At 65.7% G+C, this 55754-nt stretch carries 59 protein-coding genes and 3 tRNA genes; 42 read left to right on the forward strand and 20 right to left on the reverse strand.

Annotated features, from left to right (window positions below):
* The 7 genes from dps to Q0082_RS12720 form a co-directional block, all read left to right on the forward strand.
* Positions 1-414: DNA starvation/stationary phase protection protein Dps (dps, locus tag Q0082_RS12690; RefSeq protein ID WP_298193181.1), on the forward strand; the 414-nt coding region annotated here is incomplete at its 5' end.
* A 34-nt stretch (positions 415-448) separates the two neighbouring features.
* The gene (locus Q0082_RS12695) at positions 449-1126 is read left to right on the forward strand and encodes a hydrolase (RefSeq protein WP_298193184.1); all 678 of its coding nucleotides are present in this window, start codon (positions 449-451) and stop codon (positions 1124-1126) included.
* 40 nt (positions 1127-1166) lie between these two features.
* Positions 1167-1433 (forward strand): DUF1427 family protein, encoded by a 267-nt coding sequence (locus Q0082_RS12700; protein ID WP_298193187.1) that lies wholly within the window; start codon positions 1167-1169, stop codon positions 1431-1433.
* Between the two features lie 98 nt (positions 1434-1531).
* On the forward strand, positions 1532-3379 hold the full coding sequence (locus tag Q0082_RS12705; protein WP_298193449.1) for an amidohydrolase: 1848 nt from the start codon (positions 1532-1534) through the stop codon (positions 3377-3379).
* Between the two features lie 4 nt (positions 3380-3383).
* Positions 3384-3809, forward strand: a complete 426-nt coding sequence (locus Q0082_RS12710) for a DoxX family protein (RefSeq protein WP_298193450.1) — start codon at positions 3384-3386, stop codon at positions 3807-3809.
* Positions 3809-4507, forward strand: coding sequence for a YoaK family protein (locus Q0082_RS12715; protein ID WP_298193190.1), 699 nt, complete (start codon positions 3809-3811; stop codon positions 4505-4507). The genes Q0082_RS12710 and Q0082_RS12715 overlap by 1 nt, the downstream gene beginning before the upstream one ends.
* Positions 4504-5871 carry an alginate export family protein gene (locus Q0082_RS12720; protein ID WP_298193192.1) on the forward strand — a complete coding sequence of 456 codons (1368 nt, stop codon included), beginning with the start codon at positions 4504-4506 and terminating at the stop codon, positions 5869-5871. The genes Q0082_RS12715 and Q0082_RS12720 overlap by 4 nt, the downstream gene beginning before the upstream one ends.
* A gap of 72 nt (positions 5872-5943) precedes the next feature.
* Here the strand turns inward: Q0082_RS12720 and Q0082_RS12725 are convergent.
* Positions 5944-6017, reverse strand: a tRNA-Gly gene (locus Q0082_RS12725).
* Positions 6018-6155: 138 nt separating this feature from the next.
* On the opposite strand from Q0082_RS12725, the gene Q0082_RS12730 reads away from it, so the two are divergent.
* Positions 6156-8285, forward strand: a complete 2130-nt coding sequence (locus tag Q0082_RS12730) for an acetate--CoA ligase family protein (RefSeq protein WP_298193195.1) — start codon at positions 6156-6158, stop codon at positions 8283-8285.
* 4 nt (positions 8286-8289) lie between these two features.
* Here Q0082_RS12730 and Q0082_RS12735 read toward each other — a convergent pair whose 3' ends face one another.
* Genes Q0082_RS12735 through Q0082_RS12755 form a run of 5 tightly spaced genes read right to left on the reverse strand, consistent with a single transcriptional unit; the run spans position 8290 to position 12335 of the window.
* Positions 8290-8553: a hypothetical protein gene (locus tag Q0082_RS12735; protein ID WP_298193197.1), complete on the reverse strand. Its 264-nt coding sequence runs from the start codon at positions 8551-8553 to the stop codon at positions 8290-8292.
* Entirely contained in the window at positions 8523-10043 is a 1521-nt protein-coding gene (locus tag Q0082_RS12740) for a hypothetical protein (protein ID WP_298193200.1), read from the reverse strand. The genes Q0082_RS12735 and Q0082_RS12740 overlap by 31 nt, the downstream gene beginning before the upstream one ends.
* 12 nt (positions 10044-10055) lie before the next feature.
* The gene (locus Q0082_RS12745; RefSeq protein ID WP_298193202.1) at positions 10056-10862 is read right to left on the reverse strand and encodes a GDSL-type esterase/lipase family protein; all 807 of its coding nucleotides are present in this window, start codon (positions 10860-10862) and stop codon (positions 10056-10058) included.
* Positions 10862-12091, reverse strand: a complete 1230-nt coding sequence (locus tag Q0082_RS12750; protein WP_298193204.1) for an aminotransferase class I/II-fold pyridoxal phosphate-dependent enzyme — start codon at positions 12089-12091, stop codon at positions 10862-10864. The genes Q0082_RS12745 and Q0082_RS12750 overlap by 1 nt, the downstream gene beginning before the upstream one ends.
* A gap of 4 nt (positions 12092-12095) precedes the next feature.
* Positions 12096-12335: an acyl carrier protein gene (locus tag Q0082_RS12755; protein WP_298193207.1), complete on the reverse strand. Its 240-nt coding sequence runs from the start codon at positions 12333-12335 to the stop codon at positions 12096-12098.
* 145 nt (positions 12336-12480) lie between these two features.
* Between Q0082_RS12755 and Q0082_RS12760 the strand changes: the two genes are divergently transcribed.
* Both Q0082_RS12760 and Q0082_RS12765 read left to right on the forward strand, forming a co-directional pair.
* Positions 12481-13053 carry a Pycsar system effector family protein gene (locus tag Q0082_RS12760; RefSeq protein WP_298193209.1) on the forward strand — a complete coding sequence of 191 codons (573 nt, stop codon included), beginning with the start codon at positions 12481-12483 and terminating at the stop codon, positions 13051-13053.
* 96 nt (positions 13054-13149) lie between these two features.
* The gene (locus Q0082_RS12765) at positions 13150-13680 is read left to right on the forward strand and encodes a hemerythrin domain-containing protein (RefSeq protein ID WP_298193211.1); all 531 of its coding nucleotides are present in this window, start codon (positions 13150-13152) and stop codon (positions 13678-13680) included.
* Between the two features lie 51 nt (positions 13681-13731).
* On the opposite strand, the gene Q0082_RS12770 is transcribed toward Q0082_RS12765, so the two are convergent.
* Positions 13732-14094 carry a response regulator gene (locus Q0082_RS12770; RefSeq protein WP_298193213.1) on the reverse strand — a complete coding sequence of 121 codons (363 nt, stop codon included), beginning with the start codon at positions 14092-14094 and terminating at the stop codon, positions 13732-13734.
* A 31-nt stretch (positions 14095-14125) separates the two neighbouring features.
* On the opposite strand from Q0082_RS12770, the gene Q0082_RS12775 reads away from it, so the two are divergent.
* Genes Q0082_RS12775 through Q0082_RS12795 form a run of 5 tightly spaced genes read left to right on the forward strand, consistent with a single transcriptional unit; the run spans position 14126 to position 17437 of the window.
* On the forward strand, positions 14126-14428 hold the full coding sequence (locus Q0082_RS12775) for a DUF3572 domain-containing protein (RefSeq protein WP_298193215.1): 303 nt from the start codon (positions 14126-14128) through the stop codon (positions 14426-14428).
* Positions 14425-15045, forward strand: a complete 621-nt coding sequence (locus Q0082_RS12780) for an HAD family hydrolase (RefSeq protein WP_298193217.1) — start codon at positions 14425-14427, stop codon at positions 15043-15045. Before Q0082_RS12775 ends, Q0082_RS12780 begins: the two co-directional genes overlap by 4 nt.
* A 19-nt stretch (positions 15046-15064) precedes the next feature.
* Positions 15065-15532, forward strand: a complete 468-nt coding sequence (locus Q0082_RS12785) for a RidA family protein (protein WP_298193218.1) — start codon at positions 15065-15067, stop codon at positions 15530-15532.
* On the forward strand, positions 15504-16310 hold the full coding sequence (locus tag Q0082_RS12790; RefSeq protein ID WP_298193219.1) for a glycerophosphodiester phosphodiesterase family protein: 807 nt from the start codon (positions 15504-15506) through the stop codon (positions 16308-16310). Before Q0082_RS12785 ends, Q0082_RS12790 begins: the two co-directional genes overlap by 29 nt.
* Positions 16307-17437 carry a GNAT family N-acetyltransferase gene (locus tag Q0082_RS12795; protein WP_298193220.1) on the forward strand — a complete coding sequence of 377 codons (1131 nt, stop codon included), beginning with the start codon at positions 16307-16309 and terminating at the stop codon, positions 17435-17437. Before Q0082_RS12790 ends, Q0082_RS12795 begins: the two co-directional genes overlap by 4 nt.
* A gap of 62 nt (positions 17438-17499) precedes the next feature.
* On the opposite strand, the gene Q0082_RS12800 is transcribed toward Q0082_RS12795, so the two are convergent.
* Positions 17500-17850 carry a hypothetical protein gene (locus Q0082_RS12800; protein ID WP_298193221.1) on the reverse strand — a complete coding sequence of 117 codons (351 nt, stop codon included), beginning with the start codon at positions 17848-17850 and terminating at the stop codon, positions 17500-17502.
* A gap of 261 nt (positions 17851-18111) precedes the next feature.
* Between Q0082_RS12800 and dksA the strand changes: the two genes are divergently transcribed.
* From dksA to Q0082_RS12815, 3 genes are all read left to right on the forward strand, one after another.
* Positions 18112-18570 carry an RNA polymerase-binding protein DksA gene (gene dksA / locus Q0082_RS12805; protein WP_298193222.1) on the forward strand — a complete coding sequence of 153 codons (459 nt, stop codon included), beginning with the start codon at positions 18112-18114 and terminating at the stop codon, positions 18568-18570.
* 212 nt (positions 18571-18782) lie between these two features.
* Complete coding sequence (locus Q0082_RS12810) at positions 18783-19145, forward strand: PilZ domain-containing protein (protein WP_298193223.1); 363 nt, start codon at positions 18783-18785, stop codon at positions 19143-19145.
* 129 nt (positions 19146-19274) lie between these two features.
* Complete coding sequence (locus tag Q0082_RS12815) at positions 19275-20738, forward strand: ABC transporter substrate-binding protein (RefSeq protein WP_298193224.1); 1464 nt, start codon at positions 19275-19277, stop codon at positions 20736-20738.
* Positions 20739-20747: 9 nt separating this feature from the next.
* Here Q0082_RS12815 and Q0082_RS12820 read toward each other — a convergent pair whose 3' ends face one another.
* Positions 20748-20924 (reverse strand): DUF1674 domain-containing protein, encoded by a 177-nt coding sequence (locus Q0082_RS12820; RefSeq protein WP_298193225.1) that lies wholly within the window; start codon positions 20922-20924, stop codon positions 20748-20750.
* Between the two features lie 71 nt (positions 20925-20995).
* On the opposite strand from Q0082_RS12820, the gene Q0082_RS12825 reads away from it, so the two are divergent.
* A complete protein-coding gene (locus Q0082_RS12825; protein WP_298193227.1) occupies positions 20996-22255 on the forward strand; it encodes a methyltransferase domain-containing protein in 1260 nt (419 codons plus the stop codon).
* Positions 22256-22324: 69 nt separating this feature from the next.
* Here the strand turns inward: Q0082_RS12825 and msrA are convergent, their stop codons facing one another.
* Positions 22325-22852 carry a peptide-methionine (S)-S-oxide reductase MsrA gene (msrA, locus tag Q0082_RS12830; protein WP_298193229.1) on the reverse strand — a complete coding sequence of 176 codons (528 nt, stop codon included), beginning with the start codon at positions 22850-22852 and terminating at the stop codon, positions 22325-22327.
* Between the two features lie 133 nt (positions 22853-22985).
* Between msrA and Q0082_RS12835 the strand changes: the two genes are divergently transcribed.
* The 4 genes from Q0082_RS12835 to Q0082_RS12850 all read left to right on the forward strand — a co-directional run bounded on the left by Q0082_RS12835 (position 22986) and on the right by Q0082_RS12850 (position 25405).
* Complete coding sequence (locus Q0082_RS12835) at positions 22986-23834, forward strand: methyltransferase (RefSeq protein ID WP_298193231.1); 849 nt, start codon at positions 22986-22988, stop codon at positions 23832-23834.
* Positions 23835-23949: 115 nt separating this feature from the next.
* Positions 23950-24816, forward strand: a complete 867-nt coding sequence (gene aguB / locus Q0082_RS12840) for an N-carbamoylputrescine amidase (RefSeq protein WP_298193233.1) — start codon at positions 23950-23952, stop codon at positions 24814-24816.
* Positions 24800-25339, forward strand: a complete 540-nt coding sequence (folK, locus tag Q0082_RS12845; RefSeq protein WP_298193234.1) for a 2-amino-4-hydroxy-6-hydroxymethyldihydropteridine diphosphokinase — start codon at positions 24800-24802, stop codon at positions 25337-25339. Before aguB ends, folK begins: the two co-directional genes overlap by 17 nt.
* Positions 25330-25405: transfer RNA gene (locus Q0082_RS12850), tRNA-Lys, on the forward strand. Before folK ends, Q0082_RS12850 begins: the two co-directional genes overlap by 10 nt.
* A gap of 224 nt (positions 25406-25629) precedes the next feature.
* Here the strand turns inward: Q0082_RS12850 and Q0082_RS12855 are convergent.
* The 4 genes from Q0082_RS12855 to Q0082_RS12870 form a co-directional block, all read right to left on the reverse strand.
* Entirely contained in the window at positions 25630-26814 is a 1185-nt protein-coding gene (locus Q0082_RS12855; protein ID WP_298193236.1) for an acyltransferase, read from the reverse strand.
* A 257-nt stretch (positions 26815-27071) separates the two neighbouring features.
* Complete coding sequence (locus Q0082_RS12860; protein WP_298193238.1) at positions 27072-28382, reverse strand: acetyl-CoA hydrolase/transferase C-terminal domain-containing protein; 1311 nt, start codon at positions 28380-28382, stop codon at positions 27072-27074.
* A 1-nt stretch (position 28383) separates the two neighbouring features.
* On the reverse strand, positions 28384-29760 hold the full coding sequence (locus tag Q0082_RS12865) for an amino acid permease (RefSeq protein WP_298193240.1): 1377 nt from the start codon (positions 29758-29760) through the stop codon (positions 28384-28386).
* A 184-nt stretch (positions 29761-29944) separates the two neighbouring features.
* Positions 29945-30418 (reverse strand): Lrp/AsnC family transcriptional regulator, encoded by a 474-nt coding sequence (locus tag Q0082_RS12870; protein ID WP_072384225.1) that lies wholly within the window; start codon positions 30416-30418, stop codon positions 29945-29947.
* A gap of 142 nt (positions 30419-30560) precedes the next feature.
* Between Q0082_RS12870 and Q0082_RS12875 the strand changes: the two genes are divergently transcribed.
* Together Q0082_RS12875 and Q0082_RS12880 are read left to right on the forward strand one after the other, a co-directional pair.
* Positions 30561-31580 carry a 1-aminocyclopropane-1-carboxylate deaminase gene (locus tag Q0082_RS12875; RefSeq protein WP_298193242.1) on the forward strand — a complete coding sequence of 340 codons (1020 nt, stop codon included), beginning with the start codon at positions 30561-30563 and terminating at the stop codon, positions 31578-31580.
* A 53-nt stretch (positions 31581-31633) separates the two neighbouring features.
* Positions 31634-32374, forward strand: a complete 741-nt coding sequence (locus Q0082_RS12880) for a GGDEF domain-containing protein (RefSeq protein WP_298193243.1) — start codon at positions 31634-31636, stop codon at positions 32372-32374.
* Here the strand turns inward: Q0082_RS12880 and Q0082_RS12885 are convergent.
* Both Q0082_RS12885 and Q0082_RS12890 read right to left on the reverse strand, forming a co-directional pair.
* Positions 32371-34161: a hypothetical protein gene (locus Q0082_RS12885; RefSeq protein WP_298193244.1), complete on the reverse strand. Its 1791-nt coding sequence runs from the start codon at positions 34159-34161 to the stop codon at positions 32371-32373. The two genes, Q0082_RS12880 and Q0082_RS12885, sit on opposite strands and share 4 nt — an antisense overlap.
* Positions 34162-34273: 112 nt before the next feature.
* Entirely contained in the window at positions 34274-34774 is a 501-nt protein-coding gene (locus Q0082_RS12890; RefSeq protein WP_298193245.1) for a MarR family transcriptional regulator, read from the reverse strand.
* 56 nt (positions 34775-34830) lie between these two features.
* Between Q0082_RS12890 and Q0082_RS12895 the strand changes: the two genes are divergently transcribed.
* Both Q0082_RS12895 and Q0082_RS12900 read left to right on the forward strand, forming a co-directional pair.
* A complete protein-coding gene (locus Q0082_RS12895) occupies positions 34831-35235 on the forward strand; it encodes an ester cyclase (protein WP_298193246.1) in 405 nt (134 codons plus the stop codon).
* A 308-nt stretch (positions 35236-35543) separates the two neighbouring features.
* On the forward strand, positions 35544-36323 hold the full coding sequence (locus Q0082_RS12900) for a hypothetical protein (protein ID WP_298193248.1): 780 nt from the start codon (positions 35544-35546) through the stop codon (positions 36321-36323).
* A gap of 15 nt (positions 36324-36338) precedes the next feature.
* On the opposite strand, the gene Q0082_RS12905 is transcribed toward Q0082_RS12900, so the two are convergent.
* Entirely contained in the window at positions 36339-37571 is a 1233-nt protein-coding gene (locus Q0082_RS12905; protein WP_298193250.1) for an aromatic ring-hydroxylating dioxygenase subunit alpha, read from the reverse strand.
* Between the two features lie 92 nt (positions 37572-37663).
* The gene (locus Q0082_RS12910) at positions 37664-39202 is read right to left on the reverse strand and encodes an aromatic ring-hydroxylating dioxygenase subunit alpha (RefSeq protein ID WP_298193251.1); all 1539 of its coding nucleotides are present in this window, start codon (positions 39200-39202) and stop codon (positions 37664-37666) included.
* Between the two features lie 166 nt (positions 39203-39368).
* On the opposite strand from Q0082_RS12910, the gene Q0082_RS12915 reads away from it, so the two are divergent.
* Positions 39369-40982 carry a carboxylesterase family protein gene (locus Q0082_RS12915; RefSeq protein ID WP_298193254.1) on the forward strand — a complete coding sequence of 538 codons (1614 nt, stop codon included), beginning with the start codon at positions 39369-39371 and terminating at the stop codon, positions 40980-40982.
* 14 nt (positions 40983-40996) lie between these two features.
* Entirely contained in the window at positions 40997-41758 is a 762-nt protein-coding gene (locus tag Q0082_RS12920) for an SDR family oxidoreductase (protein WP_298193256.1), read from the forward strand.
* Positions 41759-42045: 287 nt separating this feature from the next.
* On the opposite strand, the gene Q0082_RS12925 is transcribed toward Q0082_RS12920, so the two are convergent.
* A complete protein-coding gene (locus Q0082_RS12925; protein ID WP_298193257.1) occupies positions 42046-42753 on the reverse strand; it encodes an HNH endonuclease in 708 nt (235 codons plus the stop codon).
* 664 nt (positions 42754-43417) lie between these two features.
* Between Q0082_RS12925 and Q0082_RS12930 the strand changes: the two genes are divergently transcribed.
* The 13 genes from Q0082_RS12930 to speD all read left to right on the forward strand — a co-directional run bounded on the left by Q0082_RS12930 (position 43418) and on the right by speD (position 55501).
* A complete protein-coding gene (locus Q0082_RS12930; protein WP_298193259.1) occupies positions 43418-43945 on the forward strand; it encodes a carboxymuconolactone decarboxylase family protein in 528 nt (175 codons plus the stop codon).
* A 56-nt stretch (positions 43946-44001) separates the two neighbouring features.
* Positions 44002-44544 (forward strand): DUF3237 family protein, encoded by a 543-nt coding sequence (locus Q0082_RS12935; RefSeq protein WP_298193262.1) that lies wholly within the window; start codon positions 44002-44004, stop codon positions 44542-44544.
* 8 nt (positions 44545-44552) lie between these two features.
* Positions 44553-45797: a M20 family metallo-hydrolase gene (locus tag Q0082_RS12940; RefSeq protein ID WP_298193263.1), complete on the forward strand. Its 1245-nt coding sequence runs from the start codon at positions 44553-44555 to the stop codon at positions 45795-45797.
* A 37-nt stretch (positions 45798-45834) separates the two neighbouring features.
* A complete protein-coding gene (locus Q0082_RS12945) occupies positions 45835-47142 on the forward strand; it encodes an aspartate aminotransferase family protein (protein ID WP_298193265.1) in 1308 nt (435 codons plus the stop codon).
* Positions 47139-48491, forward strand: coding sequence for a M24 family metallopeptidase (locus Q0082_RS12950; RefSeq protein WP_298193268.1), 1353 nt, complete (start codon positions 47139-47141; stop codon positions 48489-48491). The genes Q0082_RS12945 and Q0082_RS12950 overlap by 4 nt, the downstream gene beginning before the upstream one ends.
* A gap of 85 nt (positions 48492-48576) precedes the next feature.
* On the forward strand, positions 48577-49629 hold the full coding sequence (locus Q0082_RS12955; RefSeq protein ID WP_298193270.1) for an SPFH domain-containing protein: 1053 nt from the start codon (positions 48577-48579) through the stop codon (positions 49627-49629).
* Positions 49630-49648: 19 nt separating this feature from the next.
* Complete coding sequence (locus Q0082_RS12960) at positions 49649-50317, forward strand: DUF4178 domain-containing protein (protein WP_298193272.1); 669 nt, start codon at positions 49649-49651, stop codon at positions 50315-50317.
* The gene (locus Q0082_RS12965; RefSeq protein ID WP_298193273.1) at positions 50314-51573 is read left to right on the forward strand and encodes a DUF4178 domain-containing protein; all 1260 of its coding nucleotides are present in this window, start codon (positions 50314-50316) and stop codon (positions 51571-51573) included. Before Q0082_RS12960 ends, Q0082_RS12965 begins: the two co-directional genes overlap by 4 nt.
* Before the next feature lies 1 nt (position 51574).
* A complete protein-coding gene (locus Q0082_RS12970) occupies positions 51575-51724 on the forward strand; it encodes a hypothetical protein (RefSeq protein WP_298193276.1) in 150 nt (49 codons plus the stop codon).
* A gap of 49 nt (positions 51725-51773) precedes the next feature.
* Positions 51774-51983, forward strand: a complete 210-nt coding sequence (locus Q0082_RS12975) for a DUF350 domain-containing protein (protein WP_298193280.1) — start codon at positions 51774-51776, stop codon at positions 51981-51983.
* Entirely contained in the window at positions 51976-53535 is a 1560-nt protein-coding gene (locus Q0082_RS12980; RefSeq protein WP_298193283.1) for a polyamine aminopropyltransferase, read from the forward strand. Before Q0082_RS12975 ends, Q0082_RS12980 begins: the two co-directional genes overlap by 8 nt.
* Positions 53525-55144 (forward strand): NAD(P)-binding protein, encoded by a 1620-nt coding sequence (locus tag Q0082_RS12985; protein ID WP_298193284.1) that lies wholly within the window; start codon positions 53525-53527, stop codon positions 55142-55144. The genes Q0082_RS12980 and Q0082_RS12985 overlap by 11 nt, the downstream gene beginning before the upstream one ends.
* Complete coding sequence (gene speD / locus Q0082_RS12990) at positions 55145-55501, forward strand: adenosylmethionine decarboxylase (RefSeq protein WP_298193287.1); 357 nt, start codon at positions 55145-55147, stop codon at positions 55499-55501. It begins immediately after the preceding gene.
* 30 nt (positions 55502-55531) lie between these two features.
* On the opposite strand, the gene Q0082_RS12995 is transcribed toward speD, so the two are convergent.
* A tRNA-Leu gene (locus Q0082_RS12995) sits at positions 55532-55618 on the reverse strand.
* Positions 55619-55754: the final 136 nt, after the last annotated feature.

Consider the following 55754-nt stretch of genomic DNA (forward strand, 5'->3'; position numbering starts at 1 on the left):
CGCCTGTCCGATGCGCTCGATCTCGAAGCGCAGGCCAAGCAGGCGCACTGGAACGTGAAGGGCCCGCACTTCCTCCAGCTCCACGAACTGTTCGACCGCCTGCACGGCGAGATCGAGGATTTCGTGGACCTGCTGGCGGAGCGGATCACCACGCTCGGCCATGTCGCTGACGGCCGCATCGCGACGACCGCCGCCAACTCCACGCTCTACGGCTACCCGATCGAGGCGAGCGGCGGCGAGGCGCATCTCAAGGCGCTTTCCGCCAGCCTCGGCGCTTTCGGCAAGGCCGCGCGCGATGCGATCGATCAGGCCACGCTCGCGGGCGATGCCGATACCGCAGACCTGTTCACCCAGATCTCGCGCGAAACCGACAAGCAGCTCTGGTTCCTCGAAGCGCATCTCCAGGCGCACTGAACCGGGCCACCCCCTTTTCCGACAGGAGCATCCCATGTCCTTCCGATCCCAGAAACTGATCAATGCCGACGACACGCTGTTCATCTTCATCGATCACCAGCCGCAGATGGCCTTTGGTGTCACCAGCATCGACCGGCAGCTGCTCAAGAACAACACCGTCGCCCTCGCCAAGGCGGCCAAGCTGTTCGGCGTGCCGACCATCATTACGGCGGTCGAGACCGAGTCCTTCTCGGGCTACATCTGGCCCGAACTCATGGACGTGGTGCAGCAGAAGCCGATCGAGCGGACCTCGATGAACTCGTGGGATTCGGACGAGCTGGTCGCCCAGGTGAAAGCGAGCGGGCGCAAGAAGCTGGTGATCGCAGCGCTCTGGACCGAGGCCTGCCTGCTCTTCCCCACGCTCTGCGCGATCGAGGAAGGCTTCGAGATCTACTTCGTTACCGATGCCTCGGGTGGCACGTCGCCCGAAGCGCATGAGGCCGCGATCCGCCGCATGGAGCAGGCCGGTGCCCACCCGCTCACCACGATCAACGCGCTGCTCGAACTGCAGCGCGACTGGGCGCACCGCGATACCTACAACGGTGTGATGGACATCGTGCGCGAGCACTTCGGCGCCTACGGCATGGGTGTCGATTACGCCTATACCATGGTCCACAAGGCCCCCCAGCGCGGTGCTTTTGCGCATGAGGCACCGCACCCGGCAGGCCACTGACCCCTCCCACCCGTCGGCCTGCCCGGGAGACCTCCTGCCCATGAAACCCTATCTTGTCGCACTTGGCATCGGGCTGCTTGTCGGCGCGATCTACAGCCTGCTCGGTACGCGATCGCCCGCCCCTCCCGCGATCGCGCTGATCGGATTGCTCGGCATGTTGCTGGGCGAACAGGCTGTGCCCCTGGCGATACGGATCTGGCATGGGCAGGAGGTCGCTTCATTCTGGAGGACCAACTGCGCCGCGCGGGTGACGGGACTGCCACCCGCCGCAGCGCCTTCGTCCTCCGCCCAGCCGCACCAGTCATGAGCGCGACCCGGCGCGGCACGCTCTCCGGGCTCGCCGGGGCCGCCGCGCTCTCGCTCCTGCCCGCGCGTCTGCGCGCCGCGTCCCCAAGGACCGCACCGATGACCGACGATCTCATCATTCACAACGCGCTTGTCACCACGCTCGACTGCGCCAATCCGCGTGCCGAGGCCGTGGCGATCCGCGAGGGCCGTATCCTCGCCGTCGGCAGCGAAGCCGATGTGCGCGCTGCGGCGCCCGACGCCGCGCTGATCGACGCAGGCGGGCGGCGGTTGATCCCCGGCCTCATCGATAGCCACATGCACATCATCAGGGGCGGGCTGAACTTCAACATGGAGCTGCGCTGGGACGGCGTGCCGACACTGGCGGACGCCATGGCCATGCTGAAAGCCCAGGTCGATCGCACCCCCGCGCCGCAATGGGTGCGCGTCGTCGGCGGCTTCACCGAGCACCAGTTTGCCGAAAAGCGCCTGCCCACGCTCGCCGAACTCAACGCGGTCGCGCCCGATACGCCGGTGTTCATCCTCCACCTCTACGACCGCGCGCTGCTCAATGCGGCGGCGCTGCGCGTGGTGGGCTATGGCAAGGATAGGCCGAACCCGCCCGGCGGCGAAATCGTACGCGACAGTGCAGGCAATCCCACCGGGCTCCTGCTTGCCCAGCCCAACGCGACGATCCTCTATTCGACCCTCGCCAAGGGGCCCAAGCTGCCCGAGGACTACCAGATCAATTCGACCCGCCACTTCATGCGCGAGGTCAATTCGCTGGGCGTCACCAGCGTGATCGATGCGGGCGGCGGCTTCCAGAACTACCCCGATGACTATCGCGTGATCGAGAAGCTGCATGCCGACGGGCAGATGACCGTGCGGATCAGCTACAATCTCTTCACGCAGAAGCCGAAGGAAGAACTCGCGGACTTTGCCGGCTGGGTGAAGCAGGTCAGCCCGGGGCAGGGCGACGATACCTATCGGCACAACGGCGCGGGCGAGATGCTGGTCTACTCCGCCGCCGATTTCGAGGACTTCCGCGTCGCGCGGCCCGATATGCCGCCCAATATGGAGGGCGATCTCGAGCCCGTCATCCGCCTCCTCGCCGAACATCGCTGGCCCTGGCGGCTCCATGCCACCTACGATGAGACCATCGGCCGCGCGCTCGATGTCTACGAGAAGGTCAACCGCGACATTCCGCTGAGCGGCATCAACTGGTTCTTCGACCATGCCGAGACAATCAGCGACCGAAATATCGACCGCATCGCGGCGCTCGGCGGCGGCATCGCGGTGCAGCACCGCATGGCCTACCAGGGCGAATACTTCGTCGAGCGCTATGGCCGCCGCGCCGCCGAACGCACGCCGCCGATCGCAAGGATGCTCGCGGCTGGCATTCCCGTCGGTGCGGGCACCGACGCGACGCGGGTGGCGAGCTACAATCCATGGGTCTCGCTCTCCTGGCTGGTCACCGGTCGGACCGTGGGCGGCTTGTCGCTCTATCCCGGCGCCAACCGGGTGAGCCGCGAAAAGGCGCTGGCGATGTGGACGCACGAGAACACCTGGTTCTCCAGCGAAGTGGGCAAGAAGGGGCAGATCAAGGCTGGGCAGCTTGCCGATCTCGTTCTGCTCTCGGCCGATTACTTCGCGGTGCCCGAGCACGAGATTGCTCATATCCGTTCTGTGCTCACCCTGCTGGGTGGCCGCGTTGTCCACGGCGAAGGGACCTTTACCGGGCTCGCTCCCGCGCTCCCTCCGCCTATGCCGGACTGGTCGCCAGTGCGGACCGTCGGCGGCTATCACCGCGAGCCGGAGACGGCGGCCAAGCTGGCGGCGGCCTGCGGCTGCGCTTCGGCCTGCCAGGTCCACGGGCATGACCATGCCCGCGCATTGGGCACGGCGGCTCCAGCGGCCGATGTGCAGGGCTTCTGGGGTGCACTCGGCTGCGGGTGCTGGGCGGTCTGACATGATGGACCCCGAACCGCGCATGGTCCACTGGCTGCTCGATTGGCCGCCGGTGTGGTTTGTCGCCCGGCTCCTGCTCGTCGGCGCCTATCTGATCGGCGCCTTCGCCAAGCTGACCGACTGGCCCGGCGCCGTGGCCGAACAGGCGCACTTCGGGATGAGCCCGCCTGCACTGTGGGCCGGGCTGACCATCACGGTTGAGATCGCGGGGCCGCTGCTGATCCTCACTGGACGGCTGGTCTGGCTCGGGGCAGGGATGCTCGGCGTGTTCACGCTGCTTGCCGCGTTCAAGGCCAATGCCTTCTGGGTGATGGCCGGGCCAGAGCGGTTTGCCGCTACCAACGCCTTCTTCGAGCATCTCGGGCTGATCGGCGGCTTCGTGCTGGCGGCGCTCGTCGCCGAACATGCCCGGCGCGAGGGGCGCCTCTAGTGGCCAGCCAGCCGAAGACGCCGGTGCCGCTTTTGCGGCTGCTGCTGCTGCTCTCGGGCACGACTGGCATGCTCGATGCCGCGAGCATCCTTTGCCTCGGCAAGGTGTTCACCGCGAACATGACCGGCAACGTGGTGTTTCTCGCCTTTGCTGTCGCCGGTGCGCCGGGCTTCTCGCCGCTGCCGTTTATCGTGGCGCTGGCGGCTTTCATGATCGGCGCAGCGGTGGCCGGGCGGATCTGGCGCACCCGCGGCTCGCACGTGCTGCGCGATTGGCTGTTGGTCGCTGCCGGCATCGAAACCGTGCTGCTTCTGCTCGCATCGCTGGCCGCGACCGGCTTCGACGTGGCCCGCGGCGAGCCGCTCTGGAAGCTGGTGACGATCCTCGCGCTTGTCTCTGCCGCGATGGGCTTTCGCAACGCCGTCGTGCGCCAGCTCAAGGTGCCCGATCTCACGACCACGGTGCTCACGCTGACCATCACCGGCATTGCCTCGGACTCCCGGTTCGCGGCAGGGGATGCGCCGAACCTGCCTGTGCGCCTTGGCGCCGTCGCTTCGATCTTTGCCGGAGCTCTCGTGGGTGCCCTGCTGGTGTTGCATGCGGGCCTGACGGCGACACTGGCGCTGACGGGCGGACTGGTGCTCCTCGGTACGCTCATCTTCGCCCGTCACCCGCTGATGGCGGACCTTGAGCGGTGAGCCTGCTCGGGGTCCTGCGCGCAGCGGCGGGATCGGTGGCATTGCTGGCAGGCACGGCTGCCTTGGCGGAGCCGCCCCGCATGACCAATCTGCGTTATGACGAAGACTGGTCCGCCAATGCCGGCAAGCCCGGGATCGAGGGCCTCAAGTTCCTGAAGCTTGATGGAGACAGTGCGGCGCATGCCACTTTCGGGCTGGAACTGCGCGCGCGCTACGAGGGATTCGACAACCCGCTCTGGGGGGACGAGCCCGACACGACCTACCTCTGGCTGCGCGCGATGCCCTATGTCGATGTTCAGGCCGGGCCGGTGCGGGGCTTTGTCCAGCCGATTGCCGGCTATGTCCGGGGTCTCTCCGGGCGCAAGGGGCCTGCCGACGAGACGGGCGTGGATCTGCTGCAAGGCTTTGCCGATCTGCGGCTTGCGCTGCCGGGATCGGGTTCGATCACGCTGCGCGCAGGGCGCGAACTGATCGGGCTTGGCTCCGAGCGGCTCGTCGGGCTGCGCTATGGGCCTAACATCCCGCAGGCCTTCGACGGGGCGCGCATCATGCTCAGCCGTGGGCGGTTCCGGCTCGATGCCTTCCACGTACGCCCGGTGCAGGTGGGGCTAGGCGATTTCGATGACCGCACGTCCGACACGCGCCGGCTGGACGGTGCCTATGCCACCTGGACTGCAGCCCCCGGCATAGGCTTCGACGTCTATCTGCTCGGCTACCGCAACAGCGTGGCGCGGTTCGGTGGGCGGACCGGTGTGGAAAACCGCAAGACCTTCGGCATTCGCGCGTTCGGCAATCGCGGCAGGCTCGCGTGGAACTGCGAGATCATGGTCCAACGCGGACGGTTCGCCGGCCAGCGCATCAGGGCATGGTCTCTCGCGACTGAGACGGCGCTTTCCTTCCCTGCGGCGCGCTTCAAGCCGCGTGTGCGGCTACGTGCGAACCTTGCCAGCGGTGACCGCAAACCCGGAGATGGCCAGCTCGAAACATTCAACGCCATGTTTCCGAAAGGAAAATACTTCGGTGAGCTGTCCCCGATCGGTCCGCGCAACATTCTGAACCTGCACCCGGGGATCGATCTGGCGCTCGCCAAGAGCGTCACCCTCGAACTGACCGAAATTTCCTATTGGCGGGCCGCCTTGGCCGATGGCGTCTACGACATCCCCGGTCAGGAGATCCGCGCTGCCGGGGGCAGCAAGGCGCGCCACATCGGCGACCAGCTCGAATTGAGCGCCAGCTGGAAGGCAAGCGCGACGATCTCCTTCGCCGCGTCGCTGTCCCTTTTTCGGGCAGGCGCCTTCCTCAGGGAAACCGGCCTTGCCCGCGCCATCCACATGGGTGGGCTCGAAGCGATGCTGAAGTTTTAGTGCTGCCCCTCCCGCGTGTGGGCGCGTCCATCGTACCGCTCAGACGGATGCGAACATTTGCGAACTGGGGGATGGAGCGGGTAGCGGGAATCGAACCCGCATAGCCAGCTTGGAAGGCTGGTGCTTTACCACTAAGCTATACCCGCAGCGCTTTGGCCTCTGCCATGCTGCGCGCCCCTCCGTCAACCGTTCGCCTGCTGCCCTTGCCGGCAGGTGTCGTGCGCCTTGCCCTGCTTCGCTGCAGCCGCTATTGTTATAAGATATAACCTAACCCGGAGAGCAAAGTGCCCGACAATTCCGCGTCCGTCCCAGTCGTTCCGGCGCTAGAGCGGCTTTTGCGGCCGCGCTCGGTCGCGGTGGTTGGCGCATCGGACAAGCCGGGCGCGCTCGGCACCACGCTCCTGTCCAATCTCGATGCGAACGGTTTCTCCGGCACGATCTATCCGATCAATCCCAAGCGCGAGACGCTGGGTGGCCGCACCTGCCTGCCGGGGATCGAGGCGCTGCCCGAGGGCGTCGATGCGGCTGTCCTAGCCATCCCGCGCGCCGGCGTGCTCGATGCGGTGCGGGCGCTTGCCGCGCGCAAAGTCGGCGGGGTGGTGATTTTCGCTGCCGGTTTCGCCGAAGGCGGCGCCGAAGGCCTTGCCGAACAGCGCGAGATCGCGCGCATCGCAGCCGAAGCCGGCATGGTCGTCGAAGGCCCCAACTGCCTCGGCCTCGTCAACTACGTAGACCGCATTCCGCTCACCTTTGTCGAGACTGATGCGCGTCCCCCGGCGGGCAAGCGCGCTATCGGCATCGTTTCGCAATCGGGCGCAATGGCCGCCGTGCTCGGCACCGTGCTCCTCGCCCGCGATTGCGGCGTGTCGTACTCGGTCTCGACCGGCAACGAGGCAGCGAGCGGCGTCGAGGACTATGTCGACTGGCTGATCGATCAGCCCGACACCCATGTCATCGCCATGATCGTCGAGCAGTTCAGGAAGCCCGAGCGTTTCCTTGCCGCCGCCACACGCGCGGCGGCGGCGGGCAAGCCGATCGTCCTCCTCCACCCCGGCACCTCCAGCGCCGCGCGCGAATCCGCCGCGACCCACACCGGTGCCATGGCGGGCGACTATGCCCTGATGCGCGCCAAGGTCACCCGCGCCGGGGTCATCATGGCCGAAACGCTCGAAGAACTGGGCGATATTGCCGAAATTGCGCTGCGCTGCCCCGCGCTGCCTGCGGGCGAGACGGCGGTGCTCGGCGAGTCCGGCGCGTTCAAGGCGCTCACGCTCGATCTGGCCGAGGCGCTCGGCCTGCCGCTCGCCCCGCTGCATGACGCGGATTCGCCTGCCTTGCGCGCCGCGCTGCCGCCGTTCGTGCCGGTCAGCAATCCGCTCGATATCACCGCGCAGGGCCTCTCCGAACCGGCGATCTACACCCGCTGCCTCGAAGCGCTGCTCGATGATCCGCGCGTCGGCACGGTCCTCGCGGGCATCATCCAGGCTGAGGCGGTGACCTGCGCGATCAAGTTCCCGCCGATCCTTGCCGCGGCCACCGCAAAGCCGCTGACCAAGCCGCTGATCTTCGCAGGGCTCGATGAAGGCGCTGCCGTTCCGCCGGAACGCATCGCGTCATTGCGCGCGGCGGGCATTCCCTGGTTCCCCACCACCGAGCGCGCGCTCCGCGCGATCACCCGCCTCACGCAGTTCTCGGCGCGGGATGTGACGGCGGGCACCGAAGCGCCGCTGCCCGTGCCCGGTCTTGCCGATCACGCCGGCGTGATCCCCGAATATCAGGCCAAGGCGCTGCTCGGCCCGCTCGGCATTCCCTTCCCTGCAGGCACGTTTGCCGCGAGCGCCGACGCCGCCGTCGCTGCTGCCGAAGCGCTTGGCTATCCCGTCGCAATGAAGGCGCAGGCTGCCGCGCTCAGCCACAAGAGCGATGCCGGCGGCGTGATCCTGAACCTTGCCGATGCCGCCGCCGTGCGCGCCGCGTGGGACAGGATGCACGCCAGCGTCGCCGCCTATTCCGCAGCGATCCAGCTCGACGGCGTGCTGATCGAGGGCATGGGCGCGCGCGGGGTGGAAATGATCGTCGGGGCGAAGAACGATCCCGAATGGGGCCCGGTCCTGCTTGCCGGCTTCGGCGGCGTCACTGCCGAGATCCTCGGCGATGTGCGCCTCCTCGCTGCCGACATGACGGCCGAAGCGGTTGAGTCTGAACTGATGAAGCTCAAGAGCGCGGCGATCCTTGCAGGCTACCGCGGCGCGCCCGCGCTCGATGTCCCCGCGCTCGCGCAGCTCATTGTCACGCTCGGCCGCGTGCTGCGCGCTGAACCGCGCATCCGGGAAGTCGATCTCAACCCGGTGATCCTGCACCCCAAGGGGCAGGGCGTCGTTGCGCTCGATGCACTGATGCTGGTCGAAGGTTGAGGGTTCAGTGCGCTGAGGGGACCATCCCCTCCGCGCGCCGCAGCAAGTCTTCCGCCACCGCATCCCTCGGCCGGAGCCGCAGCGATTGCTCTGCTGCTGTCCGCGCGCCTGCCGCATCACCCGATGCCAGCAGCGCCGCCGCGACATCGCGCCGCACCGGATACCAGAACGCCGGCGGGTCGGAAAACTGCATGAAATCCTTGGTTTCCTCGATATCCGCCGCCGCCGTGAAGGCCTTCACCGCGTCCTTGGTGCGCCCTTCCGCCATGGCGATGCGGGTTCGAGCACCCCGCGCGTGATGCCCAGCATCTGTTCGGGCGCACGGTTGTCGCGGTGGATTTTGCCGTCCTTGCCCTTCTCGGCGACATGGTCCGGGATCGCTGCAAGCTCCGCCTTGGCTCCGGCGAGATCGCGCAGCCAGACCAAGGCCTCGCCGCGCGCATAGTGCCGCGCCGCCTTGAGGTAGGGCAGCTTTGGCTCGGCCAGCGCCAGCACCGCTGCGGGATCATCGAACCGCGCCATCGCGAAGTAGCCCGCTGCCGCCAGCATCTGCGAAAACGGCTCGGCCTTCTCGCGTTCGGCGGACCGTTCCACCAGCGGTCGGGCCAGATTGAGCGCAGTGCGCGAATCGCCCGCCATCATCGCCCCGCCGAGGCCGAAGATCACGTTGTGCGAATGGTAGGGCAGGTCCCACACGCCCTTGGGTTCGGGCAGGCCGAGCCGCCGGGCATTGGCCTTGCCGATCTCCACCGCGCGCCAGTTGGTATCGGCGGCATCCTGATAGCGCCCCACCCAGAAGAAGGTGTGGCTTGGCATGTGGACAAGGTGGCTGGCATTTGGCGCAAGGTTCGCCAGCTTGTCGGCATAGCGCTCGGCCTTGGCCGGGTCGCCCGAAACTTCGGTGGCGTGGATGTAGAAATGGATCGCCGGGGTATGCTCGGGCGCGCGCTTGAGCACGGTTTCCAGCAGCGCAATCGCCGCGTCGATCGCTTTGTGGTCGAAATCGTCAGCATTCTCCACGAAGGAGGAGACCATGAGCGCATCCGCGGTCAGCACCGCGATCTCGTTGTCTGCGGGGTAGCGCGCCGCCAGCTTCTGCATCGCCGCGGCATAGGCCACATCGCGCGCGTGGACGTTCTTGCCCGACAAGTAGCGCAGGATCAGCGCGTCGATCAGATCCCGCTCGCGCGCGGTGCCGTTTGTCGCAGCCAGTGCCTTGGCCTTGCGCGCCATGATCAGCAGCGGCGCGCGTTCATCAGGCTCGCTGCCATAGTTGATCGTCGGACCGGACACGAGCGCCTCGCCCCACAGGCACATCGCGCAAGTCTGGTCGAGCCGCACCGCCTCGCCCATCGCGGCAATCGCCGCCTTGTGCGCAAAGGCCGCGCCCAGTTCGAGCCCGTTGGTAAAGAACGCCTGCGCCGCCGGGACCGTGGTGGTGATCGCAAAGCCGCCGTTGCCATACCCTGTCAGCAGTGTCGGCACTTTGGGGACGGCGTTGTCGTCATGCGAGGCATGGTCCGCGTGGTCGCCATGGCCGGGCTGCGCCGCCTTGGCTGCGCCCTCCGCGGTCTGCGCCTCGCTCATCGGCTTGCCGGTGGAGGGCGCCTGCCTGTCGTGGCTGCCCATATCGTGGCCCGCTTGCGCCATCGCCGGCCCAGCCAGACCCAGCAGAAACGCACCGACGATCGAATGGACAACGGCCTTGCTAAACGACTTGCCTCCCCTGCTGACACAAAGGCTGGCACGGGCGGCCATGTCTGGCAATCTTTAGCGCTGCGGCGCCGCCAACTTCTCTGCTTCGGCGATTGCGGCGCGGGTGATCGGCTCCATGATGGCATAGCCCTTGGCATTGGGATGGATGCCGTCAGGCGCCACGTCGGCGTTCATGCCGCCCTCTGCATTCACCAGCGCGCCATGATAATCGGCATAGACGGCGCCGCGCACCCGCGCGACCTCCCGCAGCCAGGCATTGAGCGCCACGACCTGCCTTGCCGGTGCCAGTGCCGGCTTCCACGGAAACTTGGCTGCCGGCAGGATGCTTCCCAGCACCACGCCGATCCCGTTGGCGCGCGCAATGTCGACCATCGCCAGCACGTGATTCTGATACATCTCCGCGCTGTTCGGCCCGGTGTTGCCGGCGAGATCATTGGTGCCGATCATGATGTGCACCACGCGTGGGCGCAGCCGCACCACGTCCTGATAGAACCGCACGAGGATCTGCGGGCTCGTCTGTCCGCTGATCCCGCGCCCCACTGCGCCGCTCGCAAACAGCGCGGGCGCCAGCGGTACCCAGCCTTCTGTGATCGAATCGCCGATGAACACCACGCGCGGCCGCGCGGCGAGCTGCTTGTCCGCCTCGGCGTATTTGCATTCCCACGCCCAGTCGTTGGCCTTCACGTACGGATGGCCGAACCACAGGCCGGTCTGGTCGGGGCAGGGCTTGTCCAGCATCCCGTCACCCGGTGCGGTGACGGGCGGGGAGGGCGGTGGGAAGCTGGGTGCCGGGGCAGTCTGCGCAAATGCAGGGCTTGCAAGCAATGCCAGCGCCGCGGCCATCGCCGCCTGCAACCGCATCAGATGATGCCCACGGCCTTGCCGGCGCGCTCGAACATGCCGGTGATGATCCCCACCTGCTCGGCCGTATGCTCGGCGCAGAGCGAGCAGCGCAGCAGGGTCATGCCCGCCGGCGTTGCGGGCGGGCGGGCGAGGTTCACGTAGAGCCCTTCGCGCAGCAGCGCTTCCCACATCATCGCGCCGCGCTCCAGATCGGGCATGATCACCGCAATGATCGCGCTCTGCGGCTCCGCAGTGCCCAGCTTGAAGCCAAGCTGCGTCAACGCGCCGTGCAGCGTGCGCGAGTTTTCCCAGAGGTGTGCCCGCTTGTTCCCCGCATGCATCAGCTTGCGGATCGAGGTCGCCGCGGTGGCCACCACGCTCGGCGGCAGGCTGGCGGTGAACACATAGGGCCGGCATACCAGCCGCATGATCTCGAACTTCGGGTGGTTCGAAACGCAGAAGCCGCCCACCGTGCCGACCGACTTGGAGAACGTGCCGATGACGAAGTCGACATCCTCCAGCACGCCCTGGTCCTCGGCCACGCCGCGCCCGTTGGGCCCGATGAAGCCCATCGAATGCGCTTCATCGACCAGCACCATCGCGCCGTTTTCCTTGGCGATGCGGATCATTTCCTTGAGCGGCGCGATATCGCCCAGCATCGAATAGACGCCTTCGAGCACGACCAGCTTGCCCGCGCCCTCGGGAATGCGCTTGAGGCGCTTTTCCATCGCCTCGATATCGTTGTGCTTGAAGGGCACCACTTCGGCGTCACCCATCTTGCAGCCGTCCCAGATGGAGGCGTGGCTGTCGATGTCGAGCACGATGTAATCGCCCTTGCCGGCGATTGTGCTGATGATGCCGAGGTTGGCCTGATAGCCGGTCGAGAACACCATGGCATGGTCCATGCCATAGAATTCCTTGAGCGCATCCTCCACCGCGCGGTGGCCCGCATAAGTGCCGTTGAGCACCCGGCTGCCGGTCGTGCCGCTGCCGAAATCATCGAGCGCCTGCTTGCCCGCCGCGATCACATCGGGATCGAAGGTCATGCCCATGTAGTTGTAGGTACCGAGCAGGATCGTCTCGCGTCCGCTGCAGATCGCGGTGGTGGGGGAGAGCACTTTCTCCATCACCAGACTGAACGGATCGGTCACGCCCGTTGCCAGCAGCGAACGGCGCGTTTCGATCAGGGGATCGAACTTCGAGAAAAGGTCGGTTGCCTGCATTTCAGGCGGCGTCATGTCGTTCATTGGGTCAGCCCTGCAGCGTGGTCACGGCATCGATCAGCTGGCCATAGGTTTCGATTTCGGCCTGCTGATTCATGCTGATGATGATGTCGAACTCGTCCTCGATCGCGGCCACGAAGTCCATCACGGTGAGGCTGTCCCACTCGAGGTCCCCGGCAAACGAAGTGGCTTCGGTGATGGCGATCCCGTTCTTGTTGAACGGTTCGATCACTTCGGCAATGCGGGCGGCGATAGTGGCGCGATCCATGTTTCGTATTCTCCGGCTTTGAGGCGCCTCTGCCCCAAGAATAAGGCTGAAAAGCGGCCAGCGCACCCGCTTGTCAAGCGCTCCGGCCTTGTGGCATCCCCGGATATCTCGCCCATGCGGGCAGAGCGAGCGTGGGAGAGTGCCCTTGGCCGAGCAGACACCGCCAGTAGAGCCGCCAAAGCCGACGCCCTCTCCCCTCTCGCCGTCGGGCTATTCCAACCATGCGATCCATCTGGTCCGCACCGCGCAGGGCATCAATCTCACGCTCAGCCAGATGGCCGATTCCAAGGCGTCGATCCTGATGGGTGCGACCTTCGTGGTCTTCACCATCACCATGGGGCAGGCCAAGAACGGCCACCTCCCCGCCTCGTTGCTCGTCCTTGCCGCCTTCGCCTTCGCGTCGGCAATGTGCGCGGTGACAGCGGTTCTGCCCTCGATCGGCGGGCCCTCGCGCTCGGCCGCGCCGCAGCGCCCCAACAAGCTGTTCTTCGGCACGTTCACGGCGATGGACGAGGACGAATGGACCGAAAGCGTGCTGGCCGACCTGCGCGCCGACGAGACGGTGTTCCGCACCATGCTTCACGACATGTACCAGAACGGCCAGGTCCTCCAGCACAAGAAATACCGCTTCCTCGGTTATGCCTATCGCCTGTTCATGGCGGGTCTGACGCTGACGGTGCTGGTGTTCATCGCCGAATACATGATGGCGCGGGGATAGCCCCGGTCCTTTGCAACAAACCGGCGCCCGGTGCGTTTGGCCTCGTAAGGTGCGGCGCAGCCCCTTGCCGCGCCGGCCCCGAGCGAAGGACCCAACATGCCCCCCAAACCCAAAGACGCCGTCACCATGCTCAAGGCCGAGCACCGCGCAGTCGAAGATCTGTTCGAAGCCTTCGAGGTCGCGAAGACCAAGCCCAAGCAGAAGACGCTCGCCATGCAGATCTGCGCCGAACTGATCATCCACGCGACGATCGAGGAAGAAATCTTCTACCCCGCGCTGCGCGGCAAGATCGACGATGACACCCTCGATGAAGCCTATGTCGAGCACGACGGCGCGAAGCTCATGATCAGCCAGCTCATGGCCGGCCAGCCTGACGAGGCCTTCTTCGCGGCCAAGGTCACCGTGCTCTCCGAAGAGATCAAGCATCACGTCAAGGAAGAGGAAATGTCGCGCGAGGGCATGTTCGCGCAGGCTGCCGCTGCTGATGTCGATCTCGTCGCGCTGGCCGAGCAGATGGCCGCCCGCCGTGCCGAGCTCGAAGCGATGATCAAGGCGCAAGGCCTGCCCACGCCGGTCTCGCGCACGCTCTCCCCGCCGGAACTTACCATCGGCGAACCTGTCGCCTGATCGGGCGCACCGCCGGTCCGGATTGCGATCCGGGCCGGCGCGTCTGCCGCTTCAAACCAGCGCCTTTACCGCCATCATGAATGGCCCGATCGAGACCGGCTTGGCGAGATACCCTTCCGCGCCCGCCTCGCGGATGCGCTCCTCGTCGCCCTTGCCGGCATAGGCGGTCACTGCCAGCACCGGGATCGGCCTCAGTTCGGGATCGCCCTTGAGGGCTTCGATCAATTCCAGCCCGGAAATGTTGGGCAGCTGGATATCCATGATGATCAGATTGGGCACGAATTCCCTTGCGCGGACAAGCACATCACGCCCATCCGCCAGTGGCTCGACGGCAAACCCGCCTGCCTTCAGCACATCGCAGAACAGCTTACGGTTGAGGTCGTTGTCCTCGACAACCAGTATTCTTTTTGCCACTGAGCCCCGATATCCTCATGCCCCGCTCCAGATGCTTGCCTACTCACCCCGGAAGGCCCTGACAATCGCCCGCGCATCCGCCTCTCCCGTTGATCCTGCCGCCACCGCGCTGCAGGCACTCGGCTGGGTTCTGGGCGACGCGCCGCGTGCGGAGCGGTTCCTTTCGCTCACCGGCCTCACGCCGGATGAGCTGCGCGCCGGGCTTGGCGATCCGGCAGTGCAGGGCGCTGTGCTCGAGTTTCTTTGCGGGCATGAGGCGGATCTGATTACGGCGGCAGACGCGCTGGGCATGGCCCCGGCCGATCTGGCTGCGGCCCGGGAGAGACTTGCATGACGAAACCGCTGGTGATCAGCGATTGCGATGAAGTGCTGCTGCACATGATCGTGCCCTACAAGGATTGGCTGGGCGAGCAGCACGGCATCGATTTCGTGATGGAAGACAGCGATTTCAGCAAGGCCATGCGCTACGCCGGAACCGGCGATCCCGTCCCTGGCCCTGAGATCTGGCGCCTGCTCGGCCTGTTCTTCGATACCGAGATGCACCGCCAGCCGGCGATTGCCGGCGCGGTTGAAGGCATCAACGCGCTCGCACAGCATGCCGATGTGGTCATCCTCACCAATCTCAACGATGAGCGGCGCGAGGCCCGCGCCCGCCAGCTCCACGACGTCGGCATCAAGGCGCGCGTGTTTACCAATCAGGGGCCGAAGGGGCCCGCGCTCAAGGCGATCCTCGATGAATATCAGCCGAGCCGCGCGGTGTTCATCGATGATCTGCCGCAGCACCACGGCTCGGTGATGGAGATTGCCCCCCATGTCAGCCGCCTCCACCTCTGCGGCGAGCCGATGATCGCGCGCCATATCGATTGCGCGCACGAAAAGGGCCATGCTCATGCCCGCATCGACGAGTGGGAGCGTGCGCTGCCCTGGCTTATGGACCGCATCGCTGTTTGAGGACTCTGGGGAGTGAACGATGACTTATAACGCCGCCGCCAAGCTTGCCGAACTCGGGCTCACGCTGCCTGCGCCCGCAGCACCGGTCGCTGCCTATGTCCCCACGGTCGAGGCCGGCGGCTTCCTCTATGTCTCAGGCCAGGTTTCGTTCGTCGATGGCGTGCTGGTCAAGGGCCGGCTCGGAGAGAATGTCAGCCTCGAGGAAGGCATGATTGCCGCACGCGGCTGCGGCCTGATGCTGCTCGCGCAGGCCGAGGCAGCCTTGGGCTCGCTCGACCGTATCGCCCGCGTGGTCAAGCTCGGGGCCTTCATTGCCTCGACGCCAGACTTCACCGATCAGCCCAAGGTCGCCAATGGCGCCTCGGAACTCATGGTCGCGGTGTTTGGCGAGGCCGGCAAGCATAGCCGCAGCGCGGTCGGCGTGCCTGTTCTTCCCCTTGGCTGCGCAGTGGAAATCGATGCTGTATTTGCTCTCCATCCTGCTTGATCGCCTGCTGGCACCGCCCCCGCAGGCCGACAAGGTGGCCTGGCTCAAGGGCGTGACCTATGCGCACCGCGGGCTCCACGGTCCCGGGCCAGATGACGTCTATCGGCCGGAGAACGCGCTCTCGGCCTTCGCCGCCGCGATCGAGGCCGGGCTCGGCATCGAATGCGATGTCCAGCGCAGCAGCGACGGCCAGGCCATGGTCTTCCACGATTGGGAGCTCGACCGGCTGACCGCCGAGACCGGCCTCGTGATCGAACGCAGCGCCACCAAGCTCGGCCAGATCAAGATCATCGGCAACGACGAAGACACGATCCCCAGCTTGCGCCAGCTGCTTGATCTCGTTGCGGGCCGCGTGCCGCTGCTGATCGAGGTCAAGACCCGGCCCTCCACCCGCATCCCCGCGATCTGCCTTGCCGTGCGCCGCATGCTCGAAGGTTATCGCGGCCCGGTCGCGGTGATGAGCTTCGATCCGCGCGTCTCCCGCTGGTTTGCGCGCCATTCCAGCCACGTCGTGCGCGGGTTGGTGATGATGGAAGAAGGCAGCCGCACGCTCTTCGCCCGCACTCGCCGCCACATCATGCTGTGGCGCGCGCAGCCCGATTTCCTCGCCTACGATATCACCGACATGCCCAGCCGGTTCGCTGGCGCGCAGCAGCGACGCGGATTTCCGGTGCTGACCTGGACGGTGAACACGCCCGAACTCCTCGAGCGTGCGCTCAAGCACGGCGATGGCCCGATCGCGGAAGGAGCGGGGGTCCCGAAAGCGCCCCGCTCGTGAGCATAACTGCGCACGTCCACCACGCTGTCGGCGAAATTCCTGCCGCCGAATGGGACGCGCTCGCCGGGGACGGCAATCCCTTTACCAGCCACGCCTTTCTCACGCTGCTCGAGGAATCGGGCAGCGTCGGCGGGCGCAGCGGCTGGTCGCCCCTGCCCCTGGTGATAGAGGACGCCGCCGGCGTTGCCGCCGCTGCGCTCCCTGCCTATCTCAAGGGCCACAGCCAGGGCGAGTACGTCTTCGATCACAGCTGGGCCGATGCCTGGCATCGCGCGGGCGGGCAATACTACCCCAAGCTGCAGATCAGCGTGCCGTTCACCCCCGCCACCGGGCCGCGGCTGCTGACGGGCGATCACCCGGCCCTCGGTGTGCCGCTGCTGCGGGTGGCTGAACAGATCTGCGCACAGAACAACCTCTCCTCTGCCCACGCCACCTTCATCGAACCGGCGCAGTTGCCGCTGTTCGAGGAAGCCGGCTGGCTCCTGCGCACCGATACCCAGTTTCATTGGGACAACGCAGGATACGCCACCTTTGATGATTTCCTTGGCGCGCTCTCCTCAGAAAAGCGCAAGAACCTGCGCAAGGAGCGCGCAAAGGCGCAGGAGGGCGTCGAGATCCGTGCCTTGTCCGGCGATGCGATCCTCCCTGAGCACTGGGACGCGTTCTGGGTGTTCTATCAGGATACCGGCGCGCGCAAATGGGGCCGGCCTTATCTGACGCGCGAGGCCTTCACGCTGATGGGTGAGCGAATGGCAGACCGCATCCTGCTGGTCATGGCCTTCCTTGGTGACCGGCCCATAGCAGGGGCGCTCAATTTCATCGGGAGCGAAGCGCTCTACGGGCGCTACTGGGGGGCGGTCGTCGACAAGCCCTTCCTGCATTTCGAGCTGTGCTACTATCAGGCGATCGACGCCGCGATCGCGCTGGGGCTGAAGCGTGTCGAGGCCGGGGCACAAGGCCAGCACAAGCTGGCACGCGGCTACAAGCCGGTTCCGACCTGGTCAGCGCACTACATCACCGATCCGGGTTTTCGCGAGGCTGTTAGTGATTTCCTCGAACGCGAACGCCGCGGCGTTGCGCAGGAACAGATGTGGCTGGGCGAACGCACCCCGTTCAAGAAGGGCTGAACTTCAAGATCCTCCCTGTTCTTGCCGAAGGCACAAATGGGGAGGGGTCAGCGCCTTGCGCTTCAAGCCGCGCGGCTGTCGGTCCGCATCATGCGCAGCCATTCGCGGGCGCGGCGCTGGGCTTCGGCGATTTCGCGCGCGGTCATGTCGTCGGAGACTTCCGCGCGGCACACCGAAGCTTCCTCGTGCCCGCCCACGGCGGCGAGGTTGAACCACTTGTGCGCCTCGATCAGATCGCACGGCGCGCCGTGGCTGCCGGTCGAATAGGCGACGCCCAGATCGAACAGCGCGTCCATGTCGCCCGCAGCCGCCGCTGCAAGGCAGGTCGCGACGAGCGTGTCGGTCGCGCTGCTGTCCCCGGCGCGGGCGGAAGCTTCGGTCTCGGAGACCAGCTTGATCCAAGTCTGTGTCATTAACTCTTCCCCTGTCCCTTCGGACCCCCGGTCAGGCTGGCCCGCTGCAGCACAAAGTCACCAAACTTGGTCAACAAGTGGTTAACGACGCAAAAAAGTGCCGAAGTGATCCGGTTGGGTACAAGTTCACATTGCCCCTGAGGAAATCCTTGTGCGGATTCCGCCACTTGCTTATAGGCCCGCCAAACCGGGAGCCACGAGTGTCCTTCCGCGGGCGCCGCGGCGCCCTTGGGTCGCAAGAGCAGCAGCTTGGAGGGCCGGATGGCAGGGGTTTTGAGTGACGAGATCGACGTTCTGGCCAAGGCCCGCCGGGCCATGCCAGGCGATTATCTGCCTTCCGACGACGAACCCTACATGTGCGATGCGCAGCAGGACTATTTCCGCCGCCTCCTGCTCGAATGGAAGAAGTCGATCCTCTCGGCCTCGGCAGGGACGCTTTCGGCGCTGCAGGATGGCCCGATCCGCGAACCCGATCTCAATGATCGCGCGTCGAGCGAGACCGAATGGGGCATCGAACTGCGCACGCGGGATCGCCAGCGCAAGCTGATCGCCAAGATCGATGCCGCGATGCGGCGGATCGATGAAGGCGAGTATGGTTACTGCGAAGTCACAGGTGAACCAATCGGGCTCGGCCGGCTGATTGCCCGTCCGATCGCCACGATGACGGTCGAAGCGCAGGAAGCCCACGAGCGACGCGAGAAAATCTCCCGCGACATGTGAGCTTCGGCCCTGTGAAAGGCATACCGCGGAGACTGTCCCGCTCCGGCACAGCCTAAGCAAATCTACGTTAACACCGCGCCGTATTAAGGTTTCGTTAGTCAGCCTCGCTTAGCAAATCGCGAGAAAGTTTTGCGACTTTCTTCGTGGCGTGCAGCGCGGATAATCACGCTGTCCGCGGGAGCGTTCTTTGGCAGATGAGACGGAAACCGGGCGTGAGTGAACTCGATCATCGGCAAGTAGGGCGTGACAGCCTCTTTCTCATGGCAGACGTGCGTCTGGTCGGGGCAGGAGACGAGCATCGCGTCAAGGTTCGCAATCTTTCCGGCGGTGGCATGATGGCCGAGGGTCACGTCAAGGTCACCCGCGGCGCCAAGCTCGAGATCAATCTGCGCAACATCGGCTGGGTCGAAGGCGTCGTCGCCTGGATTCAGGAAAACCGCTTCGGCATCGCCTTCCTCGAAGAGATCGATCCCAAGCTCGCGCGTGAGCCGCTTGCGGTGAAGGCCTCCGAAACGCCGCGCTTCGTCAAGCCGGTCATGGCCACGATCGATCCGGCCCGCCTGCGCAAGATCTGATCACGCAAAAAATCTGATGATTGCCGGGGCGTGCCGACCTTCCGGCGCTGACCCGCGCGGCCCCCTGTGCTAGCACGGCTGGCAATGGTGCGCGCTTTCAGCCTTTCCGTGCCCCGCCGCGCTTGGATTGTGGCTCTGGCCCTGGCCGGGCTCGGCGCGCTCCTTCTCGGCGTCTCGGCCTGCGGGCGGCGCAGCGAAGGTCCGCTGGCCATTGCGCTCATCGGTGATCGCACCGCACTCGATCCCAGCAGCGTGCGCCTCTCCGCCGCCGCGCGCACCTTGCGCGGCGCAACGGTGGAAGGCCTCGTTGCCTTCGATGCCGAAGGGCACATCGTCCCCGCGATTGCGGATCGCTGGATCATCACCGACGACGGGCAAAGCTATATCTTCCGCCTGCGTGATGGCACCTGGCCTGGCGGATCGCGCATCACGGCCGAAACCGCCGCCGCCGCGCTGCGCACTGCGCTCGCCCAGCTCAGGGGCACCGCACTCGGGCTCGATCTCGCCGCGATCGAGCAAGTGCGCGTGATGGCCGACCGGGTGATCGAGGTCGATCTCGTCGCTCCCGTCCCCGATCTCCTGACCTTGCTCGCCCAGCCCGAGCTCGGCCTGCCTTATGCCCGGCGCGGTGCCGGCCCGATGGGCATTGCGCGGCGCGGGGGGGTGACCGAACTCTCGCTCATCCCGCCGGAAAAGCGCGGGCTGGTGCCGGAAGAGGGCTTTTCCAGCCGCGCGCGCAACCTCCTTGTCGAACTGCTGCCAGCGGCCAAGGCGGTCAATCGCTTCAACGATGGTGCAGCCGATCTCGTGCTCGGCGGGCGGATCGATTCGCTCCCGCTCACCGAACAGACCGGCCTTGCGCGCGGCAATGTGCAGCTCGATCCGGTCATCGGCATGTTTGGCCTCCTCGTCGACAGCGAAAGCGGCTTCCTCGCCGATGCGCCCAACCGGGAGGCCCTTGCGCTCGCCATCGATCGCGATGCGATCATCGCCGCGTTCAACATCGCCGGCTGGCAGCCCACCACGCGCGTGGTCTCCGCCGGGGTCGAGGGCGATGCCGGCACAGTCGGCGAACGATGGGTCGGGGTCGCATCCGAACAGCGCCGCGCTCTCGCGGCAGAGCGGGTGACGCGCTACATGGCCGGAGGCAAGCCCGCCCCGCTGCTGCGCATTGCCGCGTCGAACGGGCCGGGCACGCGCCGCGTGATCGATCTGATCGCCACCGATTTGAAGGCCATCGGCGTCATCGTCGTGCAGGTCGCGGAAGACAAGCCGGCCGATCTGCGCCTCATTGATACCACCGCGCGCTATGGCCGCGCCTCATGGTTCCTGAACCAGCTTGCCTGTGCGGTGCACAAGCCCGCCTGCAATGCCGCTGGTGACGCGCTGCTGGCGCAGGCCCGCCAGACCGCCGACATGCGCGAACGCGCACGCCTGCTGGGTGAGGCGGAGGCGGAGATGACCGCCGCCAATAGCTATATCCCGATTGCGCGCCCCTTGCGCTGGTCGCTGGTGCGCTCCGGCGTGACCGGCTTCGCGCTCAATCCCTGGGGCTGGCACCCGCTGCCGCCGCTGGCGGCGCTACCGAAGTAACCGTCACGATCAGAAGTCGATCGCGATCCCGTTCCGCTCCCAATCTCCGAAGCGCGTGGGATCGAGCCCGTCTGGATCGTCGCGCTGCGGGGCGGGCGCGGGCGCGGGGGCCGGTTCGTTGGTCCAGTGCGCGGGCCGGGTGAAGCCCGCGGGGCGCTTGGTAGCGCGGGAGATCGGCTTGTCCATGCGCCTTCTCTGCCGCGCATCGGCGCAATGCGCAATTGCCAAAGGGGGCACCGCGCGCGATAGGCTCACCCATGGCCCGCCCTCCTGCTGATGACGAACTCCCCGGCGTCCCCGCCCGCCGCGCCGCGCTGCGCCTGCTCGATGCCGTGCTGCGCCGGGGCGATCCGCTTGATCAGGCCGCCCCGCCGGTGCTGCGCGCCATCGAGCGCGGGGATGACCGCGCGCTCGCGCTCGCTATCGCGCAGGAAGCGCTGCGCTGGCTGCCCGATCTCGATCGGCTGATCGATGGCGCCACGCGCCAGATCCTGCCCGAAGACGCCAAGGCCCGCACCGTGCTGCGCCTCATGCTGGCGCAGGCGCTGCGGCTCGGCCTGCCGCCGCACGCGGTGATCGCGACCGGCCTGCCGCTGCTTGTTGGCGGCCCGCGCCGCCTTGCGCATGGGGTGTTCTCCGCCGTTTTGCGTGGGGATGGACTTCCCGCAACGCCTTCCCTTCCAGCCGCCACGCTCACCCGCTGGATCAGCGCTTGGCCCGACCGCGTGGACGCCATCGCCGCCGGCCTCGCTGTCCCGCCGCCGCTCGATCTCAGCCTGCGCGATCCGGCTCGCACCGCCGAATGGGCCGAGCGCCTTGGCGGCGTCTCACTCGCCCCCGGCCATGTGCGCTTGGCCCGCGCCGGCGCAATCGAAGCGATCGAAGGCTTTGCAGAAGGCGCCTGGTGGGTGCAGGACCTCGCTGCTTCGGTCCCCGCCAGCCTGCTGGGTCCGGGCGAGGGGCGCCGCGTCCTCGATCTTTGCGCCGCGCCCGGCGGCAAGACGATGCAGCTCGCCGCCGCCGGCTGGCAGGTCACCGCGCTCGACAAGTCCGCGCGCCGCCTCGAACGCCTGCGCGAAAACGTCGCCCGCGTCGGACTCTCGGTTGATGTGGTTGCTGCCGATGCCATGCAGTGGCGCCCCCCGGCCGAACTGTTCGACGCCGTCCTCATCGACGCGCCGTGCAGCGCGACCGGCACCTGCCGCCGCCACCCGGACGTGCTCCACCGCCTCGTTGATCAGGCAGGCCTCGAAGACCTCCAGCGCGGACTGCTCGAACGCGCCTCGGGCGCGATCCGCGCGGGTGGACGCCTCATCTACGCGGTCTGCTCGCTCGAGCCGGGTGAGGGCGAGGCGCAGGCGGAATGGGTCAAGGCCCTCGGCCGCGTGCCGATCACTGCGGACCAGCTCCCCGCCGGCCTCAAGCCCACGCGCGAAGGCTGGTTCCGCAGCGATCCCGGCATGCTCGCCGAACACGGCGGCATCGACGGCTTCTTCGCCGCGATGTGGGAGAAATAACTCTTCCGTTCGGCCTTCCCGCGAAGGCGGGAATCCAGAGCGGCACGCTTTGGCGCCGCCCTGCGAACCTCAGGCCTTCACTTTCGCTGCAAAGCTCTTGCGCAGCTTCTGCAGTTTGGGCGGGATCACCGCGAGGCAATAGGGATTGCGCTGGCCTTCGCCCTGCCAGTATTCCTGATGGTAATCCTCAGCCGGATACCACGTCGCCGGGCCTTCGATTGTCGTGACCACATGCTTCGGGCTTGCCGCAGCCGCCCGCGAGATCGCTGCTTCCATCGCTTCGCGCTGCGCATCATCGGTCGGAAACAGCGCCGAACGATACTGCGTCCCCACGTCGTTGCCTTGCCGGTTCAGGGTCGTCGGATCGTGCGTCGCAAAGTGGATATCGAGCAGATCATCGAGCGACAGCAGCTCCGGATCAAACGTCACGCGGATCGCTTCAGCGTGGCCCGTGGTTCCGCTGCACACTTGCTTGTAGGTCGGATCGGGCACGCTGCCGCCGATATAGCCGCTCTCCACGTCGATCACCCCGACGACGTCACGGAACACCGCTTCGGTGCACCAGAAGCACCCGCCCGCCATGATTGCCTGCGCCATTCACTTGTTCCTTGCTTCCGGGGCAAATGGCCCCGATGTCATGTCCAGTCAGATAGGAACGAATGACCCGGTTGTCATCGCCTCCTGCCCGCTTAGGCTACCTCTTCGCTCGAATCGCCCCCGGAGTACCTTCATGCGCAAAGCTGCCCTTTTCTCCGCCTTCCTGCTTGCTGCTGCGGCGGCCATTCCCGCCGCGCTCCACGCCGCACCCGAGGCTCCTGCCGCCACTGCGGCCGATCCCGCCATGGCCGCGGCGCTCGCCGATCCCCGCCGCGACAAGGACCGCGTCCGCGATGCCTTCCGCCACCCGGCTGAAACACTTGCCTTCTTCCGCATCAAGCCGGGCATGACCGTGGCGGACTACATGCCCTCGGGTGGGTGGTACACGCGCATCCTCGTCCCCTACCTGGGGGACAAGGGCACCTACATCGGGCTGACCGCCGGCACGGCCACCGCCAATGCCGAAACCAAGGCCCGCCTTCAGGCGTTCCCCACGACCTTCCCCGGCAAGGCTGCGGGCTGGACCGGCGCCCCCGAAGCGCGCATCCCCGCCTTCACGCTCGATGCGGTTCCGGCCGAACGCAAGGGCACGGTCGACCGCGTGATGATCATGCGCGAGGTCCACAACATGTGGCCCGATAACTTCCTCTACAACGATCTCGCCGCGATCCGCAGCCTGCTCAAGGACGATGGCCTGCTCGGCATCGAGGAGCACCGCGCCAAGGCCGATGCTCCCGCCGCCTACACGCTCGGCACCATGGGCTACATGCGCGAGGCCGATGTGATCGCGCTGATCGAAGCCCATGGCTTCAAGCTGGTCGCCAAGAGCGAGATCAACGCGAACCCCAAGGACAGCGCCAACTGGCCCGACGGCGTGTGGACCCTCCCCCCCGTCCTCGCCCTCAAGGACAAGGACCGCGCCAAGTACGAAGCCATCGGCGAGAGCGACCGCATGACGCTGCTGTTTGCCAAGCGGCCGTAAGCAAGCTTAGCCCCCTCCTCTTCAGAGGAGGGGGTTGGGGGTGGTGGAGGGCAAGCACCGCATCTCGGACCGCTCCCCTTTGACTTTCGCGCCAAGGCCCCCCAAGTCCCCGCCCATGACCCAACTCACCGTCGCCGCCCTCCAGCTCGCTCTCGGCGCCCCCGATGCGCAGGCCAACATCGCCGCCGTCAGCGCGCTGGTGGAGCAGGCGGCTGGTCAGGGCGCTGAGGTCGTGCTCCCGCCCGAACTCTTCGCCGGCCCCTATTTCTGCACGGTCGAGGACGAGGCGCTTTTCGCCCTCGCGCATCCGCTCGGCGAGGACCCTTCGGTCAAGGCCATGCAGGCGCTCGCGAAGGGTTTGAAGATCGCCATCCCCACCAGCTTCTTCGAGCGCGACGGGCATCATTACTACAACACGCTCGCGATGATCGGTCCGGACGGCGAGATCATGGGGACCTACCGCAAGAGCCATATCCCGGACGGCCCGGGCTATGAGGAGAAGTACTATTTCCGCCCGGGCAACACCGGCTTCAAGGTGTGGGACGTGCTGGGCACCCGCATCGGTATCGGCGTGTGCTGGGATCAGTGGTATCCGGAATGCGCGCGCGCCATGGCGCTGATGGGCGCGGAAGTGCTGTTCTACCCCACCGCCATCGGCAGCGAGCCCTACGACCCTGATCTCGATACCAGCCGTGTCTGGCGCCGTGCGATGCTCGGCCATGCCGTGTCTAACTGCATGCCGGTGATTGCCGCCAACCGCATCGGCAGCGAGAGTGTCGGCGGCACCTCGCCGCAGCGCTTCTACGGTCATAGCTTCATCGCCGACCAGTGGGGCGATTTCCGCGCCGAGTATGGCGCAGAGGAAACCGGCGTCCTCGTCGCCACGCTCGATCTCGCCGAAGCCGCCCGCCACCGCGCCGGCATGGGCTTTTTCCGCGATCGCCGGCCCCAGCTTTACACCCGCCTTGCCGAAGATATCTGATCTGCAGCGCTACCTGATCGCGCTCGGCTCCAACCAGCGCCATCCGCGCCACGGCCCGCCGCCGCTGGTCCTCAAGGCTGCGCTCGCCGCAATGGCGGGCGAGGGGCTCACCATCGAAGCCGCCTCGCCGATCATCTCCAGCGCCCCTGTCGGCCCGTCGCGCCGCCGCTATGCCAACGCGGCCGCGCGGATTGCCACCCCGCTTGGGCCCCCTGCGCTGCTCGCGCTGCTCCAGGCGCTCGAAACCCGTTTCGGCCGCGTCCGCCGCGGCCAGCGCTGGGGCGCGCGTACGCTCGATCTCGATATCGTGCTGTGGAGCGGCGGGCTCTGGCACGGCAAGACGCTCACGATCCCGCACCCCCACTTCCGGACCCGCGCCTTCGTGCTCACCCCCGCCGCCGCCGTTGTCTCGCACTGGCGCGATCCAACCGGCACCTGCACCATCCGCCACCTCCACACCCGCTTGACCCGGCCCCGCCCGGTCCGTAGGTGCGGTGCTCGCCGTCTGCATGTGGGCCCTTAGCTCAGTCGGTAGAGCAACTGACTTTTAATCAGTAGGTCGCTGGTTCGAACCCAGCAGGGCTCACCATCGTTTTGATAGCTTATGTGAAATTGCGATGCCTCGCCCAACCGGCCGGCATCCTGGGCAATCGGCTTCCCAGCACGAGCGCCGATTGCGCGCCTTCCTGATAAGCTCCCTCCGCGGCGAGTTGCTTTGGGCAAAGCACAGCCTGGTTCGTTGGCGACCATGCACCAAGATCGCCCCCCCCCACGGTGATCCAGCTGGCCCATAGTGCTCCGATCCGCGTCTGCTCACGAAGGGATTGGGCGCGATTCCTCGATGGCCTTGTCCGCTGCTGGTCCGTGAACAAACAGGAACAGCGTTTGGATCGGAGCCGGTGCCATCGCCAGAAGGGCACCACGCATCCTCAGCCAGCCGGCCTCAAGCATGGCCAGCCCTGGGCGGAGCTTGAGGGCATGCCGCTCAATTCCATACCATGAGAGTAACCCTGCGAGGATGCTCAGCGGGACCGACAGCAGTGTGTTCAAGTACCATGTCCGTGCGGAAGGGATGGCCCAAACCACGAATTGCTGAATGACAAAGCCATAAAGATAGATGCCATATGAAATGTCCACGTGCCTTAGCAACCGGGCGCGCATCGGATTCATCGATCCGAGATAAACTACGCAGTACGTCAATGGAAATGGAAGAATGATATCTCCGCCAGGTACATAGATAGTCAATATCATCGAAAGCATCAGGCAAATAGCGAACAAATTGCGATTTATTATTATGTATTCTTTATAGAGATAGGCAATGAGGCCGCACAGGAAAAATTGTATCAGGAATAGTCCGGGAATATGGCCGTAATGGATTGCTAGCTGATGTCTTCCCGTGATGTAGCCGCGATTGAATGCAAGCTCTGTGAGGCAGAAGCCGGCAAGGGCGACCAGTCTGTGGCGCCGGGATCCGCCCAATATGAACAGCGCAAGTACGCTATAGCAGGCAAGTTCCCAAGGAACCGTCCATAACTGGCTGTTGACGATACCTGATCTTGGATTGCTCAGGAAAACGCCGGGCAAATTGTAGCTGACATCGCCCGTCGCATTCAAAAGATAGCGTGTGAATATCGGGTCGGAAAAGTACTGACTGAGCGGTATTTCAGTGACGATCGGTCCGAGAATCAAGGCCGAAAGAAGGACCTCCGCGATCAGGGCTGGGTAGATCCGAAGAATCCGGAGGCCAAGAAACGTCAAGAGGGTGTTTGAGCGTTGCATGCTTCCGGCCACCAGAAAGCCACTCAAGACAAAGAAGGCTGGAACAATCAGTTTCAGAACTGCGCCGGCAGGCGATCTATATAAATCATGCGCAATCTGTGCGCCTTCAGTAACAGTAAATGAGTGAGATACAATAACACTAATCGAGAGCACCAAGCGCATATAGTCGAACCCGGAGGGGCGATACTTCGCGCTTTGTAGCTTCTCTTGTAAATACATAAGCCCCACTCGTTGCGCGTGCATTACTAACCGATATGATCTCGAATCGCCAATCGGAATGCAAGGCTGCCGCTGTGAGCGACCTCTACGGCACTTCGCCGCGCCGCCCGCGCCCATCCTGCCGATGAACCTGTTCGACGAGGCGCGCGGGTTTGGCTGGGGTGCAGACGGTGATACCGATTATCCTTCCACCGCTGCAGCCCGCGCGGCCAAAACGTGGCACCTTGGCCCGCCTGTCACCCAGGCAACGGGCCGTGTCAGAAGTACGTTTTCGGGATCAGCCCGTTGGCATAGGCTTCGCGCTCCAGTTCCTCGCGGAAATCGGGGTGCGCGATGGAGATCATCGCCTTGGCGCGTTCCGCTACCGGCAGACCTTTGAGGCAAGCCATCCCGTATTCGGTCGCCACGTACATCACGTCGGTGCGCGGCACGGTCACGATCGTGCCCGGCGCCAGCCCCGCCACCACGCGGCTCTTGCGCACCCCGTGCTTCTCGTAGGTCGATGGCATGCACAGGAACCCGCGTCCGCCTTCGGATTCATAGGCCGCCCGCACGAAACCCAGCTGCCCGCCCGTGCCGCTGAAGTGCCGGTAGCCGTCCGCTTCCGATGCCGCCTGCCCCTGCAGATCCATCTGCCCGGTGCTGTTGACCGAGAACACATTGTCGTTGCGCGCCACCGTCTTGGGCAGGTTGGTATAGTCCACCTGCCGCGCCACGAAGGCCGGATTGCGGTCGAGCGCGGCGTAGATATCCGCCGTCCCGATCGCGAAGGCATAGACCGCCTCGCCCACATCGATCTGCTTGCGCGCGCCGTTCGCCGCGCCGGCCTTGACCAGTTCGACGAGGCCCTCGACCATCATCTCGGTGTGGACGCCAAGGTCCTTCACCCCGGCACCCGCGATCGCGCGGCCAACCGCATTGGGCAGGCCGCCGATGCCCAGCTGCAGGCAGTCGCCATCGCGGATCTCCGCCGCGACCAGCCGCGCAATGGCAAGGTCCACCTCGCTTGAGGTGGCGCCGGGCAGTTCGGGGGCAGGGAGGGGCGGCACGTCGATCACGAAGTCCACTTCGCTCTCGTGCACCGCATTGTCCGGTCCGAAGCAGTAGGGCAGCGCCGGATTGACCTCGACGATCACCACATCTGCCTTCTCGACCAGCGAACGCAGGTATGAGGCCGAGATCGAGAAGTTGTAGTTGCCCTGCGCGTCCTTCGGGCAGACCTGAAACACCGCGATATCCACGCGCTCGACGAACCGCCGGTAGAGATCGGGCCATTCGCCAAGGTTCAGCGGGATATATGTGCAGCGACCCGCATCGAACTGCCGCCGATCATACCCGCTGAAGTGCCAGCTTGCCGAAAGCACATGCGCACCTTCGGGATCAGCCTCCTGAAACGCGCGCGGGCGGGTCGTCAGGCAGCTGCGCACCTTCACACCGGAAAGCTCGTGAACCCGCGCCGCCAAGGCCTTGTCGAACGCCTCGGTCTGTGTCGCGCCGAACCCGTAGTCGAGCCACATGCCTGGCTTCACCAGCGCTGCGGCGTCCTCGGCCGTGATTACCTGCGGCATGTCAGGCGCGCTTTCCCGTCCGCAGCAGCCAGAACGCCGCCGCAAACAGCCCCGCGACCAGAAGGCTCATCCACAGCTGGCTTGCAAGGTCCGGCTGCAGCCCCATGAACACCAACACGGCCAGCATGGCGGCCAGCGCGATCAGGGTGCCGAAGGGGTGGAACCACATCTTCAGCGTCAGCCTCTCCGGCGCCTCGCGTTCCATCCGCGTCCGCTCCTTCAGCTGTGCGATGCCGACCAGCCCATAGAGCAGGATCATCGTCACGCCCGAGGAATTGACGAGGAAGCTGAACACCGTCCCCGGCGAAAGCCACTGCGCGGCCAGCGCGCCATAGGCAAACAGGCTGGCGGCAATGATCGCCCGCGCCGGCACCCCCCGCGCGTTCACGTGCACCAGCCAGTCCGGCGCGTCGCCGAAGCGCGCAAGGCCGAACAGCGCGCGGCTCGTCACATAGAGCCCGCTGTTGAGGCACGAGAGCACCGCCACGAGCACCACGGCGCTCATGATCGTCTCGCCGCCCGGAATGTGCATCGCCGCCAGCGTCGTGGCGAAGGGCGAATGGCCGGGCACGATCTGCGTCCACGGCACCACCGCGACGATGAGGCCGATGGCGAGCACGTAGAAGATCACGATCCTGAGGGCGACCGAGACGGTCATCCGCGCGATCACCTTGGCGGGATCGGGCGATTCCGCCGCCGCGATTGTTGCGATCTCCGCCCCGCAGAGCGAGAAGATGGTGGATGCCACCCCCGCAAGCACCGGCCCCCAGCCATGTGGGGCAAAGCCGCCGTGCGCCGTCAAGTTGCCGATGGAAAAGCCCTGCGGCGCGGTGATCCCGAAGACCCACAGCGCGCAGATCAGGCTGAACACCAGGATCGCGGCCACCTTGATCGAGGAGAACCAGAATTCGAACTCGCCGTAGCTGCGGGTGGACATGAGGTTCACCCCCGTCATCAGCGCGGTAAGCCCCGCGCCGATCGCCCATTCCGGCACGCCCGGCAGCCAGCCGCCGATGATCTTGGCCCCGGCAATCGCTTCCACCGCCACGACCACGACCCAGAAATACCAGTAGAGCCAGCCAGAGAGGAAGCCCGCCAGATGCCCCAGCCCCGCGCGCGCAAAGTCCGGAAAGGTCCGCACGCCTTCCAGCACGATCGCCATTTCCGCGATCATCCGCATCACCAGCAGGATGAGGAGCCCCGCGATCAGGTAGGAAATCACTGCCGCAGGGCCGGTCAGCGAGATCGTGGTGGAAGATCCGACAAACAGGCCCGCACCGATGATCCCGCCAATCGCGATCATCGAAACGTGCCGCGGCAACAGCGTACGGCTTAGCTCAACCCCGCCACCAGTCTCTGCGATCCCCACTGCGCCCACGCCATTCCCCTTTGCTTGACCCGCCCTAGGGATAAGCGGCGCTACGGTGCTGTCAAACCCTCCATTGCCAGTATTGCCCCCTCCCCGGCGGGGAGGGGTTGGGGGAGGGGGGTCGGCCTATCCGGCGAGCGACGGACACCCCCAGCCAGCCACCCCCCGACCGGGGAGCAATCAAGCACCCCCCTCAAAACCCCAGCGGCGCATTCTCCTTCACTTCCTTCATCACAAAGAACGTGCGCGTCTGCCGCACCCCGGGCAAGGTCAGCAGCCTTTGCCCATGCAGTGCGTTGAAATCGGCAATGTCGCGCACGCGGATCTTAAGCAGGTAGTCGAAGTCCCCCGCCACCAGATTGCAATCGAGCACTTCCTTCATCCCGACCACCGCGCCTTCGAACGCGGCAAAGCTTTCCGGTGTCGAGCGATCGAGCACCACGCCCACCATCACCAGCGTGCCGAGCCCGACCACGCCCGGATCGACCGCGCCGCGAAAGCCCGTGAGCGCGCCCGCCTCGACCAGCCGCGCAACGCGCCGATGGCAGGTCGCCGGGCTGATATTGGCCGCCTCGGCCAGCTCCGCATTGGACCGCCGCCCGTCCGCCTGCAGCAAGCGCAGCAGGTTGCGGTCGATCCGGTCAAGCTCGATGGAAGAATCTTTCATAAATTACCAATTTATCGAACAATCAAGGAAACAGGAAGCCCATTAGTATCAATCACGGTCGATCAAGCCCCCAAGATTGCAAGCACCTTCCACGCAGTTTGCATTAGTTTCGCCCCCGAATCAAACGCATGTCGGAGCCCACATGTCTCTCCTCGCCAAGTTCGAACGCTACCCGCTCACCTACGGCCCCACCCCCATCGAGCGACTCCCCCGCCTCAGCGAAGCGCTTGGCAGCAAGGTCGAGATCTGGGCCAAGCGCGATGATTGCAACTCGGGCCTCGCCTTCGGCGGCAACAAGTTGCGCAAGCTCGAATACATCGTCCCCGATGCCATCGCCTCGGGCGCGGACACGCTGGTTTCCATCGGCGGCGTGCAATCGAACCACACCCGCATGGTCGCCGCCACTGCCGCCAAGCTCGGCATGAAGTGCGTCGTCGTGCAGGAGAAGTGGGTGCCGCATTATGACGCCGTCTACGACCGCGTCGGCAACATCCTGCTCACCCGCCTGATGGGCGCGGACAGCCGCCTCGTCGATGATGGTTTCGATATCGGCATCCGCCAGAGCTGGGAAGATGCGATCGAAAGCGTCAAGGCAGCGGGCGGCAAGCCCTATCCGATCCCCGCCGGCGCCTCGGTCCACAAGTTCGGCGCGCTCGGCTACGTCGGCTTTGCGGAAGAAGTCGCGGCGCAGGAGGCCGAACTCGGCTTCACGTTCGATTACATCGCTGTGTGCGTCGTCACCGGCTCGACCCAGGGCGGCATGATCGTCGGCTTCGCCGCGCAGGACCGCGCCCACACCGTGATCGGTATAGACGCATCGGGCACGCTCGAGCAGACCCGCAGTCAGGTGCGCATGATCGTCGACAATACTGCGGATCTCGTCGGCCTCGGCCGCAATGTCCGTGAGGATGAGATCGTCATCAACCCCGACTATGCGTACCCGGCCTATGGCGTGCCATCCGAGGAAACCAACGAGGCCATCCGCCTTGCCGCCCGGACCGAGGCGATGATCACCGACCCGGTCTACGAGGGCAAATCGATGCAGGGCATGATCGACCTCACGCGCAAGGGCTTCTTCCCCGAAGGCAGCCGCGTCCTCTACGCCCACCTCGGCGGTGCGCCCGCGATCAACGGCTACAGCTACTACTACAAGGACGGCTGATTCCCGCACCGCGCAAAACCGATCGTTAACGCCGAATCGGTTAGAGTTCCGTCATGGCGCGGAGCAGCACATCCAGTCCAGCCCGCCTGATCGTAGCTGGCATCCTTGTCGTTGGCCTGTCCATCGGCGTTTCGATGGCTGCCACCCACGCGATGTTCCAGATCGACGGCACGATCTACTACCGCGATGCCATGCTGGTCGCGTTTTGCATTCCCGCGTTCGTCGCTCCGCCTTCGTTTCTCTACTACGTCTGGGTCGCGCGGCGGATGGAGCAGCTTAATGCGCAGCTTGATCGGCTGGCGCGACAGGATCCGCTGACCGGCCTCGACAATCGGCGCGCCTTTGTCGAGCAGGCGTCTGCCCGCCTCGGGGGCGCGTCAGCGCACATGCTGGCGATGATCGATCTGGATCACTTCAAGCGCATCAATGACAGCCTTGGCCACGCTGGCGGCGATCTCGCACTCCAGCACGCAGCCGCCGTGATAACCGCCGCCGCGCCGTCCGATGCGCTGGTGGCGCGCCTCGGCGGCGAGGAATTCGGCCTGCTATTCGCGCTGGACCCCGGCGAGGGTGCCCGCGCTTCCGGTGAAGCGGCGGTGGAAGCGATCCGCCTGCGCCTTGAAGCCCTCCCGCTCATCACACCCGCCGGCCTGACCCGCATAACTGCAAGCTTCGGCATCGCCATATCGCGCGCCGACGAAAGCCTCGATCATCTGCTGTGCCGCGCCGACAACGCACTCTATGCCGCCAAGAATGGCGGCCGAAACCGGCTGGCCGTTGCCGGGCAGGCCTAAAGCCGCTCCAGCGTGAGCAACCTCTTGTCACCCAGCCACGCCCGCCCCAGCGCCGCTTCTGCCGCGCGCGCTTCCAGCTTGTGCCCCAACGCGGTCTCGCTCTGCGCCAGGCCCCATAGCGCCCAGCCATTCCCCGGCGCCACCAGCAGTGCCTGCTGGAAGGCCTCGCGCGCCTCGGCGGGCTTCCCCGCCGCCAGCAGCGCCGCGCCGAGCGATTGCCCCACCGGATAATACCAGTACGGCGGCTCTTGATAGGGGATCGTTCCTTCGATTGCCTGTGCCTTGCGATACGCGTCCGCCGCCGCCGCAAAGTCCCCCTGCGCAAAGGCCATGCGCCCGCGCATCACGTGCTGCGCCAAATGGATAAGGTCGGTCCCCGGCACCCCCTGGCCTTCCAGCACCTTGATCCCGGGATCGGCGGTCAGTGTGTCCATCGCCGCCAGCTCCCGCGCCAGCGCCTCCGGCTGCTTCAGCCGCGCAAAGGCCACCCCGCGCGCATAGTGCCACATCGCCCGCACATAGGGCAGGCGCGCATCGGGCTTCGGCAGCGCCAGGATCTGCGCCGGCGTCCCCCCTTGTGCAAAGGCGAACGAGGGCGCGGCGACCACCGCCTGCACCCAGCCCAGTTCCACCGCCTTGTCCTCGGGGATGATCCGCATCAGCTTGCGCGCCTGCGCCACCGCGAGGCCGAGATCGCCCGCCTGCTGCGCCGAGGTCACGATGAAGTGGACGTTGTGCGGATAATAGCCGTAGCGATAGAGCCCGTCGTCGGGCACCCGCGCCAGATAGGCCTCGTCGGATCTCGCCGCCGCCACGTTGGCCCGGATCGAATCCTTGTAGCGCCCGATCCGGTAATAGATGTGTCCGGGCATATGGACGAGGTGCCCCGCCTCGGGCATCGCGCCCATGGCCAGCGCATCCGCCGCCTTCTCGGCCCGCGCCGGATCGACATAGTTTTCCATCAGGTGGATATAGAGGTGCGCAGCCTGCTGGTGTCCGGGATGTCGCGCCAGCACGCCTTCCACCAGCGCCACCGCCGTGTCGATCCGCGCGCGCGGCTGGCTGCGGCCCGGCTGCCAGTAGTTCCACGGGCTCGTGTCCATCGCCGCTTCGGCCGCCAGCACTGCCAGATCATCGTTGCCCGGCCGCTGCGCCGCAAGGCCCAGCATGGCATCGGCATAAGCCGCGTCCATCGCTGCCCGGTCTGCCTTCGGGTCGGCGGAATAGCGCGCCGCCAGCGCGGCAATCAGCGCCCGGTCGAGCGGGGGCGCATTCCCCGCGAGGGCCTGCGCCTTCTCCAGCGCGGTCAATGTCGGCGCGAGCGCCTTCGCTTCCATCGGCGCGTTGATATTGGGCCCTTGCACCAGCGCCTCGCCCCAGAAGCACAGCGCGCACCCGGGCGCGAGCGCCTGCGCCTTCCTGAACGAGGCGACCGCCGCTGCATGGTTGAAGTTGTAGGCCATCTCGATGCCCTGATCGAACCACGGCCGCGCCTGCGCTGTCAGCCCACCAGGCTCCAGCGCCGAGCGCGGCACACCGCCATAAAGCGGGAACGTGCCCGGCACGACCGGCCCTATCAGCGAGGCGGCCTGCTGCAATCGCCGCAGCAGGATCGGCGTGCTGGCGCCGGCCTTCTCCGCACAGGCCGCCGCCGCCAGCCGCGAAGGATCGAGCATGGCGAGCGCCGCCGCGTCAGATGGTGGCGCACGGTGCAAGGTGGTCGCGGCGGCGGCCGCCATCGCCCCGCCTGTCAGCAAGGCCAGACCCAGCACTCGATAGACTCGCATGCGACCCCTCTCTCATCGCCCGGGAAGCATCAGCCTATGCCTGCCGCGGCGGTGGTGCAATCGCCCCGGTTTCGATACGATCCGTCACGCAGCGATCAGGGCCATGCAAAGGTCAGGAGTTCTTCAGAGCGTCGGAGTTTCTCCCGTCGAGATAGTCTCGGAGCAGGCCCACCAATTGTTCGGCATTTGCTCGGCCCAGCCGTGCGGTGAGATCGAGTTCAAGTTCTGTTTTTGCCAGATAGGCGGCTTGCAGGAACGCCCGCCCGCTGGCCGTAAACACCACGCGCTGCGAACGGCGGTCATCTGGATCGGCTTCCCGGGAAACATATCCCAGTTGCTGCAGATTGATGATGAGTTCCGATGCCGATTGCTTGGTCAGGCCCGCGCGGCGCGCCACTTCGGTCAGCCGTGTTCCGGCGATGTCGATATGCGGAAGAATCGCCGCATGCGCGAGGGTCAATTGCGGATGACCGCTCGCCCGGACCTTGTCGATCGCCGCCTCATTGTATTGCCGAGAGGCGCGCAGCAGCAGGCGTCCGAAACTGTGCTCACGCAGATGCGTGATCGCCTGTTCGGTGGCCACGGAGAAACTTTCGGGTTCATCACTTGACATCGGTCAGGTATCCTGACTAGATAGTACGGAGTCCTGACTATCAAGGAGAATCCCCGATGTCCACAGTGAACGACGACGTCGCAATATCGGCCAGATCGTTTATCCAATGCGTATGGAATGCCGAGGACGGCGTCCGGCACCTGTCGGATTGGCTGGCCCCGGATTACCTCGACCACGCTTATCAGGGCGATGCGGCCGGGCTCGCCAACGCGATCGCCGAACTTCGGCAGGCCTTTCCCGATGCGCAGTTCGAGATCGAGGACGTGGTTGCCGAAAGAAGCACTGCAGTACTGAGGATGCGGCTCCGGGCGACCCACTCCGGTGCCTTTCGCGGGACGGCGGCAACCGGCGCCGCTGTCGACGTCAAGGTTTTCCGCTGGCTCCGTTTCGATCGGGGCCGCATCGCCGAGCATTGGGCGCTCCTCGATACCGCCTCTCTGCTGCGCCAGCTCGCTGCCTGATCGTTAGCCCGTGGAAGCGGCGAGGAGCAGCACGCCTCGTGCAGCAAGGGCGGAGCTGCAGGTCCAGCCTAGGTGCGGCGCTCTCGATATGAGACCAATTGCCTGGAACTTCTCTCCATCATCGAGGTGAGTTCTCCCGAAGATTGGGCGCCGATCCGGCATATGGGCAGCCTCTGAACCGCCAAATCGCAAACAGCACCAATACATCGCTGAGCAAATCGTCGACGTGCGTTGCCAGTTAGACGAGTGATACCAGAAGCAGATTCCATCTGATGCCACTGGCGCCGTCGCGACGTTCCGAACCCGCCATGGCCGCGTTCGGAGCTGGCACGCGTCGCGTCCAAACTCTTCGCAATACACTGGGAATAAAGATTATGTCGTTGCTAACTCATGCTGTAAGGCCTGCGCTATCGCCAGTTCTGCCGATCGCTCTTGGCTTGGTCGCGTTTATCGTCGTGGCCTTTGCCCAATTCGAATTGCGCGGCCTCGTCCCGCTGGGCGCGCTCCCGCTGCTTGTGCACCTGCATGGCGCATTGATGCTGTCCTGGCTGATCGTCTTTGCGTTGCAGGCGGTGATTGCAAACCGGCAGATGCGCTCAGCCCACCGGGTGCTTGGTCTCGTCGCTGGCCCCCTTGTATTGCTGATCCCGCCGGTCACTGTCGCCGCCTGCATCGCGATGCTGCGCATGCACATGGCCCCACCGTTCTTCAGCCCGGCATTCTTCTTGTCTTTGGTGGTTGTGGAAGTTCTTGCCTTCGCGGCATTGGTTGGCTGGGCGCTGGCGCTGCGCCGCGAGTCTGATTGGCACTACCGCTTGATGATCGGCGCCACGATCGTGCTAATGGAGCCTGCTGTAGGACGGGCGTTGCCATTGCCGATCATTGGCGCAGCCATGGAACAAACCATCGCACTCGTGCTGCAACTCCTGGTGGTCGGTTGCATCGCCTTGATCGACAGGCGAGGTGGCCGGAAAATCCATCCAGCCACACTCTCCGTCGCCGCAGTTATTGTGGGAACCCATCTGCTTGATGTCGCATTTGCTCAGGTTCCCGCGGTCCAACTGGTGGCAAATGCGCTTGCCGCTTAGCGATCCCTGCGCCGCCTACTCCGCCGCTTCGCGCTGCGCTTCGCGGGCGAACATCTCGACCAGTTCGTCGTCGGTCGCTTCAAGCAGCTTCGCCGCCCAGGTGTGGAACACCTGTCCGCCGCGCTCGTTGCGGCCGAACAGCACGTCCTTCATCAGGCCGCTCTGCAGCGCTTCGTGCTGGCGCTTGCCGGTCTTGTAGTCCTCGTCGCGCACCACGATCTCGAGGAAGTCGAACTGCTCGTGCGCGGCCTTGATCGCCACTTCGTCGTCCGGCTTCTTCTCCATCACGTAGAACTGGGTGGTGAAGCTCTCGCCTACCTTGTCGCCGGGGAAGAGCTGGCTGATCATCGCACCGCGCAGGCCGCCGCCGTAGAAGCTGGCGATCGAGATGTGCGGGAAGATCGTCCACACGCCTTGCACCAGCACGTCGTCGGAAATCTCGTCATCGTTAAGCTGGCTGAGGTCGATCTGGCGGTCATCGCCCGAGGAAACCTTGATGGCGAACTTGGAGGGGGTGGAGAGGCGCTGGTGCGGCCCGAACTCGAAGTAGTTGGCGCGGTTGTAGAAGTCCGAACCGAACGTGTTCGCGTGAAGAACCGGCAGGTGGTAGAAATCGAGGTAGCCGTCGTAGGCGGTCTTCCAGTTCGGCCCGGAAAGCGTACGCTGGCTGAAGAGATACCAGTCCTTGAACCCGAACGCCTCGAGCAGCGCGTCATAGCCGCACAGGTAATCGGCGATCGAAAGCTTCGACTTGGGATCGAGCGTCGCCCAGATGAGGCCAGCGCTCTCATAGACCGGGAAGCGCGTCAGGCAGAGCGCCGCCTTGTCCACCGCGCCGAAATCCTGCGGGCTCGCCACGCCGATGAGGTCGCCGTCGTTCTTGAAGGTCCAGCCGTGATAGCCGCAGGTGAAGCGGCTGGCATTGCCGCTGCCCGAGGCCACCGGGTTGCCGCGGTGCGTGCACATGTTGAGGAACGCGCCGACCGTCCCATCGCGCTGGCGGGTCAGCAGCAGCGGCACGCCAGCAATGTCCATCGCCTTGTAGTCGCCGGGGTTGGGCAGCTCGCACGAAGGCGCCACCATCAGCGGCAAGCGGCGGAAGATCTGCTTCTTCTCGCGCTCGAACAGCGCCTCGTCGGTATAGGTCGAGGCCGGAATGCGCACGACTTCGTCCGCGAGTTCCATCGTCCCGGCATCGCCGTGGGCGATAAGCGAACGGGTCATTTCGATCAGCTGTTCACGTGACATGGTCGTATCCTCGGTTCCCGGTGCAGGGCTTTCCCGGCTGACAGTGATCCCCGGCAGCCCTGCCTGCAATTGTCATTTTTGCTTGGTGCGGCCTAACGCGATAATTGCGCGTTGAGCAGCATATGGAAATGCCGGATCTTCGTCTCGCCATAATTGGCAAACACGATCTCCTCCGATTTGATCGACTTCATGCCCCGCTGCACGTGCGGCAGGTTCACCACGTCCTGGTTGAACACCTTGGCCAGCATGCCAAGCTCCTCTGCGTCGCAATAGTCGTCATCGAAATCGAGCCAGTGGACCTTGGCAGGCGCGGGGCGCGGCTCGCCCTTGCGCACCGGCATCATGAACATCGTCTCGTGGATGCATTCCTCCGGATTGTCGCCCAGCGGGCGGAATCGGTAGAAGATCGGGTTGAGGCACCCCCACGGGCTGATGTTGGGGAAGAGGTTGTAGTAGATCGTGTCGACGAATTCGGCGTCGGACAGCGTATCGACCTCATCGCCCAGCACGCCCCGCCAATGCTCGCGCGCCGCATCCGCCATCGCCTTGCGGCGGCCCTCCACCGGGCCGGTCGTGGTGTGGTCCTCTTCCAGCTCCCACCCGGCAGGCAGTTTGCCGCCGACCCAGTCGCACAGCTGTACGTCGGCGTGATCGAGTTCGCCGTCGATATGGTGCGCCTGGTGGTCGAAGATCCCCGTTCGCCCGTCGCGCGCGGTTACCTTCACGCGGTCCTCGCCGAGCCTCTCGTAGACATTCCCCGAAAGCGCGTGGCGCACCTTGGCATAAGTCTTCGCGCCCTCCAGCGGCTCCGCCACCACCGCCGGGTTCACATGCGGGCTGAGAAGCCCATTGGGCGAAATCGCGCGCGACATGTTGCCGAACACGTCATACTTCGAATTGGCATCGCCCATCACATCCAGCAGCGTCGGGTGCGTCGCCACCACGTGATAGGCCTCCATGAAGGCCTCCTGCGCCACCTTCCAGTTGCACCGCAGCTTCTTCGCCACGTGCACCGCCTTGTAGCGCCGCTCGAACGGGATCGGCTGGAAGTGCCGGTCGATATCGCCGAGGAAGTCCTCGAAGCTTTCTGCCTTGTCGTCCGGATTGATGAACACCCAGCCACCCCAGCGCCCCACGCGCACCGGCGGCAGGCTGTGGGTCTTTGCGCTGACGGAGGGGAAGTCCCACTGGCACGGCACTTCCTTCAGGGCTCCGTCGATCCCCCAGTTCCAGCCGTGGAATGGGCAGCGAAAGCTGTGCAGCCCCTTGCTGTCCTCGGTCAGCAGCGCCCGCCCGCGGTGGAGGCAGGCGTTGGGAAAGGCCTTGATCTCGTCCGGCCCGGTGCGCACCACGATGTAGGACAAGTGTGCGATATCATAGACATGGCTGTCGCCAACGTTCGGGATATCGTCCTCGTGGCAGGCCATCTGCCACACCCGCTTCCACAGCCGTTCGACCTCCAGATCGAAGAAATCGCGCGAGTAGTAGATGCTGGGATCGACGATTGTCGGCCCCGGTGGCAGCGGGCTGTCCTCGCGCAGGCGCTCCGGTACGGCATGCGTGTCCATGTCCAGCAGCGCGTCGTAGGTGATCCCCTTGGACCGGTTGGTGCCCGTCAGCGTCTCGACCATGCTTGCTCTCCTCTTCCGCATGGAAGGATGACGCAGCAGGCCGCCTCCAGGCTTTGACCTGCCTCAAATTCGCGGCCCTCAAAAATGAGAGCGGGATCGCCAGGGCTTGCAACTGCGGCCCTCGTGCGTACCAACAGGCCAAACCGCGCGAGGGGGAGTGCAGCACATGATCCGGACCATCTGCCGCAGCCTTGCCGCCGCCGCCGCGCTCTTCCTCGGCGCCCCGCTCGCCGCCCAATCCGCGTCGCCCTCCGCGCCGCAGGGTGAGGTCGTCACCACCGCCTCGGGCAAGGTCGAAGGCTTCATCCGTAATGGCGTCCTCGAATTCCGCGGCATCCCCTATGCCGCCCCTGTTTCCGGCGATGCACGCTGGAGCATGCCGCAACCCGCAGCGCCCTGGACCGGCGTGCTGCCCGCGATGCACTTCGGCGGCGCTTGCCCGCAGGCCGCGCGCTACGGCCTCACCGAACGCAGCGACGAGGAGAACTGCCTCACCCTCAATGTCAGCCTGCCCATCGCCAAGATCACCACCAAGCGCCCCGTCCTCGTCTGGCTCCACGGCGGCGCCTTCGTCGGCGGCGCGGCCTCGCTCTACCGGCTGGACCGGCTGGCGCAGGGCATGGATGCCGTCGTCGTCAGCGTGAACTACCGCCTCGGCGTGTTCGGCTTCATGGCCCCGCCCGCCGGCACCTCCGGCGCAGGCCATGTCCTCGGCCTCGAAGACCAGCGCCTCGCCCTCAAGTGGATCAAGGCCAACGTTGCAGCCTTCGGCGGCGATCCCGAAAACATAACGCTCGCAGGCGAATCCGCCGGCGCCGCCTCGGTCTGCATGCAGCTCATGGCGCCCGAGCAGACGCGCGGCCTGTTCCACCGCGCGATCATCCAGAGCGGCGCTTGCGGCACCCCCCTGCGCACCCTTGCGCAGGCCGAGGGTTTCGCGGCCAAAGTCGCCAGGGAAGCCGGCTGTGCCGATCTCGCCTGCCTCAAGACCATCGATCCGCAGGCCCTGGTCGCCGCCGGCACCCGCGCGTCGAAGGGCGAACTCCTCGCCTTCGCGCCCTTCACCGGCAATCCCACCGTCCCCAAGCCCACGCTCGATGCGCTCAAGGCGGGCGATTTCCTCCGCATCCCCGTCCTCAATGGCTTCACGCGTGACGAGATGCGCCTCTACGTCGGCTACGATGTGCAAGGCGGCGCGAAGATCACCGCCGAGACCTACCCCGCCGCCGTCCGCGCCATCTATGGTGACAAGGCAGACAAAGTTCTCGCCCGCTACCCGCTGAGGCCCGGCGAACTCCCCGCCGAAACCCTCGGCTCGCTGATGACGGACTTCATGCCCGGCCTCGGCATCACCCACTGCCTCGAAATCGAAAGCGGCCGCCTGCTCCGGGCATACACGCCCGTCTTCCAGTGGGAATACGCCGATCGCACTGCCCCCGTGCGCGGCGTCTCGATCCCCATCAGCCCCGAACCCGGGTTCAATCTCGGCGCGGTCCATTCGGCAGAGCTAAATGCGCTATTCCCCAATTTCTCCAACACCGCCGCAATGACCGCGCCTGATCTCGGCCCCGCTTCGCAGGACCTCGCCGATGTGATCGTCACGACCTGGGGCGCCTTCATGCGCGGCAATCCCACCCCGCATGAGTGGCCCGCCACCCGGCCCGGCTCGGTCATGCGCTTCGAACCCACCGCCATCCGCCCTGTCGATGCCTGGGCCGAGTACCAATGCGATTTCTGGCGCGCCGAGTACCCGGCCTTCTTCGCCTCCACATCCCGCTAGAACAAGGACCCCACATGCAAACCGCAATCGTCACCGGCGCCGCGCAGGGCCTCGGCCTCGTCACCGCCCGCCGCCTCGCCGCCGCCGGCTACCGCGTTGTCCTCACCGATCTGCAGGACGTGTCCGCGCAGGCCGCCGCCATCGGCCCCGATGCGATCGGGATCAGCGGCGACGTTTCCAGCGAAGCCTTTGTCGAAGACATGGCCGCGCGCATCGCCAAGGACTTCGGCGGCGCGCAGGTCCTCGTCAACAATGCCGGGATCAGCCTGATCCAGCCCGCCGAAGAAACCACGCTCGATCAGTGGCAGCGCATGATGGCGATCAACCTGCAGGGCCCCTTCCTCCTGTGCCGCGCCTTCGGCCGCCAGATGCTGAGCGCGGGCAAAGGCGCCATCGTCAACGTCGCCTCGGTCGCCGGGCTCGGCGGGGTGATCCACCGCTCGGCCTACAACACCTCCAAGCACGGCCTTGTCGGCCTCACCCGTACCCTCGCGGGCGAATGGGGCGGCCGCGGCGTGCGCGTCAACGCCGTCTGCCCCGGCTGGATCAAGACCGAGATGGACGTGAAGGACATGGGCTCGGGCGCCTACGACGATACCGATATCGTGAACCGCGTGCCGATGGCCCGCTTCGCCCAGCCCGAAGACGTCGCCGAAGCCATCACCTTCCTCGCCTCAGACGCCGCATCCTTCATCAACGGCGTCAGCCTCCCCGTCGATGGCGGCTGGACCGGCGACATCAGCTGGGACAGCCTGCGCCTGAAGACGCGGGGGTGAGGCTAGGACCCTCCCCATTTTTGCGGAGCACACAAACGGAGAGCCGGCAGCACAAAGCCCGGAATACGGGCGCTTCCTTCTCCCCTCCCGCTTGCGGGCGGGGGCGGGGGTGGGCCAGCGGCAAATCGAGAAAGCGCCCCTGCACGAGCCTCCGGCGGGCAAGGGCCACAGCCCTTGCATCCCCAAGCACCTTGAGAATACCCTATCTGTTGTCAACCGCACTCATCATTGCGAGAGCAGCGAAGCAATCCAGAGCTGTGCTTTCGCAGCGCTTTTCTTGGGTGCTGTCACCCCTTGAAGCAGTGCTCGCGATGCCATGCCAGGAATGCCGGATGCGGCCGTTCAAGCGGGCGCTTCGGTGGGATAGCGTAGCCCGTCTTATTGATCAGGCTGCGGATGCTTTCGGGGTCGTTGGCTTGCCGGCTGACACGAATTACCAGATCATCATCGAGGCCGATTAGTCCTCGATCAAACATCCAATGCACTGTTCCCGACAGAGCAATTCCATTTGTGACAATATCGGGCCCACCTCGGTCTACCGGCCTTATGTGGGCTGCTTCCACCTCGGCGCGGCCACCACGATTTATCAGCTTCAAGCCAGTTATTGCGCAACGAGCATCGTAAGCTTCGACCACCCGGCGGCGAAACAATCGGTCACGGACAAGCCGCGAACCGAGATTTGCCGTCCGGGCACGTTCAACCTCGAACTGAAATGGGGCGCGTTCTTCGCGAAGCACATTCTCGGAAGCCTCGTCGATTCTTGGAAGAAAGTTGTCATCTTCCGCGAGTCCAAGGTCAATTATGCGATTGAAGTCCTCGATCGACAGGGGGCGGACTGCGGACTGCGCACGTCCTGAGATCTTGCCTTGAGCGTTCAGAACGCCGCGTTCGACAAGCCCGAGGGGGCCATTGAACGGAACACGATTGGGAAAGTCGAGGTAGGTGCCGGGTTCGATAAGGGCGAGAAACATGTCCTTGCCAGTTGGATCGGGCACTACGTGCATTACCTTTGCCGCGGCAAAGTATCCGCGCGTGTCTCGGACCTTGCTTGGCTCATAATAGATGATCCAGTCATCAACGCAGGCGCTTACGCGACTGAGATATTGACGGGGAAACTAATATCGCTCTGCCGGGCTGTCATCGTAGATCGAGTCAGTCCGGTGGACGAAGATGCCTTTGGCCATTCCGATCACGCTCCCCGGAAAGGTCGTAGTTGATATCAGAAGAATGCGATTACGGTGACACTTTACTAAATCCCCAAATCCACCCTGCGACGGAGCAGCAATCCCCGAACACCACCCTTCCCTCGATCTTGCCACACTGCGGCCTCATCCCAAACCCCGAACCAACTCCGCCGCCCCGGACAGATAACAGCCGCGTCTGTTATCCATAAACCGCTGTCCTACAGCCACCCCGTTGCGGCATGATGCGAACCGCACATCCCCAAGCCGGAATGGTCCGTTTTGCAGCACCATATCGCCCCACGCAGCCGCCCATTGATCGCCTCAACCGATCAAATCGCCCGCACTGATCGAATGCAATTATTCCTCAGGACAGTGTCAACTGTGTCAACCTGCCCCCGCGCCGCCTCTCCAAATGAGGAGTGGGCAAGCCGCGCCCCCCGGCGTTTCATGCGAGCCACACGATAGGGAGAATGCCATGCGTGTTGCTCTGCCCGAAGCCCATCACCAGAACCCGCTCGGCCACCTCTCGGAGCATTATGCGCCCGAGATCGTGAACGCCGCTTTCGGCTTTTCCGATGTCACCTACCGCATGTCGAAGCTGCCCACGCGCCTCTTCGAAGGCGCGCGGATGCGCACCGCGCTGATCAACGGGTGCCAGCTCTGCCAGAACTTCCGCGTGCTGCGCGATCGGCCCGATATCGAGCGCACCAACGGCCCCGCGCCGGATGAGGCGTTCTATGCTGCCGTCCACGAATGGCGCACTTCGTCCGTGCTCTCGGAGCGCGAGAAGCTGGCCATCGAATATGCCGAAAAGGTCGGCCTCGATCCCAAGGCGCTGGCGACTGACGAGGATTTCTGGGCGCGCTACAAGGCCGCGCTGACGGATGAAGAGATCGTCGACCTCGCGTTCTGCGTCGCGGTGTGGATGGGCCTCGGGCGCGTGGCCCACGTGCTCGGCCTCGATGCGGTCTGCGCTTTGCCGGCGCTGCGTGAAGTGGCCTGAAACGTTGGCCTTCCACTGATCCGCCTCTATGCTGGCGGAGCAGGGGAGGGCTGACGATGGACAACGCAGGGATCGAGTTCAACCGGCGCGGCCTGCTTGCCGCACTGGCGGCGGGCGGCACGGCGCTTTCGCTGGGCGCGGCGGGCGCGGCCCGGGCGGCTGAAGGCCCGACGCCCCGCGCGGTGCATGTCTACGATGCGGTCGCCCTGCTCGAGGAGACTGTCCCCCACGGCACCACCCCTTATGGAGAGCGGTTCCGCGTCCCCATCATCGGCGGCACTTTCGCGGGACCGGAAATCAAGGGCCGCATCCTCCCCGGCGGGTTCGACTGGCAGCTGAAGCGGCCCGATGGCTATCTCGAACTCGTTGCCGACTACTTCATGGAAACCGACGACGGCGTCCGCATCCAGGTCACCAACCGCGGCCTGATCGACACCGCGCCGGCTCCCGGCAAGCCGCGCTACGTGATGACCACGCCGAAGTTCGAGGCGCCGATGGGCAAGTACGGCTGGCTCAACCAGTTCATCTTCGCCGGCACCGTTGCACCGGGGGATGGCAAGGTTCCGTCAGTCCACCTCTCGATCTTCAAGTTGGTCTAAGCGCGGCGATGGCGACCCAGACCAACCTTGCGATCAACCCGCGCCGGCTGTGGGAGACGATCCACGATACCGCCCGTTTCGGCGCCACGGCGAAGGGCGGCCTGCGCCGTCTTGCCGCCTCCGCCGAGGACAAGCAGGTGCGGGACTGGTTTCGCGCCGCGTGCGAGGCGGCGGGCTGCACCGTCACGGTCGACCGGGTCGGCAACATGTTCGCGCTCTATCCCGGCCGCCGCCCTGATCTGAAGCCGATCGCCGTCGGCTCGCACCTCGATACCCAGCCGACCGGCGGCAAGTTCGATGGCATCCTCGGCGTCCTTGCCGGGCTCGAGGTGATCCGCACCTTTGCCGAGATGGGTTACCAGACCAGCGCGCCCATCATGGTCATCAACTGGACGAACGAGGAAGGCTCGCGCTTTCCCCCCGCCATGCAGTGCTCTGGCGTCTACGCCGGCGCGCTCGATCTTGAGGCGGCGCTGGCAACGCCCGACCACGACGGGGTGACGTTGGGCGAAGCGCTGGAGGCCATCGGCTATGTAGGCACCGAGCCGGTGCGGCCTGACCGCTTCCAGGCATTGTTCGAGCTGCACATCGAGCAGGGGCCAATCCTCGAGGCCGAAGGGGTTACCATCGGTGCGGTGCAGGGCGTGCAGGGCATCCGCTGGCATGAAGTTACCCTGCGCGGGCAGGATGCGCATACCGGCGCGACACCGATGGCGATGCGCCGCGATGCGCTGTGCGGGATGGCGGCGATGGTCTGCGCCTTGCAGGATATCGGCCGCCGCCATGCGCCCGGTGTCGCCAGCGTCGGCATGGTCGAGAACCGGCCGAACAGCCGCAACGTCGTCCCTGGCGAAGTCTTCTTCACCGCCGATATCCGCCACCCGGAGGAAGCAGTACTCGATGCGATGGAAGCCGAGTTCCTCGCCGCGCTGGCCCGGGCGGCAGGGGAGAATGGGCTGGACGTGGAGCAGCGCCGCAACTGGCATTCGCCCGCCATCGCCTTCGACCCCGTGCTGATCGAGTGCGTGAGGCGCGGCGCGGAACGGGCGGGCTACGTGCCGCGTGATATCCTGTCCGGCGCGGGCCACGATGCGGCCTATCTTGCGCCGCTGGTGCCCACTGCGATGATCTTCGTGCCGTGCGAGGGCGGCATCTCGCACAACGAGATCGAGACCGCCACGCTCGAGGACTGCGGCGCGGGCACACAGGTGCTGCTCAACGCCATCCTTGAATATGACGCGCGTCTGGGCTGAAACGGTCGGCGCACTGAATTCGAATGGGGGATCCTTCATGAACACGCCCGATCTTGCCGCATGGTGGATGCCTTTCACCGCCAACCGTCAGTTCAAGGCGAGCCCGCGTCTCCTCGCCGAAGCGCGCGGCATGTTCTACCGTTCGGACGATGACCGCGAGATCCTCGATGGCACCGCGGGCTTGTGGTGCGTCAACGCCGGGCACGGGCGCGACGAGATTGCCGATGCGGTCGCGCATCAGATCCGCACGATGGATTTCGCCCCCGCCTTCCAGATGGGCCATTCCATCGGCTTCGAGTTCGCCGGTCGGCTTGCCGAAATCGCGCCCGCCGGGCTTGGTCACGTGTTCTTTACCGGCTCGGGCTCGGAATCGGTCGATACCGCGCTCAAGATCGCGCTCGCCTATCAGCGCGCCATCGGCCAGGGCACTCGCACCCGCTTCATCGGGCGTGAGCGGGGCTATCACGGCGTGGGCTTTGGTGGCGTTTCGGTCGGCGGCATCCTCAACAACCGGCGCGTGTTTACCAGCTTGCCCGGCACCGATCACTTGCGCCACACCCACGATCCCACGCGCAACCGCTTCACCTGCGACATGCCCGAACACGGTGCGGAGCTTGCCGACGATCTCGAACGGCTGGTCCAGCTCCACGGCGCAGAGACCATCGCAGCGGTGATTGTCGAGCCGGTCGCGGGTTCCACGGGGGTGCTTCCCCCGCCGAAAGGCTATCTCGAGCGCCTGCGCGAGATAGCGACGCGGCACGGCATCCTGCTCATTTTCGACGAAGTGATCACCGGCTTCGGCCGCCTTGGCACGCCGTTCGGTGCGGACTATTTCGGCGTGACACCCGACATCATCACCACTGCCAAGGGCATCACAAATGGCACCCTTCCGATGGGCGCGGTGTTCGCCAGCGACGCGGTGCACGATGGCATCGTCAAGGGGCCTGAAAACCTCATCGAGCTGTTCCACGGCTACACCTATTCCGGCCACCCCGTCGCCTGCGCGGCGGGGCTGGCGACGCTCGACATCTACGCCCGCGAGGGGCTGCTGACGCGCGGCGCGGACCTGTCGGGGCTCTGGGCCGACACGCTCCACGGCTTGCGTGATGCGCCCCATGTGATCGACGTGCGCACGATCGGCCTTGTCGGCGGGATCGAGCTTGCCTCGCGCGATGGTGCGCCGGGTGCGCGGGCCTATGACGTGTTCACCGATTGCTTCCGCGCGGGCCTGCTGATCCGCGTGACGGGCGATATCATCGCGCTTTCGCCGCCGCTGATCATCGAGCCCGATCACATGGGCCGCATCGCCGAGACGATCCGCGCCGCGCTGGAACGCGCCGAGTGAGGAAACTGTTTGCCGCAGCGGTGGCTGTACTCGCTGTTCCTGCCGTTGCTGCGGCCCAGCCCATCGGCATGAGCGAGACGGAGCAGGTGGCGCCCGCCGTCCCGCCGATTCTCTCAGCGCAGGGGCGGGCGGAGACGGAGAACCGCATCCTCACCGAGCGGCTCGAAATCGTGATCCCTGCGATCATGCGCGCCGAAGGCATCGACCTCTGGCTGCTGGTGGCGCGCGAGTACTTCGAGGAGCCGGTGGTCGCCTCGATGCTGGATGCGGAAAACATGCACGCGCGCCGCCGCACGATCCTGATTTTCCACGATCCGGGCGAGGGTAAACCGGTCGAACGGCTTACAGTCAGCCGCTATGGCCTTGGTGGATTGTTCCAGCCGGCGTGGGATCCGGCCAAGCAGCCCGATCAGTGGCAGGCGGCGGCGGACATCATTGCGGCCCGCAACCCGGCGAAGATCGCGGTCAATATCTCGGACCTGCACCAGTTCGCCGATGGCATGACGGTGAGCCAGTATGACAAGTTCACTGCCGCACTGCCGGCGGCGCTGCGCCCGCGGATCGTGAGCGGCGAAGGGCTCGCCATCCGCTGGCTGGAAACGCGCACGCCTGCCGAGATGGCGCTCTATCCCGCGATCGAACGCATGGCCCATGCCGTGATCGGCGAGGCCTTCTCGCGCAAGGTCATCACGCCGGGGGTGACGACGGCGGAGCAGGTGCAGTGGTGGTATCGCGATCGGCTGCTGCAGCTTGGACTCGATGCCTGGTTCCACCCTTCGATCGCCATCCAGCGCGCGGGCGCGAAAGGCATGCTTGAGGGCGCGGAAGTGATCCGGCCGGGCGATCTGTTGTGGACCGATTTCGGGATCACCTATCTGAGGCTCAACACCGATACCCAGCACCTTGCCTATGTGCTGAAGCCGGGTGAGACCGAGGCGCCTGCGGGGCTGCGTCAGGGTCTGGCGAACAGCAACAGGGTGCAGGATGCGCTTCTGCGCCAGTTCGCAGTCGGGCGCAGCGGCAACGAGGCGCTGGCCCGGGCGCGAGCAGAAGCCTTGGCCGCCGGGCTTGATCCCTCGATCTACTCGCACCCCATCGGCCTCCACGGCCACGGAGCGGGCCCATCCATCGGCTTCTGGGACAACCAGAACGCCGATCCACGCGGCGACGCACCGATCCGCGCGAACACGGCCTGGTCGATCGAGCTGACCTCGTACGCCGCAGTGCCCGAGTGGGGCGGCCAGCGAGTCGATTTCCGCGCCGAGGAGAATGCCTTCTTCGATGGCAAGACGGTGCGCTTCATCGATGGGCGCCAGACCAGCCTGACCCTCATTCCCTCGGCGCCATGATCCATTTTGGCCACATCGGCCCCAAGCCGTTGTTGCTGACGATCATTGTTGTAGTGTGCAGCCATTCGCATGGAGGCGAGCCATCATGTTCGATTTTCTGAGGAAGCAGTTCGTCGATGTCATCGAGTGGCTCGAGCAGCCGGGCGACATCGCATGGCGGGTGCCGTTTGCCGATCACGAGATCCAGCATGGTGCCCAGCTGACGGTGCGTGAGGGGCAGATCGCGGCGTTTCTCAACGAAGGCACGCTCGCGGACTATTTCGGTCCGGGGCTCCACACGATCGAGACCGCGAACCTCCCGCTGCTGACCAATCTGATGAACTGGGACAAGGGCTTCAAATCGCCCTTCAAGTCCGATGTCGTGTTCTTCTCGCTCAAGGAGCAGCCGGGGCTGAAATGGGGGACCGCGCAGCCGATCACGGTGCGCGATGCCGAGTTCGGCGCGCTACGGCTGCGGGCGTTCGGCTCGTGCTCGTATCGCCTTAACGAAGTGGCGCCCTTCGCCTCGCGGGTGCTGGGCACCATGGCGGGGGTGACAGCCGCCTCGCTGGAACCGCAATTGCGCGGCGCGATCCAGACCTCGCTCGCGTCGGCGCTGGGGGGCAGCGGGATTGCCTTCCTCGATCTCGCCGCGAACCAGCAGGCGCTTTCGGACCGGATCAAGGCCGAAGTCGACAAGGCCTTTGCGCAGTGGGGGCTCACCTGCCTCTCGTTCTACGTGGAGAGCATTTCGCTGCCGGACGAAGTGCAGGCACACCTCGACAAGGCAAGTTCGATGCGCGTGCTGGGCGATCTTGGCACCTACACCCGTTTTCAGGCCGCCGAGGCGATCGAGACGGCGGCGGGCAATGAAAGCGGCATGGCGGGGCTTGGCGCGGGGATGGCCGCGGCGACCGCGCTGGGCGGCGCGATGGCGCAGGGGCTGGGGGCGCAGGGGCTGGGGGCGCAGGGGCAGGGGGCCCAGGGGTTGGGGGCCCAGGGGGCGGGGGCTTTTCCTGCGCCCGCACCCGCACCAGCCGCGCCGGTTGAAGATCCGGTCGCGATGATCGAGAAGCTGCACAAGCTCGTGACAATCGGCGCGCTGAGCCAGGACGAGTTCGACGCCAAGAAAGCCGAACTGCTCGGCCGCATCCGCTGAACGCGCGCGGATCGGGGGCGTGGATAACCTGACGTGTCCGTCCTGCGGAGCCGCGCTGCCCGTGCGCGATCCGGCTCTGCCCTATTCGACCTGCGCCTATTGCCAGACGCTGGTGCGGCGCGCGGAAGGCAACGTGGAGGCCGTGGGCACGGTTGCGGTGTTGCCGGCCGATGTCTCCCCGATCCAGATCGGCACCACGGTGAGCCGCGATGGCATTGCGGCGACGGTGGTCGGGCGGGTCCGCTGGGGCTGGTCGGACGGCTCATGGAACGAATGGTTCCTGCGCGCAGCCGATGGGCGCGCGTTCTGGCTGGGCGAGGCGATGGGTATGTACATGCTCACCTCGGAGTACCCCGCCGTGCTGGACGTGCCGGGGATCCGCAACTTCGCCGAAGGCAATCCGATGGCGGTAGACTGCACCGTCAAGGCTGGCGGCAAGTGGCTGACCGCGAGCGACATCAAGGAAGCCTCGTGCCTTGGCAGCGAGGGTGACCTGCCCTTTCCGACCTTGCCCGGCTGGACGATGACCAACGTCGATTTCCGCAATGCCGCCGGCGATGCGCTCTCGGTCCAGCGCGATGCCGATGGCACGACCGCGTGGCTCGGCGTGTGGAGTGATCTTGGCGGGCTCAAACCCGGCAACTTGCGACAGATCGAGGGCTGGACCATGCCAAGGGCATTGGCGTGACCGAGCCTCGCGCGGTGACCTGCCCCTCTTGCGGTGGATCCATCGAGATCAGGGCGGCCGGCTACACGGTCACGCTTGCGTGCCGCTATTGCGGTTCGTTGCTCGACGTGGCGAACGAGGACGTCCGCCTGATCACCGCCTATCGCCGCGCCGCGAAGAACTTCGCGATCATGCCGGGCGCGCGCGGCACGCTGTTCGATGTCGAGTGGGAAGTGATCGGCGCGCTCCGCCGCCGCAGCGGCAGCGCCGTCTGGCAGGAGTTCCTGCTGTTCAATCCCTATTCCGGCTACCGCTGGCTCGTTGCGGCCGATGGCGAGTGGCAGTTCGGCACGATGCTGCTCGACAGGCCAGAGGACGACGGGATGGCAGTCTCGTGGCGCGGACGTTCCTTCACGCTGGAGGATGACGCCGAGATCGAGACCACGGCCGTGGTCGGCGAATTCTATTGGCGCACCGCACGCGGCGACACGGTGCAGGGCGCAACGTTCGCCAATGGCCGGGAACAGCTTTCGCGCGAGACGTCTGCGGACGAGGTGACCTGGACCCAGCTGATCCCGATCACCACCGAATGGGTTGAAGAGGCCTTCACGGTTGAAGAGCGCCACATGCCGCGCGCGCCGCGCCCGGATCTGGCGGAAGGTTTCCGCAAGGCGCCGGGCATGGAGGAGAGCGATCTCGGGTTCATGTTCTTCTCCGCGATGATTGCGCTGTTCCTGATCTTCGTGGTGCAGATGCTGCTGAGCGGCCCGCGGGTCTGCGCCGATGGCCGGGCGACGGTCGAGGTCGGGGCCGCGACGAGCGCGCACCGCATCGGCACCATCGAAGTGCGGCGCCCCTGGCAGATGGTCACCATCACGGTCGACAGCGACAGTTTCAACAACCGCTGGGTCGATCTCGACTACAGTCTCGTCAACCGCAAGACGCAGCAATCAATCGATGCCTACGGGATCGTCGAATTCTATACCGGGACAGACAGCGACGGCCCGTGGAGCGAGGGCAGCCACCATGCCGAAACGCTGATCTCGCAAGTGCCGCGCGGCACCTATGACGTCTTCGTCGATGCGGGCTCACACGGCTGGCCGTCCGACCCGGTGCCGGGTTCCATTGATCCGGCAAATCCCTGGGGTTCGGGCGAAACCGTGGCGCTATGGTTCCGCTCGTGTACCGGCGGCTTTTCGTGGGGCATGTTCTGGCTGATGGCCGTGCTGCTGTTCAGCGTGCCGGGCGTGATCCTCTGGTGGAGGAACCGGGACTGACATGACCAAGCGCATGACCCTGTTCACTGCCTGGTGCGCGCTGCTGGTGCTCATGTCAGCCATCAGCACCTGGTATGGCTGGACCCCGTTTTCCGATGAGGAACGCTCCGGTTCCACATCCGGCTACTATCGCGGGCCAACCCATAAATGACGGCCCTGTTCAACTCCCTGACTTCACCGCTTTCGCAGGAGCTCTGCCCATGATCACCCTCGATGTCTTTCTCGCCACCGTGCTTTACGCCGGCCTTGGCATCGTCATCTTCATTGTCAGCTTCGTGCTGGTCGACCGGCTGACCCCGGGTGAGCTGTGGCGCGAGATCATCGAACGCAAGAACGTTGCGGTGGCGCTGCTCGCGGGCGCGGTCGCGATCGGCATTTCCAACATCATCGCCGCAGCTGTGCATGGCTGAAACGGACGGCGTGCAGGATGGTCCGGCCGGCCCCGGCGAGGAGGGCGCGCCCGCCTCGCTTGCGGTAATCCTGCTCGTTTCGGTGCTGGTCGTTGCCACGTGCGGGCTGGTCTATGAACTGCTGGCCGGAACGCTTGCCAGCTATCTCCTCGGCGACAGTGTCACCCAGTTCTCGACCGTCATCGGCACCTATCTCTTTGCGATGGGCGTGGGCAGCTATCTCTCGCGCCACGTGCGCGCCAACGAGATCGGCGTCTTCGTCCGTGTGGAAATCCTCATCGCCGCATTGGGGGGCTGGTCGGCGGCCGGGCTGTTCCTGCTGTTCCCGCTGGTCGAGGATTTCCGCATCGCGCTCTATGGGCTGGTGGTGGCCATCGGCGTTCTGGTCGGGCTCGAGATTCCGCTGCTGATCCGCATCCTGCGCTATCGGTTTGCTTTCCGCGATCTTGTGTCCAACGTCCTCACTTATGACTACATCGGCGCGCTGATTGCCTCGCTGCTGTTTCCGCTGGTGCTGGTGCCGCGCCTCGGCATGATCCGCACCGGGTTTGCCTTTGGCCTTGCCAATGTCGCGGTGGCCATCGCGCTGCTGCTGGTGCTGCGGGGGCGGCAAAAGGTGGGCGCAGATCTCGCTGCAGCGCTCATCGTGCTGCTCTCGCTCGTGGCGGGCCTTGCCGGAGCGGACCAGATCCAGCGCTGGTCGGAGGTCGCCTTCTATGGCGAGCCGGTGATCTACGCGCGCTCCACCGCCTACCAGCGGATCGTGATCACCCGGCGCGGCGAGGACCTCAGGCTCTATCTCAACGGCAACCTCCAGTTTTCGACTCGCGACGAGTACCGCTATCACGAAGCGCTGGTCTGGCCGGTGCTGGGCCGGGTGACGAACCCGCGCGAGGTGCTGATCCTCGGCGGAGGTGACGGGCTGGCCGCGCGCGAGGTGCTCAAGGACCCGCGCGTCGCGCATGTCACGCTGGTCGATCTCGATCCAGAGATGACCCACCTGTTCCGCGACGAGCCAACGCTCGCCCGGCTCAATGGCGGCTCGCTCGGATCGCGGCGGATGACGGTGGTGAACGGCGATGCCTTCCGCTGGGTGCGGCAGGCGCGCGGGCGCTATGATGCGATCCTGATCGATTTTCCCGATCCCACCGAATTCTCGCTCGGCAAGCTCTATACCGAGAGCTTCTACCGCGAGGTGGCGCGCCTGCTCGATCCGGCGGGGGTGCTGACGGTGCAGAGCACTTCGCCGCTGGTCGCGCCGCGCTCCTACTGGACGGTGGCGAGCACGCTGGAGGCGGCGGGCCTCAAGGCGCGCGGCTATCATGCCTATGTGCCGAGCTTTGGCGAGTGGGGCTTCACCATGGCCGCACACCAGCCGCCGGGCGATGCGGTGCGGCTGCCTGCAGGCCTGCGCTTCCTCAGTCAGGCGAGCGAGCGGGCCATGTTCGATTTTCCGCCTGACATGGCTCGGCGGCCGGCGCCGGTGAACCGGCTCGACAACCAGGCTTTGGTGCGCAGTTTTGCCGAGGAATGGGGCCGTTATGACGGCTGAGCCGACCCGGCGGGAGGTGCTGAAAGGCGCGGCCGCTGCCGGGGCCGGTGCGCTGACTCTGCCGGGCTGCACGTCGCAGTCCTTTCCCGGCACGCTCGGCGGGGCGGACTGGCAGCGCGGCCACCGCGTGCGCGACCGGGCCTTTCCCGCGCCGCAGGGCCAGGCCGAAGACACAGCGATCGTGATCGCCGGAGGCGGCGCTGCGGGCCTCTCGGCAGCGTGGCGGCTGAAGGAGGCCGGGTTCGAGGATTTCGTGCTGCTCGAACTCGAGGACACAGTGGGCGGTAACGCGCGTTCGGGTCGCAATGCGGTAAGCGCTTATCCGCTTGGCGCGCACTACCTCCCCGTGCCCAATCGCGAGGCGCGGGCATTGCGCCACATGCTGAAGGGCTTCGGCATGATCATCGGCGAGGAGCAGGGCGCTCCGGTCTACGATCCCTACCAGCTCTGTGCCGATCTCGAGGAGCGGGTGCTGTGGCGGGGCAGCTGGCAGGAGGGGCTCTATCCGGCCAGCGGCCTGCATGCTGACGACGTGGCGCAGCGCGATCGCTTCTTTCGCGAGATGGCGGAATACCGCGCGGCGGTCGGCGCAGATGGCAAGCCTGCTTTCGCCATTCCCCGCGCCGGATCGAGCACCGATCCGCGCTTCATCATGCTCGATGGCATGACTTTCGCGCACTGGCTCGATGGGCGCGGCTTCACCTCGCCGGTCCTGCGCGCCCATCTGCGCTATTGCTGCCGCGACGATTACGGGACTGAGCCCGAGCACATCTCGGCCTGGGCCGGCGTCCACTACTTCGCCGGCCGCCGCGGCTGGGCAGCGCGCGGCGATGGCGATCGCGAACTGACCTGGCCCGAAGGCAATGGCCGCCTCGTCGGGCTGATGGGCAAGATCGTCGCGCCGCATGTCCGCGCCCGCCACAGCGTGTTTGCCGCCGCGCGCGAAGGGGATGAGGGGGCCTTGGTATCAGCCTTCGACCATGCCGCGGGCGCCAGCCGGAAATGGCGCGCGCGCAGTGTGATCATGGCGATGCCGCACTTCGTGGCGGCGCGCGTTGCGCCCGCCGAAACGGTCAAGGGCGCGCTGCGCTACGCGCCGTGGGTTGTCGCCAACGTCACCGTCAATCGCCTGCCCCGCGGGCGCGGATCATCCCTAGCGTGGGACAACGTCTCGACTGGTAGTGACAGCCTCGGCTACGTCGTAGCGACGCACCAGAGCGCGAGCGCAGGTGAGGGGCCGACGGTGCTCACCTGGTACATGGCTCTATCGCGCGAGGACCCGGCAGCGGCACGCAAGCTGATGGCGACGCGTTTGCTGGCGGAGTGGCAGCGGATTGTGGCGGATGATCTGCTCACGATGAACCCTGATCTGGCTGGCGCGATCGAGCGCATCGACGTGTGGCGCTGGGGCCATGCCATGGTGCGCCCGGTGCCCGGCTTCCTCAGCGACCCGGCCCGGCTGGCGGCGATCGCGGCAAAACCGCCAATGCTCTTCGCGCACTCCGACCTTTCGGGCCTGTCACTGTTCGAGGAAGCGCATTATCGCGGGGTGGCGGCAGCGGAGTCGGCGCTTGCCCATCTCGGCCACCGTTACGAAAGCCTTCTCTGAATGGCGCACCTTCCCGGCACCAGCATCCACCTGATCGCCGATCTCAAGAGTGGCAGTGGTCTCGCCGATGCGGCGCGGGTCGAGGCAGCGCTGCGGAAGGCGGCCGCCGCGGTCGGCGCGCGGCTGATTGGTATCCACGTACACGGCTTCGGTGAAGGACTGGGCGTGACGGGCGTAGCACTGCTCGCCGAATCGCACATCTCGATCCACACCTGGCCCGAAACCGGCGTGGCCGCGGTAGACCTCTTCGTGTGCGGGAAAGATGTTGATGCCGAAGCCGGGCTCGCAGCCATCGTCGCGGCGTTCGATGCAGCGGTAACCCGACTCCACCACATCGCACGCCTGCAGGCAGACTAGGCCCGCAATCAACCTTCCGATCAGCAAAAGTGGTGCCCAGAAGAGGACTCGAACCTCCACGCCGTTTCCAGCGCCGCCACCTGAAGACGGTGCGTCTACCAATTCCGCCATCTGGGCACGGGAGCGGTCGGCAAACGCGCCAACCGCCGGGTAGGAGCGCGCCGATAGGGCACGGTCTGCCCCCTTGTCAACCGCGGTCTGCATTTGCACCGATCAGGCGGCCTAACCCATTGAACCGGAGGGCGCGGGTGTG

Source organism: Novosphingobium sp., assembly GCF_027489515.1.
In the GTDB taxonomy this organism is placed as follows: Bacteria; Pseudomonadota; Alphaproteobacteria; order Sphingomonadales; family Sphingomonadaceae; genus Novosphingobium.

Bases quoted from the DNA above. Each gene is read 5' to 3' on its own strand.
- Q0082_RS12825 (WP_298193227.1), top strand. From the start codon at position 20,996: ATGGCCCGCCCTCCTGCTGATGACGAACTCCCCGGCGTCCCCGCCCGC.
- dksA (WP_298193222.1), top strand. From the start codon at position 18,112: ATGGCAGGGGTTTTGAGTGACGAGATCGACGTTCTGGCCAAGGCCCGC.
- Q0082_RS12910 (WP_298193251.1), bottom strand. From the start codon at position 39,202: ATGGTCGAGACGCTGACGGGCACCAACCGGTCCAAGGGGATCACCTAC.
- Q0082_RS12945 (WP_298193265.1), top strand. From the start codon at position 45,835: ATGAACACGCCCGATCTTGCCGCATGGTGGATGCCTTTCACCGCCAAC.
- Q0082_RS12895 (WP_298193246.1), top strand. From the start codon at position 34,831: ATGTCCACAGTGAACGACGACGTCGCAATATCGGCCAGATCGTTTATC.
- Q0082_RS12935 (WP_298193262.1), top strand. From the start codon at position 44,002: ATGGACAACGCAGGGATCGAGTTCAACCGGCGCGGCCTGCTTGCCGCA.
- Q0082_RS12905 (WP_298193250.1), bottom strand. From the start codon at position 37,571: ATGTCACGTGAACAGCTGATCGAAATGACCCGTTCGCTTATCGCCCAC.
- Q0082_RS12885 (WP_298193244.1), bottom strand. From the start codon at position 34,161: ATGCGAGTCTATCGAGTGCTGGGTCTGGCCTTGCTGACAGGCGGGGCG.
- Q0082_RS12740 (WP_298193200.1), bottom strand. From the start codon at position 10,043: ATGGCCGCCCGTGCCAGCCTTTGTGTCAGCAGGGGAGGCAAGTCGTTT.
- Q0082_RS12700 (WP_298193187.1), top strand. From the start codon at position 1,167: ATGAAACCCTATCTTGTCGCACTTGGCATCGGGCTGCTTGTCGGCGCG.
- Q0082_RS12970 (WP_298193276.1), top strand. From the start codon at position 51,575: ATGACCAAGCGCATGACCCTGTTCACTGCCTGGTGCGCGCTGCTGGTG.
- Q0082_RS12710 (WP_298193450.1), top strand. From the start codon at position 3,384: ATGGACCCCGAACCGCGCATGGTCCACTGGCTGCTCGATTGGCCGCCG.
- Q0082_RS12695 (WP_298193184.1), top strand. From the start codon at position 449: ATGTCCTTCCGATCCCAGAAACTGATCAATGCCGACGACACGCTGTTC.
- aguB (WP_298193233.1), top strand. From the start codon at position 23,950: ATGACCCAACTCACCGTCGCCGCCCTCCAGCTCGCTCTCGGCGCCCCC.
- Q0082_RS12785 (WP_298193218.1), top strand. From the start codon at position 15,065: ATGACTTATAACGCCGCCGCCAAGCTTGCCGAACTCGGGCTCACGCTG.
- Q0082_RS12890 (WP_298193245.1), bottom strand. From the start codon at position 34,774: ATGTCAAGTGATGAACCCGAAAGTTTCTCCGTGGCCACCGAACAGGCG.
- Q0082_RS12915 (WP_298193254.1), top strand. From the start codon at position 39,369: ATGATCCGGACCATCTGCCGCAGCCTTGCCGCCGCCGCCGCGCTCTTC.
- Q0082_RS12755 (WP_298193207.1), bottom strand. From the start codon at position 12,335: ATGGATCGCGCCACTATCGCCGCCCGCATTGCCGAAGTGATCGAACCG.
- msrA (WP_298193229.1), bottom strand. From the start codon at position 22,852: ATGGCGCAGGCAATCATGGCGGGCGGGTGCTTCTGGTGCACCGAAGCG.
- Q0082_RS12775 (WP_298193215.1), top strand. From the start codon at position 14,126: ATGCTTGCCTACTCACCCCGGAAGGCCCTGACAATCGCCCGCGCATCC.
- Q0082_RS12880 (WP_298193243.1), top strand. From the start codon at position 31,634: ATGGCGCGGAGCAGCACATCCAGTCCAGCCCGCCTGATCGTAGCTGGC.
- Q0082_RS12780 (WP_298193217.1), top strand. From the start codon at position 14,425: ATGACGAAACCGCTGGTGATCAGCGATTGCGATGAAGTGCTGCTGCAC.
- Q0082_RS12900 (WP_298193248.1), top strand. From the start codon at position 35,544: ATGGCCGCGTTCGGAGCTGGCACGCGTCGCGTCCAAACTCTTCGCAAT.
- Q0082_RS12985 (WP_298193284.1), top strand. From the start codon at position 53,525: ATGACGGCTGAGCCGACCCGGCGGGAGGTGCTGAAAGGCGCGGCCGCT.
- Q0082_RS12975 (WP_298193280.1), top strand. From the start codon at position 51,774: ATGATCACCCTCGATGTCTTTCTCGCCACCGTGCTTTACGCCGGCCTT.
- Q0082_RS12875 (WP_298193242.1), top strand. From the start codon at position 30,561: ATGTCTCTCCTCGCCAAGTTCGAACGCTACCCGCTCACCTACGGCCCC.
- Q0082_RS12870 (WP_072384225.1), bottom strand. From the start codon at position 30,418: ATGAAAGATTCTTCCATCGAGCTTGACCGGATCGACCGCAACCTGCTG.
- Q0082_RS12930 (WP_298193259.1), top strand. From the start codon at position 43,418: ATGCGTGTTGCTCTGCCCGAAGCCCATCACCAGAACCCGCTCGGCCAC.
- speD (WP_298193287.1), top strand. From the start codon at position 55,145: ATGGCGCACCTTCCCGGCACCAGCATCCACCTGATCGCCGATCTCAAG.
- Q0082_RS12980 (WP_298193283.1), top strand. From the start codon at position 51,976: ATGGCTGAAACGGACGGCGTGCAGGATGGTCCGGCCGGCCCCGGCGAG.
- Q0082_RS12735 (WP_298193197.1), bottom strand. From the start codon at position 8,553: ATGGCGGAAGGGCGCACCAAGGACGCGGTGAAGGCCTTCACGGCGGCG.
- Q0082_RS12855 (WP_298193236.1), bottom strand. From the start codon at position 26,814: ATGTATTTACAAGAGAAGCTACAAAGCGCGAAGTATCGCCCCTCCGGG.
- Q0082_RS12955 (WP_298193270.1), top strand. From the start codon at position 48,577: ATGTTCGATTTTCTGAGGAAGCAGTTCGTCGATGTCATCGAGTGGCTC.
- Q0082_RS12705 (WP_298193449.1), top strand. From the start codon at position 1,532: ATGACCGACGATCTCATCATTCACAACGCGCTTGTCACCACGCTCGAC.
- Q0082_RS12820 (WP_298193225.1), bottom strand. From the start codon at position 20,924: ATGGACAAGCCGATCTCCCGCGCTACCAAGCGCCCCGCGGGCTTCACC.
- Q0082_RS12835 (WP_298193231.1), top strand. From the start codon at position 22,986: ATGCGCAAAGCTGCCCTTTTCTCCGCCTTCCTGCTTGCTGCTGCGGCG.
- Q0082_RS12860 (WP_298193238.1), bottom strand. From the start codon at position 28,382: ATGCCGCAGGTAATCACGGCCGAGGACGCCGCAGCGCTGGTGAAGCCA.
- Q0082_RS12800 (WP_298193221.1), bottom strand. From the start codon at position 17,850: ATGACACAGACTTGGATCAAGCTGGTCTCCGAGACCGAAGCTTCCGCC.
- Q0082_RS12750 (WP_298193204.1), bottom strand. From the start codon at position 12,091: ATGAACGACATGACGCCGCCTGAAATGCAGGCAACCGACCTTTTCTCG.
- Q0082_RS12790 (WP_298193219.1), top strand. From the start codon at position 15,504: ATGCTGTATTTGCTCTCCATCCTGCTTGATCGCCTGCTGGCACCGCCC.
- Q0082_RS12765 (WP_298193211.1), top strand. From the start codon at position 13,150: ATGCCCCCCAAACCCAAAGACGCCGTCACCATGCTCAAGGCCGAGCAC.
- Q0082_RS12745 (WP_298193202.1), bottom strand. From the start codon at position 10,862: ATGCGGTTGCAGGCGGCGATGGCCGCGGCGCTGGCATTGCTTGCAAGC.
- Q0082_RS12920 (WP_298193256.1), top strand. From the start codon at position 40,997: ATGCAAACCGCAATCGTCACCGGCGCCGCGCAGGGCCTCGGCCTCGTC.
- Q0082_RS12940 (WP_298193263.1), top strand. From the start codon at position 44,553: ATGGCGACCCAGACCAACCTTGCGATCAACCCGCGCCGGCTGTGGGAG.